Here is a 55,779-nt window from a genome sequence, read left to right as displayed (position 1 = left end):
CGACGAGGAGCTGGCGCCGACCGGCCGCCGCCGCCGGGGCGACGAGGAGAGCGGACGGGTCAGCCGCCGCTCCCGGGTCGACGCCGAGGCGGGCACCCGGTACTCGGTGCCGCCCCGCTCCAACGAGCCGGAGGAGCCGTGGGACAGCCCGCGCCGCTGGGAGGCCACCGAGCCGATCTCCGCCGGCCCGATCTCCGCCGGCCCGATCTCCGCTGGCCCGATCTCCGCTGGCCCGGTGTCGGCCGGCCCGATCTCCGGTGGGCCGATCTCGGGTGGGCCGATCTCCGCGGCGCCGCGCAGCGGCGGCGGGCGGCACAGCGTCGAGGACGACGTGCCGGAGGAGCCGGACTACTGGCGGCCGCCGGCCCGGTACGTCCCGGAGGAGGTGCCGGCCGACGACACCCCGACCCTGGTCGACCTCGCCTCCCGGCGGGCCCGCCGGGAGGCCAAGGAGAGTCGCCGCCGGCGCCGGGCCAACGCCGACGCGGTGGACGGGGCGTACTGGGCCGGGCTGCGGGGTGAGGCGCGATGACGCGCACCACCGTGCCCGCGGTGGCCTGCGTCGGCGAGCCCCGGCTCACCGCCGGCTTCGCCGAGTTCGGCCGCCTCGACCTGCTCGCCCACGAGGAGGTGCACGGGCCGATCGGGCCGATGGAACCGGCCAACCTGCTGCGGCTCGCCGAGGGCATCCAGCTCAAGGGCAAGGGCGGCGCCGGCTTCCCGTTCGCCAGGAAGCTCCGCGCCGTGCTGGAGTCCTGCGAGCGGCAGGACCTCACCGCCGTGGTGGTGGTCAACGCCACCGAGGGCGAGCCGGCCAGCTGGAAGGACAAGGTGCTGCTGACCCGGGCCCCGCACCTCATCCTCGACGGCGCCGCGCTGGCCGCGTACGCGCTGGACGCCGACGAGATCGTGATCGGCATCGCCGACGACGGGGTGGGCAAGGAGTCGCTGACCGAGGCGTTGCAGGAGCGGCGGATGCCCGTGCCGACCACCGTCGTCACCGTGCCGCACCGGTTCATCTCCGGCGAGGGCGGCGCGCTGGTCAACGGGATCAACGGCCTGCCGCACATCCCGCCCGGCACCAAGAGGCGCTCCAGCGACTCCGGCGTCGGCGGGCTGCCCACCCTGCTCTCCAACGCCGAGACGTACGCCCAACTGGCCGTCGCGGCCCGGCTCGGCCCGTACGAGTACGCGGCGCTCGGCACCGACGACGAGCCGGGCACCGTGCTGCTCACCGTCACCGGCGCGGCGAAGCGCCCGGCGGTGGTGGAGTGCGCCGCCGGCACCCCGCTGCGGGAGATCCTCGACCTGTGCGAGGTGCCGGACGGCCCCGGCATCCTGATGGGCGGCTACCACGGCAAGTGGATCACCCAGGAGGCCGCCGACCGGGCGGAGATCTCCCGCACGGGGCTGGCCGCGGTCGGCGGCACCCTCGGCGCCGGCATCGTCGTCCCGCTCGGCCCGGACACCTGCCCGCTCGGCGAGGCCGCCCAGGTGGTCCGCTACCTGGCCGGCGAGTCCGCCGGGCAGTGCGGCCCGTGCCGGATGGGCCTGCCCGACCTGGCCCGCGCGGTCGACCTGGCGGTCTCCGGCAGCGCGCCGGTGGAGGTGGTGCGGGCCGCCGCCGGCGACGTGAAGGGCCGCGGCGCGTGCAGCCACCCCGACGGTACGGCCCGGTTCGCCCTCTCCGCGATGGAGGTCTTCGCCGAGGACCTGCGGTTGCACACCACCGGCGACGGCTGCGGCCGCCGGGTCAAGGGCGTGATGGGGCTGCCCGGCGCGCCCGATCCCAACCCGCAGAAGCTCACCCTGGACTGGTCCCGCTGCGACGGGCACGGGCTCTGCGCCCACGTGGTGCCCGACTTCATCCGGCTGGACGCCAACGGATACCCCGCCTTCCCGTCCACCCCCGTGCCGACCTGGCTGCGCCAGGGCGCGCTGAAGGCGGTCAAGGTCTGCCCCGAGCTGGCCCTGCGGCTGGCCAGGGCCGAGTAGCCAGCTGCGAAGGGAGACGGGATGCGGACGCCGCGCCGATCGGTCAGGTCCGGGCGGTCCCGCCGCCGCACCCGGCGTCGGGCGGCCGGCCCGCTCGCCCTGCTGCTCGCCGCCCTGGTGGGTGTGGCGTCCTGCGCGGCCGGGGCGGATCCGGTCGAGCCGGCCGCCGGCACCGGCGGGACCGCGCCGTCGCCCTCCGGCCCGAGCGCGCCGCCGCCCACCGGGTCGGCAGCGGCGGCGCCGGTGCCGGACACCCTGGCCTTCACCGCGCGGACCCTGGACGGGGCGGCGTTCTCCGGCGCCGCGCTGGCCGGCCGGCCGGTGGTGCTCTGGTTCTGGGCGCCGTGGTGCGCCACCTGCGCCAGTCAGGCGTGGACGGTCGCCGAGGTGGCCCCGAAGTACCGGGACACGGTGCCCGTCGTCGGGGTGGCCGGGCTCGGCGAGCAGCGGGCCATGAAGGACTTCGTCACCGAGTTCGAGCTGGCCGGGACGCCGCAACTGGACGACCGGGCGGGCGCGCTGTGGCGCCGGTTCGAGGTGGTCGAGCAGAGCACCTTCGTGATCATCGACCGGAGTGGCCGGGTGGTGCACCAGGGCTTCCTCGACGGCGAGGACCTCACCCGGCGGGTCGCCGCGCTGGCCGGCTGATGGCTACCCCGCTGCTGCTGGCGCTGACCGCCGGCATGCTCGGCGCGGTCAACCCGTGCGGCTTCGCGCTGCTGCCGGCGTACCTGTCGCTGCTGGTGGCCGGCGCCCCGGACAGCCGGGGCGCGGTCGGCCGCGCGCTCACCGCGGCTGCCGGGCTGACCCTGGGGTACGTGCTGGTCTTCGGCGCGTTCGGGCTGGCGCTGGCGCCGCTCGCCGGCTGGCTGCGCCCCCGGCTGCCCTGGCTCACCGTCGCGTTGGGACTGCTGCTGGTGGCGCTCGGCTGCTGGCTGCTCGCGGGCCGGGGACTGCCCACCCTCCGCCCACTGGCCCGGGCGCCCCGGCTGACCCGCTCCTGGGTCTCCATGACGCTGTTCGGCATGGCGTACGCGGTGGCGTCGCTGGGCTGCGCCAGCGCGCCGTTCCTGGCCACCGTGGTGACCAGCCTCCAGGCCGGGTCCACGCCGCGCGGGCTGGCGCTCTTCGTCGCGTACGCCCTCGGGATGGGCCTGGTGGTCGCGGTGGCCGCGCTCGGCGTGGCGCTGCTGCGCGGCCACCTGGTGGCCCGGCTGCGCGCCGCCGGCGCGGTGGTGCCCCGGCTCAGCGGCCTGGTGCTGCTGCTCGCCGGCGGCTACGTCGCCTGGTACGGCTGGTACGAGGCGCGCCTCGCCGCCGGCCGCCGGGACGCGCTGGCCGATCCCGTGGTGGCGGCTGCCGGTCGGGTGCAGCGGGCGCTGGTCACCGCGCTCGACGGGATCGGACCGGCCTGGCTCGCCGCGGTGCTGGCCGCGCTGCTGCTGTTCCGGCTCGCCGCCCGCGCGGCGGCCCGGCACCGGGATGCGCCGGCCGGCGTGGCGCCGGCCCCGGCTGGTCCGGCGCCCGCGACCCCGACCGGCGTGGCGCCGTTAGCGCCGGTCGGCGATTGTCGGCCGGAGGGTGATACCGCACAGTCATCGATATGACTGTGCGGTATCACGCCTGGAGGCAGGGGTGCGCACCCCAGCGGCGGCGTCGGTACCGGCCGTCCCGGCGGGCGTGGCGGTTTCGCCGGCGGGAGTCAGCGGACCGGGGTGAGCCGGTCGGTGCCGAGCCGGTCGCGGAGCACCTCGGGGACCAGCACCGACCCGTCGGCCTGCTGGAACTGCTCCAGGATGGCCGGGAAGAGCCGGCTGGTGGCCAGCGCGGACCCGTTGAGGGTGTGCACGAAGCGGGTCTGCTTGCCGCCCGGCTCCCGGTAGCGGATGGCCGCCCGGCGGGCCTGGTAGTCGCCGGCCCAGGAGACCGACGACACCTCCTTGTACTTGCCGGTGCTCGGCATCCACACCTCGATGTCGAGGGTCTTCTTCATCGAGGCGCTCGCGTCGCCGGCCGCCAGCAGGCTGGTCTGGTAGTGCAGGCCCAGCTTCTCGACCAGGCTCTCCACGTGGCCGACCATCGCCGCCAGCGCGTCGTCGGCCTGCTCCGGGAGGGTGAACTGGAAGATCTCCACCTTGTTGAACTGGTGGCCGCGCACGGTGCCGCGCTCGTCCGAGTGCGAGCCGGCCGCCTCGCGCCGGTAGCACGGGGTGTAGGCGAACGCCTTCAGCGGCAGCTTCGCGGTCTCCAGGATCTCGTCCTGGTACGCGCCGAGGATCGCCGTCTCCGCGGTGGGCAGCAGGAACTGCCCGCGCGGGGCGGACTGCCGGTCCAGGTGGTAGACGTCGTCGTAGAACTTGGGGAACTGGCCGGCGGCGAAGCCGGCGCTGTCCAGCAGCAGGTGCGGCGGGAGCAGGAACTCGTAGCCGGCGGTGATGTTCTGCTCGATCAGCCAGTTGAGCAGCGCCCACTCCAGCCGCGCGCCCAGGCCGGTGTACATCCAGAAGCCGGAACCGCCGAGCTTGACGCCGCGCTCGTGGTCCACCAGGCCGAGCGCCCGGCTCAGCTCCACGTGGTCGCGGACCTGCTCGATGGCCGGCGGCTCGCCGAAGGTGCGGACGACCCGGTTGGCCTCCTTGCCGCCGGGGACGACGTCGTCGGCGGGCAGGTTGGGCAGCTCGCTCATCCGGTCGCGCAGCCGGGCCTGTACCCCGTCGAGTTCGGCCTCCAGCTCGGCGAGCTGCTTGCGGCCGGCCTCGGGTGCGGCGACCTCCGGCTCGCGGCCGGCCCGCTTCGCCTCCGCGTACGCGCGGGCTTCGGCCTTGCGGCGCTGGCGCTCGCCGTCGATCTCCGTGATCAGGCCGCGGCGCTGCTGGTCGAGCTGCTGGAGCTCGTCCAGCGCGCGGGTCACCTCGGCCGGGTCCAGCCGCTTGGCCAGCGCGGTCGCCACCGCGTCCCGATCCTTCCGGATCAACTCCATGTCGAGCATGCTGCTCCGTACGCCTCCGTCCGGACGTCAGGTGGACCTCCAGATGCTACCGTCGCGGCGCCGCGCGCCCCGGGCGGGACCGGAGACGGTCAGAGCCGCACCGGCATCAGGACGGAGAACGAGTCGGCGTCGTCCGGCCGGCGGACGGCCAGCGGGGCGACCGGGTCGTCCAGCTCCAGCACCAGCTGCGCCCGACCGGCGGCGTCCAGCGCGTCGAGCAGGTAGCCGCCGTTGACCCCGACCCGGAACGCGTCCGGGTCGTCGGTCAGCTCGTCGGCGCCGAGCAGCCGCACCCCGCCCCGGTCGTCCGGGCCGAGCACCGTCACGGCCCGCTCGACACCGTCGTGCCCGCACGCCACGACCGGGGCGTCCGGGCTGGTCAGCGCGGCGCGCAGGGCGGCCACGTCGACGGTCAGCCGGTGCGCCGGGGACCCGCCGACGAGCGGGCGCAGCAGCCGGGCGTAGTCCGGGAACTGGTACGGCAGGGCGGTGCCCTCGACGGCGCGCCCGGCCACCGAGACCGAGATGGTGTCGCCGGCCACCGTGAGCCACGCCTCGGCGGTGCTCCCCTCGCCGGTGTCGAGCAGGGCCCGGACCCCGTCGACGAAGCCGGTCGGGGCGAGCGCCGGCACCGGCGGGCCGTCCGGCCGGCCACCGACCCGGGCCACGGCCAGCCGGTGCCGGTCGGTGGCGACCAGCCGGATTCCGTCCGGCTCGACGTCGAACAGCACGCCGGCCAGCGCCGGCAGCGCGGGGTCGTCGCCGACGGCGAAGCGGACGGCGTCGATGGCGCGGGCCAGGTCGGCGCGGGCCAGCACGAGGCGGGTGAACATCGGCTGCTCCGCGGGATCGACAAGGGTGCGGATCCGGGAGAGTTCGCGGCGGGCGTCGGCGAGCCCGTCCTCCAGCCGGCGCAGGTGCGCGTCCAGCAGCCGGTGCACCGCGGCCGGTTCGGCGCGAACCGCCCGCGCGATCTCGGCCACCGGCATGCCGACCCGGCGCAGCCCGGCCACCAGCCGGGCCGGCGCCACCTGGTCGTCGGTGTACCAGCGGTAGCCGGTGACCGGGTCGACCAGCGCGGGGACCAGCACCCCGGCCGAGTCGTAGAACCGCAGCGCGCTCACCGTCAGCCCGCTGGCCCGGGCCAGCTCGCCGATGCTGCGCAGGTCGCTCTCCACGGCCGATGATCCTGTCGTCTCAACCAGGTCGAGGGTCAAGCCGCCGTCGGGCCGTCCAGCACCCGGAAGGTCAGCCCGGCCCGGGTCAGCCGGTCCAGCAGCGCGTCGCCCATCGCGGCGACCGGGGTGAGCTGGCCGGCGGCCGGCGGCAGATCGTCCAGCGCCAGGCAGAGCGCCGACTCGGCGAGCATCTTGGCGGTCTCGTCGTAGCCCGGGTCGCCGCCGGCCACCTCGGTCACCACCCGGCGACCGCCGCCGGTGCCCACGAACCGGACCCGGAACCAGGACTTCGCCCGCTGCTGCGGCGTCGGTCCCTGCCCGGAGGCGAGCCGGCCGAACAGCCAGCGCCGGGTCGGCGGCAGCTTCACCAGGGCGACCACGGCGGCCAGCCCGGCCGCGCCGGCGAGCACCGTGGGCAGCCGCCGCACCGCGGCGAAGTGCCGGTAGCGGAAGTCCGGGCCGTACTCCGGCCGGGCCGCGGCCGAGCGGCGGACCACCTGCGGGTCGATGGTGGGCAGCGGCACGGCCCAGACCCGCAGCTCGGGGGAGCGGCCGAGCCGGCCGGGCACGGCGCGGACCCGGCGGTCGGCCGGGCGCGGCTCGACCGCGCGCCGCTCCCGGGCCGCCCGGGACGCCTGCGCGGTACGGGAGAACGCGGTGAGCGCCGAGTGGTACGTGCCGGCGGAGAACCGGCCACCGGCCCGGACGTAGCCGTCCACGGTGATCGGGGTGTCCGCCGGCAGGTGCTTGACGGTGAACCAGACGCCCAGGTCGTGCGGGACGGAGTCGAACCCGCAGGCGTGCACCAGCCGGGCTCCGGTGCGGACCGCCTCGGCGTGGTGGCGCAGGTACACGGTGTCGACGAACTCGGGTTCGCCGGTGATGTCCAGGTAGTCGGTGCCGGCCCGGGCGCAGGCGGCGACGAGCGGTTCGCCGTGGTGCACGTACGGGCCGACCGTGCTGGCCACCACCCGGGCGCGCTCCGCCACCGCGCGCAGCGACTCCGGGTCGGTGACGTCGGCGGTGAGCAGCGGCAGCGCGGCCAGCGCCGGGTCGACGGCGGCGAGCCGCTCGCGGACCGCCGCCAGCTTCCCCGGGTTGCGCCCGCCCAGCGCCCACCGCAGCCCTTCCGGCGCATGCCGCGCCAGATACTCGGCGGTCAGCCCCCCGGTGAACCCGGTAGCCCCGACCAGCACCCTTCAGATCGAATTCCCGCCCCTCACCCACCCCCGATCCTCCCACCACCCCACCCCGCCCACCCGCCAACCCCGTTCGCCAACCCCGCTACAGCCCACTTCCGCCAACCCCCACCCGCCAACCTCGGTTGATCAGCGAAGTTAGCGGCGCCGCCCGCCCCTTTGCCGGTATTAACCTCTGCTGATCAACGGGGCTGGCGGAGGGGTGGGGTGGTGGTGGGTGGGTGTGGGGGAGGGGGTGGGGGTGGTAGTGGGGTGGAGGACGGGCGGAGGCAGCCTGGCGCGCGGGTGCGGAGCGGGGTGTAGGCCTCGGGGGCGCGGTCCAGGGGGAGGTGGTGGGTGGCCAGGTACTCGGTGCGCAGCTCGTCGCGGGCCATCCGGTCCAGCAGCATCGGGATGTAGCGCGGCCCGTGCTGGCGGGCGCCGCGCACGGTCAGCCCCTTGGCGGTGACCATGCCGAGCGGGAACCGGTCGACGACGGCGGGGTGCGCCCCGAGCACGACCACGCTGCCGCCCTTGCGGCAGGCGTGCACCGCCTCGCGGACCGCCGCCGGCCGGGGCGGCGCGCCGGTGAGGCGGTCGCCCAGCGACCGGGCCCCGTCGGCCGCGCCGCCCGCGTCGACGCACACGTCCGGCCCCCGGCCGCCACTGCGGTCGCGCAGCTCGGCGGCGACGTCGACACGGCGGTAGTCGAGCGTCTCGGCGCCGGCGTGCCGCTCGGCGGCGCGCAGCCGGTCGGGGTGCCGGTCGACCACCACCACCCGCTCCGCGCCGAGCAGCCGCGCCGCCCGCGCGGCGACCTGGCCGACCGCGCCGGCACCCCAGACCGCCACCACGTCGCCGGGGCGGACCCCGCCCAGGTCGGCGCCCATCCAGCCGGCCGGCGCGGCGTCCGAGGCGAACAGCGCCCGGTCGTCGCTGACCGGCTCCGGTACGGCGAACGCCCCGACGTCGGCGTACGGCACCCGGACGTACTCGGCGTGGCTGCCGGCGAACCCGCCCTGCGCCCGGGGCTGGCCGAAGCAGCCCGCGACCGGGTGCCCCCAGGTCGCCTCGCCCGCCTCCGGGTCGGTGCTGCCGTTGTCGCAGCAGGAGTGCAGCTCGCGGCGGCAGTACCAGCAGCTGCCGCAGGAGACCGAGGAGCAGACCACCACCCGGTCGCCGACCCGGTGCCGGCGCACCTCGGGACCGACCTCGACCACCTCGCCGACGAACTCGTGGCCGAGCACCTCGCCGACCGCCGGCCCGCGCCCGGCGAGCAGCGACAGGTCGGCGCCGCAGGCGGCGCTGCGCCGGACCCGGACGATGGCGTCGTGGCCGTTGCGCAGCTCCGGGTCGGGCACCTGCCGTACCGCCAGCTCGCCGGCGCCCATCCAGCACAGCGCCCTCATTCCGGCGTCACCGCCGGCCGGTCCAGCGCGTCGCGGTCGGGGCGGAGCACCTCGCCGGTCTCGGCGAGCTGCTTGGCCTGCCGCAGCGCCCGCCGGACCAGCCGCCCCGGGTCGTCGCCGACCAGGTGGACGGCGAGCCCCGGCGGCGGCCCGGCACCGGGGCGGGGCCGGGCGGCGAGTTCGGTGCCCCGGTCGCCGGGGGCGGGGCGGACCCGCACCTGCACCGCGTCGCCGAGCCGGCGCAGCGGCTCCGGCCAGCGCCCCTCGGGGAGCACCTGGCCGGGTGGGCGGTCCACGGTCACCACCTGCCAGCGAGCCCGCCGCCCGTCGCCGCCGTCCGGCCAGCCGACCGGGCGCGGCGCGGTCAGCGCGCGTACCGCCGCCGCGCCGGCCGCCGCCGCGCCGAGCGCCATCCCGCCGCCGGCCAGCCGTGCGATCGGTCCCACCTGTCCCGCACCCCCTGTCCCACCGGTCACCGCTCCCGCGCCGGCCACGCCCGGCGGCCTCGGTGCCGGGCGACGGCCGGAACGCACCGGCGGGCGGCCGGTCACGCGCGGCCGGCCGCCCGCGTATCCCCAGGGTGGGCCGGGGACGGGTGAAGCCGGCTCCCCCGGAAGGGGTGAACCGGTCCCGGCCGGGTAACCGGCCGCCGCAGGACCTGGGGGAGTGGACGCGTCCGTGGGGGTGGGGCCGGATGCCGGAGCAGCAGAGCCGAACCGTGGTCGCGGCGGCGGTGCGAGCCCCGGCCGGCACACCCCTGCTGGCGTCCCGGCTGCGTCCGCCCGCGCTGCCCGATCCGGTGCTGCTGCGTCCCCGGCTGCTGGACGCCCTGGACGCCGGGACCGGCGGCCCGGTCACCCTGGTCTCCGCGCCGGCCGGCTGGGGCAAGAGCACCCTGCTCGCCTCGTGGTGCCGGGCGGCCGGTGACGCCGGGCCGGACCGGGCGGAGGGTGGCCCGGTGACCGCGGCGGCCGAGGGGGCGCGGGAGGCGCTGCCGGCCGGCGCCGCGCCGGGGGACTTCGGCGCGGCCGGGGACGGCGCGCCGGACGGCGAACCGCTCCGGGCCGCCTGGCTGTCGGTGGAGGCCGGCGACGACGGGGACCGGTTCTGGTCCTACCTGGCGGCGGCGCTGCGGGCGGCCACCGGTCCGGCCGGGGACGCGCCCGAGCCTCCGGTGCCCGACCGGCCGCCCCGCCCGGACCAGCTGGAACTGCTGGCCGCGGCGCTCGCCGCCCGGGACCGGCCGGTGCTGCTGGTGGTGGACGACCTGCACCGGATCACCGACCCGGCCGCGCTGACCGGGCTGGAATTCCTGCTCCGCCACGCCGGCCAGCGGCTGCGGCTGGTGGTCGGCGCGCGGGCCGGGCTGCCGCTGGCGGTGCACCGGTGGCGACTGGCCGGGGAGCTGACCGAGCTCGGCCCGGACGAGTTGGCCTTCACCGGTGACGAGGTGGCCGACCTGCTCACCGCGCACGGGGTGGTGCTGCCGGCGGCCGGGGTGCGCAGGCTGCGGGAGCGGACCGGGGGCTGGCCGGCCGCGCTCCGGTTCGCCGCGCTGGCCCTGCGCGGCCAGCCGGACCCGGCGCGCTGGGTGGAGCAGTTCGGCGGCGACCAGCCGGACGTCGCCGGCTACCTGCGCGAGGAGGTGCTCGCCGGGCTGGACCCCGAGGCACAGGACGTGCTGCGGCGCACCGCCGTGGCGGACGCCGTCTGCGCCGGGCTGGCCGACGCGCTCACCGGCCGCGCCGACACCGAGCCGACGCTGGCCGCCCTGGCCGGTGCCGGCGGGCCGCTGCGCCGCGACGACAGCCGCCCGCCCTGGTACCGCTGCCATCCGCTGCTGGCCGACCTGCTGCACGCCGAGCTGGCCCGGCTGCCCGCCGACGAGCTGCGCGACCTGCACCGGCGGGCGGCCGGCTGGTACGCCGACAACGGCCGGCCGGCCGACGGGCTGCGGCACGCGCTGGCCGCCGGCGAGTGGGGCACGGCCAGCGACCTGTTCGTCACCCGCTGGCCGGAGCTGGCCCCGTACGACCGGGACGCCCCGGCCGGGCCGGCGCCCGCCGTCCCACCGACCGAGGCGGTGGCCCGGGACCCGGAGCTGGCGCTGGCCGGCGCCGCGGAGCGGGCGCACGCCGGGGACCGGACGGCCGCCGCCGAGCGGTTGCGGCTCGCCGCCGAGCACGCCCCGACGCTGCCCGCCCCGCGCCGGGAGCGGTTCCTGCGCCTGGTCGCCGCGCTGGAACTCGCCCTGGCCCGGCTGGCCGGTGACCACCGGGAGGTACGCGCCGCAGCGGCCCGGCTGCTTGCCACCCGGACGCACGCCGGGATGCCCGGCGCCGCGCCCCGCGGCGACGCGAGTGAGGACGCCGACGTGCGGGCGGTCGCGGAGACCGCGGTCGGCCTGGTCGACCTGGCCGAGGGGGACCTGCGGGCCGCCGCCGCCGGCTTCGGTCGGGCGCTGGCGGCGGCGCGGGAGGCGGGCCGGCCGCGTACCGAGCTGGTCTGTGCCAGCCGCTCCGCGCTGCTGCGGGCGACCCGGGGCGAGCTGCGGGCGGCCGAGGACGCCGCCCGGGCGGCGCTGGCCCTGCCGCCCTGCCAGGGTTGGGCCTGCCGGCTGGACTGCGGCCACGGGTACCTGGCGCTGGCGCTGGTGGCGTTGCACCGCGACCAGCCGGAGGAGGCGGAGGCGAACCTGGGGCTGGCCGCGCCGGCGACCACCGGGGAGCCGACGGTGGCGGCGCTGGCGGCGCTGTGCCGGGCGTACCTGCGGCGCGACGCCGGCGACCCGGGCGCCGGGCTGCGGTTGCTGGCCGAGGCCCGGGAGCGGCTGGCCGACCGGCCCCGGGCCGTCGAGCCGACGCACTGGCTGCTGGCCGCCGAGGCCGACCTGCGCAGCGGTCGGGGTGACCTGGACACCGCCCGCGAACTGCTCGCCGGCCGGGTACGCGAGCAGGCCGACCCGGTGCTGGCGGTGGCGCTGGCCCGGGTCGAGCTGCGCGCCGACGATCCACGCGGCGCCGGGCACCTGCTGCCGGACTGGCAGGCCCCGGAGGCGGCCGACTGGCCGCTGCCGGTACGCCTCGACGCCGCGGTGCTCGACGCGGTGCTGGCCCGCCGGGCGGGGGACGAGCGGCGGGCCGGCCGGCTGCTGGAGGCGGCGCTCGACCTGGCCGGGCCGGACGGCTACCGGCGGGTCTTCACCCGCGCCGAGCCGGGGGTGCGCGATCTGCTCGCCGCGCACCTCGACGCCGGCACCGCGCACTGGCCGACGGTCAGCGACCTGGTCCGGGGCGCCGACGAGCCGACCGGGCGGGCGGCGGCCGAGCCGGCCGCGACGGCGCTGGACGAGCCGCTGACCGAGCGGGAGCTGACCATCCTGCGCTACCTGCAGAGCATCCTGTCCAACGTGGAGATCGCCAGCGAGCTGTCCCTGTCGGTCAACACGGTGAAGACCCACGTCCGCAACATCTACCGCAAGCTCGACGCGACCCGCCGGCGCGAGGCGGTCCGGCGGGCCCGCGAACTCCGCCTCATCTGACCCCGCCCGCACAGACGATCGAGAGCCTTGCGTCACGGTCGACGCAGGGCTCTCGATCGACAGGAGGGGAGAGGCTCAGGGATTGGCGGCGGCGTCCACCGCGGTGAGGAGGTCGGCCAGGTCGTAGGCGTCGTCGTGGCGGACCTCGTTGATGAAGAGGGTGGGCGTGGCGTTGACGCCGCTGCGGATGCCGCTGACGAAGTCCCGCCGCACCCGGTCACCGTGCGCCTGCCGGTCCACCTCGGCGCGCACCTCGTCGATCGGCAGGCCGAGCTGCTCGATGCCGAGCGAGAGGTGGACCGGGTCGAGCTGGTCCTGGTGCTCGTAGAGCCAGTCGTGCATGGCCCAGAACCGGCCGCGCCGGTCGGCCGCCTCGGTGGCCTCGGCGGCGCTCTCCGCGTACGGGTGCATGTTGGCGATCGGGAAGTGCCGGTACACCAGCCGGACCGTGTCCGCCCGCTGGCGGAGCAGCTCGGTCAGGTTCCGGTAGGCGGCGCCGCAGAACCGGCACTGGAAGTCGGCGTACTCGACGATGGTCACCGGTGCGTCCACCGGTCCGCGGACGTGGTCGTGCTCGGTCACGGGGGTGCGCAACCGGGCGGTGACCTGAAGTGGCGTGGTCATCGGACCCCCCGATCGCCGGCGGACCCGGGCACGGCGCGCCCGGGTCGGATCAGCCCGTTCGGCTCAGTCATGGCTCCCAGCCTGGTCCCGGACGGGGTGAGCGCGGCTCACCCGCGACGGGTGGTTCGGCCCCCGGCCGGGACCCCCGGCGGCTCAGCCGAGTACGGGAGCGACCGCGATGTGGTTCTGCACCTCCCGGATGCCGGGCGCGGACCAGACGATCCGCTCCACCTCGGCGCGTTCGGGCATGGAGTGGACCAGGCCGCCGAGCAGCACCGTGTCGCCGTGCACCCGCACCGTGATCCGCTCCGCCTCGGTGGCCCGGTTGCGGGCCAGCGCGTCGACGATCCGCTCGGCGAGCAGGTGCCCGTCCGGCCGTACGTCGGGGCGGACGGTGATCCCGTTGCTCACCCCGCGTACGCCGGTGAGCCGGGCGACCGCCCGTTCGGCGGCCCGTCGCTGGTACTCCCACTCCACCTCGCCGTGCAGGGTCACCCAGCCGTTGGAGACGGTGACGTCGAGCTGCTCGAGCGGCACGAAGGCGTCCCACTCCAGCGCGTGGCCGGCCGCGGCGGCGAGGTCCGGGTCGGCCCGCTCGGCGCCGGTGCTCAGTTGCACGGCCAGGTCGTTGGCGACCGCGCGGACCCGGGTCACCCGGTGCGCCGCCCGCTCGGCCGCCCACTTCTTGGCGTAGCTGTCCACCCGGCCGGTGAGGGTGACCACGCCCTCCGAGACGGTCACGCCGATCTCGTGCGGCTGCACCCGGGGCTCCCAGGTCAACTCGTCGAGGACGGCCGACTGGATGTCCTGGTCGGTACGGGTGATCGTGGTGATGGCCATGTTCACTCCTCCCCGAGATGGCGGGCCTGCGTACGTCACGCCGTCCCCGATCCTGCCGCCGCCGGGGATGAGGCTCCCTCACCCGACCGGGGTTATCCGGATCCGCGCTGTGGGAGCGCTTCCATCCGGCCCGGTAGATCGGTTAGGGTGAGCGCGTTCCTCGGGTGCGGGAGCCGTCGTGCCGGGCAGCGGAGCAGGGGCAGCTCCGCCGTTGCGCACGTCGCTCGTCCCCGGGCGCGCCACCGGCGCGTCTCCGGGCGTCCCCCTGGAGAGGACCGCAGATGCGGAGAAGTTTCGTCGGCGCGGTGGTGTCCGCGCTGGCCGCCACCGCGGCCGTGGTGGCGGTGCCGTTCACCGCCGCCGGCTCCGCGCCGGCCGCCGAGGCGTACGACTGGAAGAACGTCCGGATCGACGGCGGCGGCTTCGTCCCCGGGATCGTCTTCAACCCCACCGAGAAGAACCTGATCTACGCGCGCACCGACATCGGCGGGCTCTACCGCTGGGAGCAGGGCAGCCGGTCGTGGACCCCGCTGCTGGACTGGATCGGTGCCGACAGGTGGGGCTGGAACGGCGTGGTCAGCGTCGCCACCGATCCGGTGCAGACCAACCGGGTGTACGCGGCGGTCGGCATGTACACCAACGACTGGGACCCGAACAACGGTGCCATCCTGCGCTCGGCCGACAAGGGCGCCACCTGGCAGGTCACCGAACTGCCGTTCAAGAACGGCGGGAACATGCCCGGCCGGGGCATGGGCGAGCGGCTCGCCGTCGACCCCAACCGGAACAGCACCCTCTACTACGCCGCCGAGGGCGGCAACGGCCTGTGGCGCAGCACCGACTTCGGGGCGACCTGGGCGAGGGTGGCGAACTTCCCCAACGTCGGCAACTACCGGGCCGACCCCAGCGATCCGAACGGCTACAACGGCCAGAACCAGGGCCTGACCTGGGTCAGCTTCGACAAGAGCACGGGTACGCCCGGCACCGCCACGCAGACCATCTACGTCGGCGTGGCGGACAAGGAGAACCCGGTCTACCGGAGCACGAACGGCGGCGCGAGCTGGGAGCGGATCCCCGGCCAGCCGACCGGCTACCTGGCGCACAAGGGCGTCGTCGACCCGGTGGGTGGCTTCCTCTACATCGCGACCAGCGACACCGGCGGCCCGTACGACGGCGGCAAGGGCGACGTCTGGAAGTTCTCCCGTGCCACCGGCGGGTGGACCCGGATCAGCCCGGTCCCGTCGGACAGCGCGGACGCCTACTTCGGCTACAGCGGGCTGACCATCGACCGGCAGCGGCCGAGCACCCTGATGGTGGCCACCCAGATCTCCTGGTGGCCGGACGCGATCTTCTGGCGCAGCACCGACGGCGGCGCCACCTGGAGCCGGATCTGGGAGTTCAGCAGCTACCCGAACCGCACCAAGCGCTACACCATGGACGTCAGCTCGGTGCCCTGGCTGACCTTCGGCAGCAACCCCGCCCCGCCGGAGGAGTCCCCGAAGCTCGGCTGGATGAACGAGTCGGTGGAGATCGATCCGCACGACAGCAACCGCTTCCTGTACGGCACCGGCGCCACCATCTACGGCAGCACCGACCTCACCCGCTGGGACACCGGCGGGCAGTTCACCATCCGGCCGATGGTGAAGGGCCTGGAGGAGACAGCGGTGCTCGACCTGGTCAGCCCGCCGTCCGGGGCGCCGCTGGTCAGCGCGCTCGGCGACATCGGCGGCTTCCGGCACACCGACCTGGACGCGGTGCCGCCGATGATGTTCACCCAGCCCACCTTCACCAGCACCACCAGCCTCGACTACGCCGAGACGAAGCCGGCGGTGATGGTGCGGGCCGGCAACTTCACCGACGCGGACCGCCCGAACGACAGCCACGTGGCGTTCTCCACCGACGGTGGGGCGAACTGGTTCCAGGGCACCGAGCCGGCCGGGATCAACAACGGCGGCACGGTCGCCGCGGCCGCCGACGGCAGCCGGTTCGTCTGGGCCCCGGGCGATGCCGGCCAGCCGGTGGTGCACAGCGTGGCCTTCGGCACCTCGTGGACCGCGTCGACCGGCATCCCGGCCAACGCGACGGTCGAGTCCGACCGGGTCGACCCGAACCGGTTCTACGGCTTCAGCGGCGGCAGGCTCTACGTCAGCACCGACGGCGGGGCGAGCTTCACCGCCTCGGCCGCCACCGGCCTGCCCGCCACCGCCAAGGTGAAGGCGCTGCCCGGCAAGGCGGGCGAGCTGTGGCTGGCCGGCGAGGGCGGGCTGTGGCGGTCCACCGACGCCGGGGCCAGCTTCGCCAGGCTGGGCAGCGTGAGCACCGCCGGCAACGTCGGCTTCGGCAAGGCCGCGCCCGGGCGGACGTACCCGGCGCTCTACCTCTTCGGCACGGTCGACGGCCAGCACGGCGTCTTCCGCTCCGACGACACCGGCGCGAGCTGGGTCCGGATCAACGACGACCAGCACCAGTACGGCAACGCCGGCGACGCGCTCACCGGCGACCCCCGGGTGTACGGCCGGGTCTATCTCGGCACCAACGGCCGCGGCATCCTGGTCGCCGACCGGCTCGGCGGCGACCCCACCCCGACCCCGACCGACCCGACGCCCACCCCGACGGACCCGACGCCCACCCCGACCGGCCCGACGCCGACGGCGACCGTGACCCCGCCGCCCGGCGGGTGTTCGGCCAGCTACCGGGTGACCGGCTCCTGGCCGGGCGGCTTCCAGGGCGAGGTGGTGGTCCGCAACACCCGCCCCACACCGATCACCGGCTGGACGGTGGACTGGGCCTTCCCCGACGGCCAGCGGATCACCCAGCTCTGGGGCGGTACGCACACCCAGACCGGCCCGGCGGTCACGGTCCGCGACGCCGGCTGGAACGGCGGACTCGGCGGGGGCGCCAGCACCACCGTCGGCTTCCTCGGCAGCTGGACCGGCGCCAACGGCCCACCGCTCGCGATCACCTGCACCAGCCGCTGACCCCGGCGGCGGGCGGCCCGGAGCGCCCGCCGCCGGTGGTGCGGCGCGGACTCCGGTCCGCCGGGGCGGCCTGAGGGGTCCGGCGCCCCGGCGGCCCGGGCTCCGGCCGGGTCGCCCGGACCGGCGGAGTCCTCGGGACGCGCCTAGGCTCGGTGGCCGGAACGAGGGAAGGGGATCACCCGTGAGTCCGATCAGGACGGCCTACCTGACCGCCGCGCGCTCGGCGCTCGACCTGCTCGCCGATCCGGCCGTGGCGGCCCGGTGGGACGAGCCCAGCGCGCTGGCCGAGTTCGCTGTCGGCGGGCTGGCCGGCCATCTCGCCGGCCAGCTGTTCCAGGTCTCGACGGTGCTGGCCGAGCCGGTCCCGCCCGGCGATCCGGTCGGGCTGCTCGACCACTACGCACCCGCCCGGTGGATCGGGACCTCGCTGGACGACGAGATCAACGTCGGCATCCGCCGGGCCGGCGACGAGGCGGCGGCGGACGGGCCGGCGGCCCTGGTCGACCGGGCCGCCACCACGCTGGGCGAGCTGGCCGAGGCGCTGCCGGCACAGCCGGCGGACCGGGTGGTGCACCTGGCCCGGGGGCCGTGGTCGCTCACCCTGGACGACTACCTCACCACCCGGCTGATGGAGATCGCGGTGCACTCCGACGACCTCGCGGTCAGCGTCGGCGTACCCACCCCGGAGCTGCCCGCCGAGGTGATCGACCCGGTGCTCTCCCTGCTGGCCCGGCTCGCCGTACGCCGGCACGGGCAGCCGGCGGTGCTGCGGGCGCTCAGCCGCGCCGAGCGCGCCCCGACCGACATCACCGCCTTCTGACCCGTCCCGCCGCAGCCCACGCACGTTCACCGAAGGAGTGGCCATTCCGTGCGGGATGGCCACTCCTGCTCTGTTCGAGGCACCGGGAGCGGGCCCGGGAGGGTCCGTGCCGGGGGGTCAGCCGTCCAGGCCGACGGGGGAGTTCGGCCGGTCCACGTCGACGAACTCGATGTCGTCGGCGGCCCGGTCGCGGCTGCCCGCCGCCCGGGCGGCGGTGCCGGCGGCCCAGCCGATGGCCGCGCCGGCCAGCGCGGCCGCGATCAGCAGCGTCCAGGGCAGCGCCGGCCGGCGGCCGGCGAGCGCGTCGAAGGCCAGGCTGGCGCGGCGGCGGGCCTCGTCCGCCGCGGAGCCCACCAGGTCGCCGGCCCCGTCGGTCAGCCCGGAGCCGCCCCGCCGGGCCGACCGGGCGGTGTCGCGGACGCTGTCCCCGGCGGAGCTGACCGCCGAGACGAGCTGCTGCCAGGCCTGGTCAGCGATCCGCTCGGGCTTGCTGCGGCGGTCCAGCAGGTTGGTTCCGAACATCGTGGTTACCTCCTCGGGGTGCCGAAGTCGGCCGGCCACTTCGGACTCCGGCGTCTGTCCGGCGCGTTACGGTTCGCCTCCATCGCCAGTGCCCCGACCGTGGCCGGCGCAAACCCGGCGCGCGGCCCGGCGCCGGCGGCGCGCCCGGCGTCCCGCCGCCGTCCGGCGGGACACCGCCGCCGCGGCCGGCCGGGCGGCCCCGACGGGACACCGCCGCCGCGGCCGGCCGGGCGGCCCGACGCGGCCCGCGAGGACCGGCGCCGACCCGGCCCGCGAGGACGGGCGCCGTCGCAGCCCGCAAGAACTGCGCCGAGACGGGCCGGGCGGCCCGACGCGGACCGCGGGGAGCGGGGACGCGGCGGGCCGCTGCCGGCGGTCACGCCCGGCGCGGGTCAGTGGTCAGCGCAGCACCACGACCGCCGCCGGGCCGCGGGCGAAGTCGTCGTCATCATCGTCGTCATCGCCGCCGCCACCGAACCCGCAGGCCAGGACGAGGGCGAGCAGCGCGCCGACCCCGGCCAGCGCGGCAAGTCTCCTGAGCATCGATCGTCTCCTCCGTCGCAGTCGGCTACCTCCCCGCCGATGCTAGGCGCGGGGGGCAACGCCGGGGCCGCAAGCACGGGGGCGCGCCCGGCACGGAGGAGTTCGGCGGCGGTGGTGCCGGCCCGTTACCCTGGGACGGCGACGCGTGGGCGTCCGCCGATCGTTGGGGAAATAGAATACGAAAAGTCCGGATAAGGGCGATTTGGTATGCCCGGATCCGCGAATTGCTCATCCCGAGGGGTGGCGACCGAGGCCGTGAGAGGAATACTCTCGGTCGCGGCCCGCGTACTGATGAGGCGCCCGTCGGACGGGCGAGTGGAGGTGCTCGCGTGAGCCTGTCGATCGTGAAGTCGGTTCTGTCCGGTGGTGTCATCGAGATCGCCCCGCGTGGCGAGATCGACGTCGACACCGCGTACGAGGTGCGCGAGGCGATCGCCGAGGTGCTGGCCAAGGGCCGGCCGACCCGCATCGAGCTCAACATGCGCCTGGTCACCTTCATCGACTCGGTCGGCATCAGCGCCATGGTCGCCGGCTTCCAGACCGCCGAGGTCAGCGGCGTCAAGCTGGTCGTCACCGAGCCCAGCCGGTTCGTGCACCGCCAGCTCTGGGTCACCGGCCTGCTCGGTCTCTTCGGCGCCCCCGAGCCCTACTACGCCGGCGCTCCCGCCCCGGAGGTCCTCCCCGGCGCCTGACCACGCGGCCGACCGGCCCGACCGCGCCCGGGCATCCGGGAGGGCGAGCCGGCGACGTTCAGCCGCCCGGTTCGGCCGCCGCGTCGAGGCCGGAGAGGTCGATGTCGCTCACCTCGGTGACCGCGCGGATCGCCGTCACCGAGGCGTACCCCTCGGCGAGCAGCGCCAGGTCCGTGCCGGGCTGCACCGACTGTCCCGGCTCCTCCAGCGAGGTCCGCACGTACCCGTGCCCGGACTCGGCCACCGTCATCTGCACCTGACCGAAGCTGGCCAGCGCGCCGCGGCGCACCCCGCGCAGCCGGCCGGGCGGCAGGTCCGGCGCGTTCACGTTGAGCACGCTCTCCACCGGCCCGGCGGTCAGCCGGGGGAGCAGGTCGAGGGCGACCAGGGCGGCGGTCGCCCAGTGCCGCTCGGCGTCGCGTACCCGGGCGGCGGCGGCCACCGCGGCGCCGCCACTGGCGGCGGTCGCCTCGCCGGCCGAGAGCACGTCCAGCGAGACGGCCATCGCCCGGCAGCCGTTCGCGGCGGCGGTGAAGGCGGCGCCGACGGTGCCGGAGTGCAGCACCGCGCGGCCGGCGTTGGCACCCCGGTTGATCCCGGAGAGCACCACCGACGGCGGCGGGCCGAACGCGCCGTGCACGGCGATCAGCGCGATGAACCCGGGCGAGCCGCCGACCCCGAAGGCGGGCACCCCCGGCAGCTCCGGCAGCGGATGGTCCTGGACCACCACGTGGCCCTCACGTTCCACCGCTGTCATCGAGGCGCTGGTGCCGCTCGCCTCCTCCAGCGGGGCGGCGACCACCACGTCCAGCCCCCGGTCCACCGCCGCCCGGGCCAGCGCCTGGATGCCGGGCGCGGCGATCCCGTCGTCGTTGGTCACCAGCACCCGCAGCGTCATCGCTCGGCCGCCCGCTCGGCCAGCTCGTCCGGGGTGGTCCGCTCCTGCGGGCGGCTGCCGGCCGGCACCAGCCGCACCCGGTCGACCAGGCCGGTGATCGAGTCCAGCCGGCCGGTGCCCAGGCCGTGCCGGGTGACGTTCAGCGCGCCGGCCGCCGCCCCGGTACGGATCGCGGTCCGCACGTCGCCGCCCCGGGCCACCACGGCGGCCACCCCGGCGGTCATCGAGTCACCCGCGCCGCGCGGGTCGGCGGCCTGCAGCCGGGGCATCTCCACCTCGAACGCCTCGCCGTCGACCAGGGCGAGCGCGGGCTGCTCGGCGCGGCTCACCACGACGTTCTCGGCGCCGCCGGCGTGCAGGTCGTACATCGCCCGGGTGAGCTGTTCCTCGTCCGCGCCGGCGGCCCGCCCGTCGGCGATCAGCTCCTCGTGGCTGACCTTGAGGAAGAACACGCCGCTGTCCAGCACCGCGGCGAGATGCTCGCCGGACAGGTCGACCACCACCCGGGCGCCGTTGGCGCCGAGGTCGGCCGCGAAGCGCCGGTACAGCTCGGCCGGCACCAGCGACGGTTCGTTCGGCCCGCTCAGCACGCTCACCGGCGCGCGCAGCCCCTCGCCGAGCGCCAGGTTGTAGAGCTCGTCCAGCTCGTGGCGGCTCAGCGGCTGCCCGGGCACGTCCACGATCTCCCGGCGGGCGCCGTCGCGGCGGTCGTGCACGTAGCCGCCGCTGCCCGACTCGCGGACCACCACCTTGAGGTCGACGCCCTCGCTGACCAGCAGCGGCTCCAGCACCTGGCCGATCTCGCCGCCCAACGCGGTGCAGAGCACCACGTCCACGCCGAGCGACATCACCATGCGGGCCTGCCAGACGCCCTGCCCGCCCGGGTGCAGGTGCAGCTCCGGCTGGTCGCTCGGCTGGTCCACGGTCACCGTCAGCCGCGGCGTCGGCGCGAAGACCATCACGTGTTCGTTCATCCCTGCTCCGCGCTCCGTCGCCGACACGGTCGGTGATCCCTCATCAGCTGACCGTATCCGGGCGGCGGGCCGCCGTCCGCCGGTCCGGCTGGCGTGTCGCCGGGCGTTGCCAGGCGTGCCCGCGGTGGGCGACGATCGTCCGACCAGTGACGGTGGGGAGACGGTGTGCTCAAGCGGGATTCCTTCAGTTACACCGTCCAGGCCCGCTGCCCGGTGGCGGAGGCGGCGGCGCTGCTGGCCGATCCGACCCGGCAGGCGGAGCTGCACCCGTTGATCGTCCGGGTCCGGCGGGTGCGGACCCGGCCCGGCGCCCAGGCCAGCTACGCGATCACCGACCGGCTGGCCGCCGGGCCGCTGCGCTTCCCGGTCACCTACCGGGCGGACGTGCTGGTCGCCGCCACCGACGAGATCGTCACCGTCGCGCGGCAGTGGCCCGCCACCACTGTGCGCAACCGCACCCGGCTGCGGGCCGAGCCGGACGGGGTGCGGATCGACGTGGAGATCACGCTGACCGCGCCGGCGCCGCTGTTCGGCTACGCCTTCCGCCAGGCCCGCTCGGCCCACCTGGGGCTGGCCGCCCGGCTCGGCGCGGTGCTCGACCGCGGCGCGGCCGACCCGCCGGCCCCCGGCTGAGCGTCCCCCACCTCCGCCAGTCGGCGGACCCGCCGCAACCCGCGCGGGCTCAGCGGACCGCCGCCGTGGTCGGGCGCCGCGCGGGCCTGCCGGTGGCCCGCCGCAGCCGGCCCCACGGTTTGTACGTGGAGAGCACGGTCGCCACGATCAGCAGGGTGGTGGAGACCGAGGGGGCGACCACCAGGTCGATCCGGTCCCGCACCGGGAACGCCGCCCCGGCCTCCCCGGCGTGCCGCAGCGTCGGGCTGAGCTGGAACAGCACCAGCCCGGTCATCACGGTGGTGAGCAGGAACTTGACCAGCACCCAGCGGTGCCGCAGCAGGCCCCACGGGGTGAGCAGGGCGCTGGCCACGCCGACCAGCCAGACGGCCACGCTCAGCGGGGCGAAGAGCACGGTGCCGACCAGCGCGGAGATCGGGTAGACGGCGGCCGGGTCCGCGCCGCGCAGCACGGCGACGCCGAGCGCGAGCAGGACGAGGTCGACGCCGAGCCAGCCGAGCGAGGTGACCAGGTGCAGGGTGAGCAGGGCCTTGCGGGCGGGAGGCGAGAGTCGGCTCATACCGGACGATGGTGCCGCCGTGGCGGGCGGCGGTCGTCGGGCCGCTGACGACACCCGGCCTACGTCCCGGGGCGTAGTGCCGGGCGTGGCGGCCCGTCCGTCCGGCGTACCCGGTGACTCGCCGCGGGGGCGGGTCACCGGGGCCGGGCGTCAGTACACCGACAGGTGCACGTGGTTGGTGTGGTCGCTGGACGGGTCGCCGCCCGCCCCGCTGTACGACTTCCACCCGCTGCTGGGCAGCCAGATCTGCCGGTACCAGATCACGTAGAGCACGGCGAGCCGGTCGGCGTTCTTGATGAAGAACGCGGCCAGGTTGTTGCCGTACGTCTTGTCCCCGCCGGTGGCGTCCCCGCCGAAGCCGCTCTTCTGTGCCGCGAAGTCGCAGGCCCGGCCCTTCGGGTGCTCGCCGGAACCGCCGGAGCGGTAGCAGGAGACGTACCGGGTGAAGCCGGCCGCCTTGGCCTGGTTCAGCGCGTGCAGGGTGCGCGGGGTGATGCAGCCGTTGGCCGGCGTCGGGTCGTTGACGCTGCACGACTCGGACGGCCAGGAGCCGTCGGAGTTGCGCGGGGCCGGCTTGGCCGTCGCGGTGGAGGTGCCCCGGTTGGAGGTGTCGCCGGAGGTTTTCGCGTTGGCCACGGTCAGCGCCCGTTCGGCCTGCTCCTTGCGCTTGGCCATCAGGGTGACCTGCTTGCGCTGCTCGCGGATCTCGCCGTCCAGGGCGAGCTTGGTCCGGTTGGCCTCGTCGCGGGTCTCCTGGAGGTCGCGCAGCGCCCGGTCCTCGTTGGCCGCGACCGCGTCGAGCGCGGCGGCCCGGTCCATGAAGCCCTCCGGGGAGTTGCTGTTGAGCAGCGCCGAGGCCGCCCCGAGCCGCCCGGCGCGGTACGCCACGCCGGCGATCTCGCCGACCTTGCTGGTGCGCTCGGCCAGCTCACGCTCGGTGGCCTGGAGCTGGACGCCCAGGTCCTTCTGCCGCTTGACCGACTTGTCCAGCGCCGCCTTGGCGTCCAGGTAGCCCTTGCTGGCCGCCTCCAGCTGGGCCCGCAGGGCGGGGGTGCCGCCCTCGGAGTCCTGCCCGGGAGCGGCGGCGAGCAGGCCGGCGGTGGGTGGTGCGGCGCCGGCCGGTGCGGCGGTGACCGGCGCGATGGCGACGCCGACGGCGAGAGTGGTGACGATCAGTGCCGCCATCCGGGCGACGGTACGTCGTACAGGTGCCACTACTGGCATGCAGATGTCCTTCCGTCAGCCGCCGACCGGGTTAGCTGACGGGTTCGGGACGGAAGATCCCTACCGCTGACGCGGATGCACCCCAGGAACATGGTTCCCCGGCTCGCCTTGTCGGGCGATTAGGCGGCGGCCGCCGCCGGCACCGGTGCGTGCCGCCTGGCGGAGGCCGGAACAGAGCCTACCGGTGCCACCGTGACCATTGCAGCGGATGTGACTGACGGTGCCTGCGTGGTCACGGGAAAATCCGGCATAGAGGCACAATACACACCCAGATTTAAGGTTGTGCTCATTACCACTCAACCGACCCGCAGACCCCGGGGGCCGCTCCCGGCTCGATTTGCAACGTCGCGTGCTCGATCCGGAAGTCCTCGTGCAGGGCGGCGCGGGCCGCGGCGAGGACCCGGCCGACGTCCGCGCCGGGAGTCATGGTCAGGTGCGCCGAGGCCACCTCCATGCCCGAGGTGAGCGTCCAGACGTGCAGGTCGTGTACGCCGGCCACGCCGGGCACCGCGGCCAGCCGGTCGTGCACCGCGGTGACCTGGAGGTGCTCCGGGGCGGCCTGCACCAGGATGCGCAGCGCGGCCCGCCCGAGCCGCCAGGTGCGGGGCAGGATGAACAGGCCGATGCCGACCGCCACCAGCGGGTCGGCCCACCACCAGTCGGTGACCGCGATCAGCAGCGCCGCCCCGATCACGCCGAGCGACCCGAGCAGGTCGCCGAGCACCTCCAGGTAGGCCCCCCGTACGTTGATGCTCTCCCGGGCACCGGAGCGCAGCAGCGCGAAGGCGGCCACGTTGGCGAGCAGGCCGAGGACGGCCACCACCAGCATCGGGCCGGCCAGCACCTCGGGCGGGTCGCCGAACCGGCGTACCGCCTCGACCACCACGTAGACCGCGACGCCGGAGAGCAGCACGGCGTTGGCCAGCGCGGCCAGCACCTCCAGCCGGTAGAGCCCGAAGGTGCGCTGCGGGTCGCCGGTCGCCCGCCGGGTGGCGGTGATCGCGGCGAGGGCCATCCCGATGCCGAGCACGTCGGTGAACATGTGCCCGGCGTCGGAGAGCAGGGCCAGCGAGCCGGTGCGGAAGGCGGCCACCGCCTCCACCACCATCAGCGCGGTGAGCAGGCCGAAGGCGCCCCAGAGCCGCCCCCGGTGATGGTGGGCCGCGTTCACCGCCCCGTGGTGGTGGTCATGACCTGCGCCCACGCGAACACCCTCCGCCGCCCGTCCGGACCCGGTCAAATATATGCTCACATAGCTATGTATGCAACTGTCGGGCCACGCGGACCCGGCCGGGCGACCGGCGCCTCGGGCTCAGCCGGTCGGGTCGATGGTGGTCAGCCGCTGGGTGGCCCGGGAGAGCGCCACGTAGAGGGTGCGTACGCCCGAGCCCGGATCGGCCCGGATCTCGCTCGGCCCGACCAGCACCACCCCGTCGTACTCCATGCCCTTGGCCTCCAGGCTGGTGACCACCTGGAGCCGGGGGGCGCCCAGGCCGCCCAGCCAGCCGGCGACCTCGTCCCGGCGCGGCACCGGGGTGATCACGCCGACCGTCCCCTCCACCTCGGCGAGCAGCGCGGAGGCCGCCTCCACCACGGCGGTCTCCAGCTCGGCCGCCGGCACCACCAGCTCGACCGGGTCGACCCCGGTGGAGCGGACGGCGGTGGGCAGCGGCAGCTCGGGATAGAGCCGGCGGATCTCGGCAGCGGCCACCGCGAAGATCTCCGCCGAGTTGCGGTAGTTGGTGGTGAGCGTGAACTGGTGCCGCTTGCGCCGGCCCAGCGCCTGGTCCCGGGCCCGGGTCAGCTCCTGCGGGTCGCCGGTCCACGCGGTCTGCGCCGGATCGCCGACCACGGTCCAGGACGCCAGCCGGCCCCGCCGGCCGATCATGCGCCACTGCATCGGCGAGACGTCCTGCGACTCGTCGACCACCACGTGGGCGTACTCCCGGTAGTCCTCCGGGCGCTGCCGGGCCGCCTCGCGGGCCGCCCGCTGCCGGTCGGCGAAGGTGCTCAGCTCGCGCACCCCGCCGGCCAGCTGGAACGGGTCCCGCTTCGGCCGGGCCGGGCGCACCGGCTGGCCGAGCAGCGCGTCCAGCTCGTCCAGCAGCGCGACGTCGGCGATCGTCAGCCCCTCGCCGTCCAGCGTCCGGTACGCGGCGGTGAGCAGCCGGATCTCCCGGCCGGAGAGGATGCCGCCGGCGTACCGGCGCAGCCGCTGCGGGTCGGCCAGCCAGCCGAGTACGTGCCGCGGGTGCAGCCGGGGCCACCAGGCCTTGAGGAACTCCCGGAACTCCGGTCGGTCGGCCAGTTCGTCCTCGAACGCGCGCTGCTCCGGCAGCCGGCCGATGTTCAGCCGGCGGGCCTGTGCCCAGAGCGCGGCGAAGACGCCGTCGAAGCCGGCCCGGCGCACCTCGTTGCGGCGGGCGCCCCGGGGCAGCGCGCGGTCCTGGATGGCGTCCAGCTCGGCCCGCTCCAGCCGGAGCAGCTCGCCCCGGTAGAGCAGCCGCAGCTCGGCCGGTTGGTCCGGCACCGCGTCCCGGACCGCGCGCTCCAGCACCCGGCGCATCCGCAGCGAGCCCTTCACCGCCGCCACCTCGGGCGGGTCGGTGCGGGTGGCGGTCATCCCGGGGAAGAGGCTGCCCAGCGAGCGCAGGGTGGCGGTGTCCTCGCCGAGCGACGGCAGCACCGAGGCGATGTACTCGACGAAGACCGTGGACGGGCCGACCACCAGGATCCCGCCGCCGGCGTACCGGCTGCGGTCGGAGTAGAGCAGGTACGCGGCGCGGTGCAGGGCCACCGCCGTCTTGCCGGTGCCCGGGCCGCCCGACACGATCGTCACGCCGGAGCCGGGGGAGCGGATCGCCTCGTCCTGCTCCCGCTGGATGGTGGCGACGATGTCGCGCATACCCCGGCCGGTGGCCTTGGAGAGGGTGGCGAGCAGCGCCCCGTCGCCGACCACCGCCATGTCGGCCGGCGCGGCGGCCGGATCGAGCAGGTCGTCCTCGATCCGGGTGACCCGCTCGCCCGACGACTGGATCATGCGGCGGCGCACCACGTTCAGCGGCTGCGCCGGGGTGGCCTGGTAGAACGCGGCGGCGGCCGGGGCCCGCCAGTCGACCACCAGGGTGGCGGCGTTCTCGTCGCGGATGCCGAGCCGCCCGACGTGCAGCACCTGGCGGTCGCGCAGGTCGAGCCGGCCGAAGACCAGCCCCTCGTGCTCGGCGTCCAGCACGTGCCGGCGCTGGGCGGCGTGGAAGACCATCGCGTCTCGTTCCACCAGCGCGCCGAAGTTGCCCACCCGGGCGAGCCGGTAGCCCTCCCGTTCGGCGCGGACCGCGGACCGGCGCAGTTCCGCCAGTCGGGCGTACACCCGGTCGAGATGCCGCTGTTCGGCGGCGATCTCCTGTTCCAGGGTGGTCTGGTCGGTCAACGCTCGGACTCCTCGGACGGCGGTGGGCGGCCGCGACGGGGCGAGTGGCCGCGCGCCGGGGCTGACCGGGTGAGGGTACGGCAGCGCCGCGACCGGCGGCGGAGGCGTACGCGATCAGTGACCCGGGTGACCCGTTCCCGACGGCCGGGCGGGGCGACCCGCCGGCCGGACTCAGCCGGTCGGGGCGGCCGACCGGGCGGTGACCTGGCGGACCACGCCGAGCAGGGCCGCGTTGACCTCCTCCGGCCGTTCCATCATCAGCATGTGCCCGGCGCCGGGGCAGACGGTCAGCTCGGTGGCGGGCAGCGCCGCGGCGATCGACTCGGCGCACGGCGGCGGGGTGAGCCGGTCCCGGTCGCCGACCAGCGCGGCGGCCGGCAGGTGGGCGAGCGCGGCCAGCGTCTCCAGCCGGTGCTGCGCCCCGATGGAGGCCCGGAAGCCGCCGATCGAGCGCAGCGAGGCGCGGGCCACCGCGGAGGTGACCAGGCGGATGTCGGACGCATCGCAGCGGTCGCCGAAGAGCATCCAGCGGATGCTGGGGCGCAACGCGCGCAGCAACGCCCGCGGCGGCCGCCAGGACCCGCAGCGGGCCAGTACGCCGGCTCCGGTGGTCTCGGCCAACCGGATCAACCGGGCGATCCGGGGCGACAGGCCGTAGGCGGTGTGCGTGTGCCCCTCGGCGGTGGTGGCGACGAAGACCAGCCCGGCGACCCGGGCGGCGAAGTGCTCGGGGTGCCGGTGGGCGTACTCCATCACCGTCATGCCGCCCATCGAGTGCCCGACCAGCACCACCGGGCCGGTCGGCGCCACCTCGTCCAGCACCGCCGCCAGGTCGTCGCCGAGCTGGGCCAGGGTGGCGGTGGGCAGCGCCATGCAGCTGGAGCGGCCGTGCCCGCGGGCGTCGTAGGTGACCACCCGCACCGCCTCGCCGGCCGCCTCGCGCAGCGCGGCGAGCTGGCGGTGCCAGCTGCGCCCGTCCAGCGTCCAGCCGTGCAGCAGCACCACGGTGACCTCGGCGTCGGCCGGGCCGGTGCACTCCACGTGCAGGCGTACGTCGTCGGGTAGACGTAGGTCCAACTGCTCCGGCATCGCCACCTCCCCGGGCCGCACAGCTCCGCAACACCGGGGATACCCGGTGGTAACACCGGCTACCCGCCATGACACCACGCCAACCGCGCGGAAAGAAGATTCGCGACCGGGCGCCGTCGGGCGGCCGGCCCGAGCAAGCTGGGGGACATGCGGTCCCCGCGGACAACCCCGACCGGTACCGGCGGTGCCGGTGGTGCCTCCTGGGACGGCCGTCCGGCCGACGGGACGGCGCGTGCCGGTGGTGCCTCGCCGGAGGGCCGTCCGGCCGGCGGGACGGCGCGTGCCGGTGGTGCCTCGCCGGAGGGCCGCCCGGCCGGCGGGACGCCGCGCGCCGCGCTGGCCGAGCTGATGGCCGGCAACCGGCGGTTCGTCAGCGGCCAGCCGATCCACGGCCACGACGTGACCGCCGCGGCGGCCAGCGCCTCCGGCGACCAGCAGCCGTACGCGGTGGTGCTGGGCTGCATCGACTCGCGGGTGCCGCTGGAGGCGATCTTCGACCAGACCTTCGGCTCGATCTGTGTGATCCGCACCGGCGGGCACGTGCTGGACCGCGCGGTGCTCGGCTCGATCGAGTACGTCGTCGACGAACTGGGCGTACCGCTGGTGATGGTGCTCGGCCACGAGCGGTGCGGGGCGGTCGCCTCGGCGCTGGCCGCGGTGCGCGAGGGGCGGCGGCCCGGCGGCTCGCTGGCCCACCTGGTCGACCAGATCGCCCCCGCGGTGCGGGAGGTGGGCGTCGACGACCCCGGCGCGCACCCCATGGCGATCCGCCGCCACGTGCTCCGCACCGTGACCGCACTCCGCGCCGACGACCTCCTGGCCACCCCCGTGGCAGCGGGCCGGGTGGACGTAGTCGGCGCCCTCTACGACCTCTCCACCGCCCAGGTAACCCTCCTCAACCCCACCCCCTGACCCGTTGATCATGAGGTTGACGGCGAAGTCGATCTCGGAAACCGCCGCCAACCTCATGATCACCGGAAGGGGTGGGGGAGGGGGAGGACGCGGAAACGCCCGTCGGGGGTGCCGACGGGCGTTTCCGGGTGGTGCTTGGGGAGGCTCAGGCCTCGAAGACGCCGGCCTCGACGAGGCGCTTCTCGGTGGCGTCCCAGCCGTCGCCCGGGTGGGCGGCGTTGAGGGTGTTCAGCTCGGCCCGGATCTTGGCGGCGTGGCCGGCGGCGGCCAGCACCCGGATCTCCTCGATGAAGGCCTCGGAGTCGGTGCGCAGGTGCGCGGTCTTGCCGTTGGTCAGGTTCCGCACGTAGGCGTGCTTGCCGCCGTTGAGCGGGATGACGTACTTGAACTCGCCCAGCACGCTGAGGGCGCCACCCTGGCCAGCCTGGCCGGCCCGGACGGACGCGCGCGCGGTCTTAGAGGTGTTGCTCGCCACGGAGGTACTCCTTGCAAGACGTACGGGAGGACGGAACGTCCGGGGGCTGTGCGGGTGATGCCCGGAAGGGGCGTCGGCCCGCGGAAGATGTGCGCGGCACAGGCCGCCGATGGAACTGTACACGACCACGATCCCTGGCTGGTCATCGCGTTCGAGAGGCTCAACCGCGGTCACCCGTCCGGCTATTCCGGCGGCGAATTTTCCGATTCCCTGGCGCACCATCCGTCACACCAGTCATCATGTGTTCCAGTAGCCACTCGGATCGGCGAGGTCGTAGGGGAAGACGCACCTCGCACTCCGGGAGGTCACCGTGCCAACGCGTGGCGTCGTATACGTCCACTCGACCCCGCTCGCCGTGTGCTCACACGTCGAGTGGGCGATCGCGCGCGTCCTTGCCGCGCCGGTCGACCTGCAGTGGACGGCTCAGCCCGTCGATCCCGGCGCCCGCCGGGCCGAGTGCGGGTGGACCGGTCGTCCGGGGACGGGCGCCGAACTGGCTGCTGCCCTCCGGCAGTGGCCCATGATCCGTTTCGAGGTCACCGAGGAGCCGAGCCCCGGCGCCGACGGCGAACGCTTCATGTACGTACCGGGCCGGGGGCTGTTCCGGGCCACGGTCGGGGCGGCCGGTGACATCCAGCTCGGCGAGGACCGGCTGCGCAGCATCATGGCCGGCGCCCGGGCGCCGGAGGCGCTGGCGCACGCGCTGGACAAGGCCCTCGGCACCGCCTGGGACGCCGAACTGGAGCCCTACCGGTACGCCGGGGACGGCGCGCCGGTGACCCTGCTCACCCGGGTCGGCTGACCCCCGCGTGCGCCGGGGCTCCGCGCCCCGGCGCGGCGACGCCCGGCGGACCGGCGCGCGTAGGGTCGGGTTGCCCCGATAAGCGTCGAACTGGTGGGATGGCTCGCGTGTCGATATCTCCGCGACGTGCCGGCGTCGCGCTCGCCGCACTGACCGCACTGCTCCTCTCCGGCTGCGCCGACAAGCCGGACCGCCCCCGCCCCACCCCGGCGGCGAGCGGCTCCGCGCCGGCGGCGACGCCGACCGCCGTCCCCGCCGGGGACCCCGCCGCCCGGGCGGCCGCCCTGGTCGGCACGCTCACCGACGAGGACCTGGTCGGCCAGGTGCTGATGCCCTACGCGTACGGAGACGCGGCGACCAAGGTCTCGCCCGGCTCGGCGGCCGGCAACCGGGCGCTGGCCGGGGTGGACACCCCGGCCGAGATGGTCGCGAAGTACCGGCTCGGCGGGCTGATCCTGGTCGGCTTCAGCGCCGACGACCCGACCAGCGGCAACCAGGAGACCACCAACGTCGACAACCCGCGGCAGGTCCGCGAGCTGACCACCGGGCTGCGCGCGGCCGCCGGCAAGCTGCCCACCGGGGCGGCCCCGTTCCTGATCGGCACCGACCAGGAGTACGGCGTGGTCACCCGGATCACCGACGGGGTCACCCTGCTGCCCAGCGCGCTGGCCGCCGGCGCGGCCGGCGACCCGGCGCTGACCGAGGCCGCCTGGAGGGCCGCCGGCACCGAACTCGCCGCGATGGGCGTCAACCTGGACTTCGCCCCGGTCGCCGACGTGCTCGCCACCCGCAGCACGGTGATCGGCTCCCGGTCGTTCGGTGCCGATCCGCAGCGGGCCGCGGCGCAGGTCGGCGGCGCGGTGCGCGGCCTGCAGGGCGCGGGCGTGGCGGCCACCGTCAAGCACTTCCCGGGGCACGGCCACAGCGCCACCGACTCCCACAAGGACCTGCCGGTGCTCAAGCAGTCCCGGGCGGCGCTCGCCGCCGGGGCGTGGCCGCCGTTCACCGCCGGCATCGACGCGGGGGCGATGGCCGTGATGTCCGCCCACCTGGACGTACGGTCGGTCGACCCGGGTACCCCGGCCACCTTCTCGCACAAGCTGCTCACCGAGGTGCTCCGCGGCCAGCTCGGCTTCCAGGGCGTGGTGATCACCGACGGGATGAACATGGCCCCGGCCAAGCGCTGGTCGCCGGGGGAGGCCGCGGTACGGGCGCTCAAGGCCGGCAACGACCTGATCCTGATGCCGCCGAACGTCGGCCAGGCGTACGACGGGCTGCTCGCCGCCCTGCGCGACGGCTCGCTGCCCCGGGCCCGCCTGGTCGACGCGGTAACCCGGGTGCTGACCATGAAGTTCAAGCTGGCCGACCGGCCGGCCCCCGAGCTGTCCACGCTGGCCGCCCCGGCCCACCGCGAGGCGGCCCAGCGGCTGGCCGCGGCGGCCGTGACGGTGCTGCGCGGCACCTGCGGCGGCGGCGTCCGCGGCCCGGTGACGGTCACCTCCTCCGGCGGCCGCGACCACACCCGGGCGGCGCTGACCGAGGCGCTGACCGCGGCCGGGGTGAAGGTGGTGCCCCGCGGCGGGACGGTGGTGCACCTGGTCGGCTACGGCGACGGCGCCGGCGACCTGCGCGCCGACGCCGCCGTCACGGTGGCGATGGACACCCCGTACGTGCTGGGGAGCGCGAAGTCGCCGACGCTGCTGGCCACCTACTCGTCCAGCCGGGCGTCGATGACCGCGCTCGCCGGGGTGCTGGCCGGCAAGGCGCAGCCGTCCGGCCGGTCCCCGGTCAAGGTGCCCGGCCTGCCCGCCACCACCTGCGCCGCCTGAGCGGGGTCAGTCCCGGTTGATCCGGGCCGACTGCTTGACCAGCTGGTACGCCGGCAGCAGGTCCGCCGGATCCGGCGCGTCCAGGCTCAGCACGATCGGGCCGTAGAGGGACGCCAGGGCGATGGCCCGGTCCGGGTCACCGTCCTCGGTGTAGCTCGCCTCGACGGCGTCCAGCGTGCCGGCCCGGAGGCGCCGGTACTCCACCCCCGTCGCCTTCGGCGAGTACGCGCCGACGAAGTGCTTCAGGTGCTCCTCGGCACCGCCGGCGACCCCGTCGACCCGCCACACCCGCAGGAACCCCAGTTCGCCGGCCGGCCGGGAGTCGAGCTCGCACAGCAGGGTGGCGTTACCGACACCCAGGTCGCCGCCCTCGGCCGAGGGCTTCACGGCCTTGACCTTCCACCCCGCCGGCAGCGAGAAGGTGACCGGCAGCGCGCAGGGCGTGCCCTTGCCGCCCACCGGGACGCCGGCGGGTGCGGCGGCGACCTCGTCGTGCCAGGGCGGCCCGGGGACCACCGGTGATGCGGTGGTGCTCGGTGACGCCGACGGCGAGCCGCCGGCCGCCGGCTGGTCCTTGTCCTCGGCGCAGCCGGCGAGCGGGCCGAGGGTGAGCGCGGCCAGCAGGGCGGCGCGGGTACGTCGGTGCATGGTGTCCATCCCCCGTTGACAATCTTCAGCGGGCCTCATCAAAGCGGCACAGGCACCCGGCGTCAATCCCGTTCGCGTCCCGCCGTGGCGGGACGACCGGCACGCCGTACCGGGGGCCGGTCGGCCCCCGGTACGGCGCCGGTTCAGCCGGCCGCGCGCAGGGCGGCGACCAGCCACTCCACGGCCGGCACCGCGGGCTCGAACGGCGGCCGGCGGTTGAGCATGCCGATCAGCTGCCAGTACCGCTCCACCCGCCGGTCGGTGAACGCGGCGATCGAGTCGGCCAACGCCCGGCGCTGCCGCGGGGTGAGCGTCGGGTCCACCATCTCGTCCAGCACCGCCCGGCCCTCCGGCGAGGCGGGGTCGGTGCCGGCGGCCAGCGCCGCGCGCGCCAGCTCCAGCTTCGTCATCGGCTCCGGCGGGGGCGGCGTCGCGTCGCCGGCACCGGCCACCGCCATCTGGCGTACCCGGCGACGGAAGTCCGGGTCGGCCACCAGCTCGGCCAGCTCCAGCCAGGCGTCCACCTCCTCGTCGCTGGGCTCGTCCGGCAGGTCCGCGGGCAGCGCCCGCATGGCCTGCGCCAGCCGGGCCGCCGGGCCGTCGACGCCGGCGAACACCTCGGCCACGAAGTCGTCGATGATCTGCTGCCGCTCCCGTGCGGAGAGCCGGGCCAGGTCGTTCACGAGTCTCAACTCCTCGGTCGTACTGCCACGTCGGGTGACCGACCGCAACACCGCCCGGCGCAGCCGCAACGTCCGGATCTCCGCGTCCAGCGCCCGGGCGTGCGCCCGCGCCACGTCCCGGACGGTGCTCTGCCGGTCCACGATCCGGCGCGCGTCGTCCAGGCCGATCCCCAGCTCGCGCAGGGTGCGCAGCAGCTCCAGCCGGGCCACGGCGGCCGCGTCGTAGAGCCGGTAGCCGCCCGGCGAACGGCCGGTCGGCGGCAGCAGGTCGAGGTCGGACCAGAAGCGTATGGTCCGGACCGACAGGCCGGTCCGGCGGGCGAGCTGCCCGATGGTGAACAGTTCGGTGCGGTCGTCCACGCCGGTCAGCCTCCTGTCTCCAGCCGCTGGAGAGTCAACCCGGAAAACCGTTAGCGGTGGTGGGTCCGGGGTGACAGCCTCGCCGGCATGGGAACGGCACAGGGTTTCGGGTACGTGGAGCGGGCCGACGGCACGGTGGTGATCACCCACAACGGGCGGGCGGCCGGCACCCTGCGGGGCGGTCGGGCGGCGCAGTTCCTCGCCGAGGTCGAGGACGACCCGCAACTGGTGATGGCGCGGTGGACCGGCAACTACCGCCGGGGCAACGAGCGCACCGCGAAGCGCCACCCGCGCAACCAGGGCTGACCGACGCGAGCGCGGACCCGTACGGTACGGGCGGCGGTCGGAGCGCCGCTACAGCGGGATGTTGCCGTGCGCGCCCCGGGCGGCCGGCGCCGCGGCGAGCGCCTCGGCGATCCGGCGCCGGGTCTCCGCCGGCTTGATCACGTCGTCCACCACGCCGATCTCCAGCGCCCGGTTGACCCCGCCGGCCACCCGGACCTGCTCCTCGATCAGCTGGGCACGCAGCGCCTCCCGCTCCTCGGCGGGGGCGGCGGCCAGCTTCTTGCGGTGCAGGATGTTCACCGCCGCGCTGGCGCCCATCACCGCGACCTCCGCGTTGGGCCAGGCGAAGACCGCTGTCGCGCCGAGCGAGCGGGAGTTCATCGCGATGTACGCCCCGCCGTACGCCTTGCGGGTCACCAGGGTCACCCGCGGTACCACCGCCTCGGCGAAGGCGTGCAGCAGCTTCGCGCCGCGCCGGACCACGCCGTCCCACTCCTGGCCGAGGCCGGGCAGGTAGCCGGGGACGTCGACGAGCACGATCAGCGGCACCCCGAGCGAGTCGCACATCCGCACGAACCGGGCCGCCTTCTCGGCGCTGGAGGCGTCCAGGCAACCGCCGAGGCGCAGCGGGTTGTTGGCGATCACGCCGACCGTCCGGCCGGCGAACCGGCCGAGCGTGGTGACGATGTTCGGCGCCCACTTGGCGTGCAGTTCCACGCCGGGGGCGTCGAGCAGCGCCCGGACCACCGGCTTGACGTCGTACGCCCGGTTGGCCTCGGCCGGCATCCTCGCGGCCAGGTCGTGGCCCTCCCCGCCCTCGGCCGGCACGTCGTCCGGGCAGAGCCGGCCCTGGCGGCCCAGCAGCGCGGCGAGCCGGCGCGACTCGGCCAGCGCGGCCTCGTCGTCGGCGCACGTCACGTGCACCACGCCGGAGCGCCGGCCGTGCGGCTCGGGGCCGCCGAGGCGCTCCATGTCGACCTGCTCGCCGGTGACGCTGCGGACCACCTCGGGACCGGTCACGAAGATCCGGCCCGCGCCGCTCATCACCACGATGTCGGTCAGCGCGGGCCCGTACGCGGCGCCGCCGGCCGCCGGACCGAGCACCACGGAGATCTGCGGCACCCGGCCCGACGCCCGGACCATGGCGGCGAAGACCTGACCGACCGCGTCCAGCGCGACCACGCCCTCGGCCAGCCGGGCCCCGCCGGAGTGCCAGAGGCCGAGCACCGGGACCCGCTCCCGCACCGCCGTGTCGATCGCGTCGACGATGTGCCGGCACCCGTCGGTGCCCATCGCGCCACCCATCCGCGTGGCGTCGGTGGCGTACGCGACGGCCGGCGTGCCCTCGATCTCGCCCCGCGCCCAGAGCACGCCCGAGCCGTCCCGGGGCGCCAGCAGGCGCAGCGAGCCGGCGTCGAAGAGCGCCCGCAGCCGCACCTCGGGGTCGCGGTGGTCCACTGTCGAGGTGTCGGCGCCGACGGCGGTGCTGGTCACATCAGCCTCCCAGGCGGTGGGTCAGGCCCGCGCGAAGACGAGAGCCACGTTGTGGCCCCCGAAACCGAACGCGTTGTTCAACGCCGCGGGGATCTCCATGTGGCGCGCCTTGTGGGCGGCCACCTCCATGGTGAGGCCGTCGTCCGGGTCTTCGAGGTTGATGGTCGGAGGAACGACACCGTCCCGGATGGCCAGGATGGTGGCGATCGACTCCAGCGCCCCGGCCGCGCCGAGCAGGTGACCGGTCATCGACTTGGTCGCCGCCAGCACCGGGTGGTCGCCGAGCGCCTGGTGCAGCGCGCCGATCTCCAGCATGTCGCCGACCGGTGTCGAGGTGGCGTGGGCGTTGACGTGCACGATGTCGCGCTTGGCCACGTCCGCGTCGGCGATGGCCTTCGCGATCGCCCGGATCGCGCCCTCGCCCTCGGCGTGCGGCTGCACGATGTCGTACGCGTCGGAGGTGATCCCGGCCCCGGCGAGGCGCGCGTACACCCGGGCGCCCCGGGCGGCGGCGTGGTCGGCCCGCTCCAGCACCACCACCCCGGCGCCCTCACCGAGCACGAAGCCGTCCCGGCCCTTGTCCCACGGACGGGAGGCCCGCTCCGGCTCGTCGTTGCGGGTCGACATGGCCCGCATCGAGGCGAACCCGGCGATCGGCAGCGGGTGGATGACCGCCTCGGTGCCGCCGGCCACCACCACGTCGGCGCGGCCGGCGCGGATGATGTCCAGCCCCAGCGCGATCGCCTCCGCACCGGTCGCGCAGGCGCTGGCCACCGAGTGCACGCCGGCCTTGGCGCCGAGTTCCAGCCCGACCCAGGCGGCCGGACCGTTCGGCATCAGCATCGGCACGGTGTGCGGGGAGACCCGGCGCGGCCCGGACGACTCGAGGATGTCGTCCTGGGCGAGCAGGGTGGTGGCGCCGCCGATGCCGGAGCCGACGCTGACCGCCAGCCGCTCCGGGTCCAGCCCGGAGTCGGCCAGGCCGGCGTCCGCCCAGGCCTGCTTCGCCGCGATGATGGCGATCGCCTCGGACCGGTCCAGCCGGCGCAGCTTGACCCGCTCCAGCACCTCGGACGGCTCCACCGCGAGCTGCGCGGCGATCCGGACCGGCAGTTGTGCCGCCCACTCCTGGGTGAGCGCACCCACCCCGGAGCGGCCGGCGACCATGGCGTCCCAGGTCGACGCGACGTCCCCGCCGAGCGGGGTCGTCGCGCCGAGCCCGGTGACGACGACGTCGGGACGACTCATGATCAGGACTGCGCCTCGATGTAGCTGACGGCGTCCCCGACGGTCTTCAGGTTCTGCACCTCGTTGTCCGGGATCTTGACGCCGAACTTCTCCTCGGCCGCCACCACGACCTCCACCATGGAGAGCGAGTCGACGTCCAGGTCGTCGGTGAAGGACTTCCCCTCGGCCACGTCGTCCGGGTTCACCCCGGCAACCTCCTCGAGGATCTCGGCGAGGCCGGCGGTGATCTCGTCACGGGTCATTGCGGTTGGTTCCTCTCATCGGGGGATTCACTCGACGGCGGCGGCGCCGGCCGTCACTCCGGCGCTGGCGCGCCGGAGGGGTCTTCAGGGGCAGCGGACGACCTGACCGGCGTAGGTCAGGCCGCCGCCGAAGCCGAACAGCAGCACCGGGGCGCCGGAGGGCACCTCGCGCCGCTCGACCAGCTTGGACAGGGCCAGCGGCACGCTCGCCGCCGAGGTGTTGCCGGACTCGACGATGTCCTTGGCGATGATCGCGTCGGGGATGTTCAGCCGCTTGGCGATGCCGTCGATGATCCGGGCGTTGGCCTGGTGCGGCACGAACGCGGCCAGCTCGGCCGGGTCCACCCCGGCGCGTTCGCAGGCCCGCAGGGCCAGCGGCGCCAGCTCGGTGGTGGCCCAGCGGAACACCGCCTGCCCCTCCTGCTGGATGTACGGCCGCCAGCCCTCGATGCGGACCGCGTCGCTCTTCTCCGGCACCGAGCCCCAGACCACCGGGCCAACCCCGGCCGGTTCGCCCTCGGCGCCGGCGGTGACCACCGCGGCCCCCGCGCCGTCGCCGAAGATGATGCAGGTGGAGCGGTCCGTCCAGTCGGTGAAGTCGGAGAGCTTCTCGGCGCCGATGACGAGGGCGTTGCGCGAGGCGCCGGCCCGGATGGCGTGGTCGACCGTGCCCAGCGCGTACGCGAAGCCGGAGCAGGCCGTGTTGATGTCGTACGCCCCGGGCGCGGTGATGCCGAGCTTCGCGGCGACCCGGCAGGCCACGTTCGGGCTGCGGTCCACCGACGTGCAGGTGGCCACCACCACCAGGTCGATGTCGGCGGCGGTCAGCCCGGAGTTGGCCAGCGCCTTGCCGGCCGCGGCCGCGGCCATGTCGGCCACCGTCTCGCCGTCGGCGACCCGCCGGGTGACGATGCCGACCCGGTCCCGGATCCACTCGTCGCTGGTCTCCACGAGCTGGGCGATCTCGTCGTTGGTCACCACCCGGGAGGGCTGGTAGTGGCCCAGGGCGACGATGCGGCTTCCGGCAGCCATCAGTGCTGTCCTCCGATGCGGGCGAGCGGTTGGCCCGGGGCGACCGGGTCGTCGTGGTGGGCGAGCCACTCGGTGAGCAGGCCGCTGTCGTGGGCGGTCACCTCGACCGGCCCCTGCCGGGTGGCGACCTGGCCGATGACCTGACCGGCCCGGACCGACGCGCCCTCGGCGAGGCCCCCGGCGGGCGCGAAGGTGCCGGCGGAGGGGGCCACCACCACCCGGAACGAGATGGTCGGTTCGTGGCTCGGCGCCATCCCGTGCCGGGCGATCAGGTCCCGGGCGGCGGGCAGGTCGTCCGGGGTGTTCACGGTGACGATCTCCGGTGCGCCGGCGGCCTTGAGTTCCCGCTTGACCAGCCCGGCCAGCGTGCCGGCCGGGGGCAGCTCGATCACCCCGGTCACCCCGAGGTCGGCCAGCGTCCGCATGCACAGGTCCCAGCGGACCGGCGCGGTGACCTGCCGGACCAGCCGCTGCACCAGCTCCCGGCCGTGGTTGACAGCGGCCCCGTCGAGGTTGGACAGCAGGATCCGGTTCGGGTCGGCCGGGGTGATCCCGGCGGCCACCGCGGCCAGCGCCGACTCGGCCGGCGCCATGTAGGGGGTGTGGAACGCGCCGGCCACCTGGAGCCGGACGATCCGGGTCCGGGCCGGCGGCTCGGCGGCGAACTTGTCCAGGTTCTCCACCGCACCGGCGGCGACGACCTGGCCGGCGCCGTTGCGGTTGGCGGCGTGCAGGCCGTGCGCCTCGATCGCGGCGAGCACCTCGTCCGGGTCGCCGCCCAGCACGGCGGCCATCCCGGTGGGCTCCAGCGCGCAGGCGGCGGCCATCTCGCGGCCGCGCACCCCGGCCAGGGTGATCGCCGCCTCCGCCGGGAGCACCCCGGCCAGCGCCGCCGCGCCCAGTTCGCCGACGCTGTGCCCGGCGGTCAGCGCGACGTCGTGCATCGGCAGGTGCTCGCCGGCCAGCAGCGCCGCCGCGACCAGCAGCGGCTGGGTGCGGGCGGTGTCCTTGATCTCGTCGGCGTCGGCGGCGGTGCCCAGGTGCACCAGGTCGACCCCGGCCAGCGCCGACCACCAGCGCAGCCGCGCCTCGGCACCGGGCAGGTCGAGCCAGGGAGTCAGGAAGCCGGGTTTCTGCGAACCCTGGCCGGGAGAGAGTACGGCGAGCACGTCTACAGACTCTCCCGGATACGCGTGGGTAGCGCTGTGCCGACCGCCACCAAACCACACTAGGACCTTTGGAGGGATCCTACAAAAATCGGCGGTGGTCATCGCCCGGCTGTGCGGTTTTACCGACGCCTGGACCCATTGTCTGACTCGGGACCACCGGGACCACTGGGTCGAGCCGGCCCACGGTCAACGCCACCCGCAGGGCGAACGCGTCCCGCGGCGCGAGCGGGGAGAAGCCGGTGACCTCGGCGATCCGCCGCAGCCGGTAGCGGACCGTGTTCGGGTGCACGAAGAGGGCCCGCGCGGCGCTCTCCAGCGTCCCGCCGGCGGCGAAGAAGGCGTCCAGCGTCTCCAGCAGCTCGCCGCCGGCGCGGACCAGGGTCGCGTACACGTCGTGGCGCAGCCGGCGGCGCGCCTCGGCGTCCCCGGCCAGCGCCCGCTCCGGCAGCAGGTCGCCCGCCGGCACCGGCCGGGGCGCGGTGGGCCACGCCGGCGCGGCGCGGAAGCCGGCCAGCGCCGCCCGGGCCGACTCGGTGGCCTCGTCCAGGCTGGGCACCGCCGGGCCGACCACCACCGGCCCGTCCCCGAACGCGCTGAGCAGCTTCCCGGTGGCGGCGAGCGGGTCGGCGGCGCCGCCGAGCACGATCACCAGCCGGTCGCCGTGCACGCCGCCGATCACCTCGGCGCCGATCCGCCGGGCCTGCCGGTAGACGGTGTGCAGGACGGCGGAGACCTCGCCGCCGGGGGAGCGGCCGACCGCTACCGCCACCGGCGGCGCGTCCGACCAGCCCAGCGCGGCGGCCCGGCTGGCCAGCACGTCCGGCGAGTCACCGCGCAGCAGCGCGTCCACCAGCAGGGCCTGCAATCGGGCGTCCCAGGCGCCGCGGGACTCGGCGGCCCGGGCGTAGACCCGGGCGGCGGCGAAGGCGATCTCCCGGGAGAACCGCAGCACGGCCTCGCGCAGCTGCTGCTCCTCGCCCTCCGCGGCCAGGTGGGCGACCTGCTCCTCGACCACGTCGATGGTCACCTTGATCAGCGCGACCGTCTGCTGGAGGCTGATCGACCGGGCCAGCGCCTGCGGCGCGGCGGCGAAGACCTCGTCGGAGACCTCCTGGGTGCTGTCCGCGGTGCCGCCGCCGTCGCGCAGCCACTGCACCAGCGAGCGGGCGCCGGCCTGGGCCACCAGCATCACCCAGGAGCGCTGGTCGGCCGGGAGGGTGCGGAACCAGGGCAGGGTCTCGTCCATCCGGGCCACGCTGGCGGTGGCCAGCGCCCCCGCCGCCCGTTCGATCCGGCGCAGCGTGGCCGACAGCTCGATCCCGCCCGGCTCGTCCACGGCTCCAGCCTGACATGCGCTGACCAGGCGCTTCCCGCCGCCCCGGCGGTCAGGCCGCCGGGGGAGCGGGCAGGCCCAGCTCCTGGGCCAGGATGGCGGCCTGCACCCGGCTGCGCAGGTCGAGCTTCGCGAGGATCCGGCTGACGTGCGTCTTGGTGGTGCTCTCCGCCATCGACAGCCGGTCGGCGATCTGCTGGTTGGACAGGCCGAGCCCGAGGCACGCCAGCACGTCCCGCTCCCGCGGGGTCAGCGCCGCCACCGCCGCCCGGGTGGCGGCGGAGGCGGCGGGAGCGGTCGCCGCGAACGCCGTGATCAGTCGCCGGGTCACCGCGGGGGCGATGAACCCCTCGCCCCGGGCGACCGTCCGCACCGCCGCCACCAGCCCCTCGGCGTCGGTGTCCTTGAGCAGGAAGCCCGCGGCCCCGGCCCGGAGCGCCCCGAAGACGTACTCGTCGAGGTCGAAGGTGGTGAGCACGAGCACGTCGGCGAGCCGGTCGGCGACGATATCCCGGGTGGCCGAGATGCCGTCCAGCCGCGGCATCCGCACGTCCAGCACCGCGACGTCCGGGCGGAGTTCCCGGCAGAGCCGGACGGCCTCGGCGCCGTCGTCCGCCTCGGCCACCACCTCGACGCCCGGCGCCCCGGCCAGGATCAACGCCAGCCCGGCCCGGACCGCCGCCTGGTCGTCGGCGAGCAGCACCCGGATCACCTCGGTCACGTCACCCTCCCGTCCGAACGCCGTCGGCACGGCCGGTCACGGCGTCGCCTCCGTGGGCAGCTCCGCCCGGACCCGCCAGTCGCCGTCCTCCGGGCCGGCGGTGAACCGGCCGTGCAGCAGCACGGCCCGCTCCCGCATCCCGACCAACCCGGCACCCGCGCCGGCCAGCGAGTCACCGTCGGCGCGCACCGGGTTCGTCACGGTCACCACCACCATCGCCGGCTCGTAGGCGACCACCAGGTCGGCCCGGCCGGCACCGTGCTTGAGGGCGTTGGTCAGCGACTCCTGGACGATCCGGTACGCCGCCAGGTCCACCCCGACCGGCAGCGCGCGGGGCGTTCCGTGCCGCTGCACCCGGACCGTCAGCCCGGCCGCGCGAACCCGGCTGACCAGCACGTCCACCTCGCTCAACCGGGCCCGGGTCGCCTCGTCCGTCGCGTCCGTCGCCGGTCCGCCCTCCGCCGGCTCCCGGAGCAGCCCGATCATCTGGCGCATCTCGGCCAGCCCCTGCACGCTGTTCTCCCGGATCACCCGCAGCGCCCGGTCGACCTGGTCCCGGTCCAGCCCGGCCACGGAGAGCGCGGCGGTGGCGTGGATGGCCACCGCGCTCAGGTGGTTGGCGACCACGTCGTGCAGCTCCCGGGCCATCCGGGCCCGTTCCGCGCTCACCGCCTGCCGCCGGTCCAGCTCGACGAGCCGTGCGGTCTGTTCGGCCCGGGCGCGCTCGGTCGCCGCCTGGTCCCGGTACTGCCGGACGCTGATCCCGGTGAGCACCGGCAGCAGCCCGAGCAGCACCACCGGCACCCCGACGCCCACCCCGCGCCAGTCCCGCAGCAGCACCACCCCGAGCACCGCGCCGAGGACACTCAGCCCGACGGTGACCCGCAGCAGCCAGCGCCAGGTCCGGGCGGAGCCGAACACGCACGCGTCGTAGACCACCTGGGTGTAGACCAGGACGGTCGCCAGCGAGCTTCCCAGCGCCAGGTCGGCCAGCACCGCCGTGGTGCCGAGTGCCAGGCTGCCCCGGCTGGCGACCCGGCGCAGCCCGACCGCCGCGCAGACCGCCACCAGCGGCAGCAGGAACAGCGCCTTCGGCACGTCCGGGGCCCAGGGCAGTTGCGGCTGCGTGCCCAGGCCATGCACAACCAGGCCGCCGACCAGCGATCCGCCGCCCAGCGCGAGGTCGCGGCCGAGGGTGCCGGGCCCGAGCCACGCTGGCGGTCGCATGGCACCGATCTCACCACAGCCGTGGCCGCTCGGGCTCCGACCGGTGGAGGAGGCCGCGCCGGCCGGCGTCCACCGAAGGAGGTACGCCCGCCCGCAGGCCCGTCGCGGGCCGCTGGACCCGGCCGGTGTGCCCCGCCGGCCGGCGTCCGGTCCGGATCCGTCGAAGGCCCGTGGCCGGGATCCGTCGAAGGATGGAGCCGGATCTCCTCTCCGCCGTCGAGGTCGCCGGCCGCCGGCCGGGCCAGGCTGGTGACCGGAAGGAAACGGGAGGGTCAGAGATGCTGGTGGCGGTCATCGTCGCGTGTGAGATCGGGTTCTGGGTGGTGCTCGGCGCCGGGCTGCTGGCCCGCTATCCGCTGCGCCGGCCACGGCTCGGCGCGGCGCTGCTGGTCTGCGTACCGCTGGTGGACCTGGTGCTGCTCGCGGCGACCGCCGTCGACCTCCGGCGCGGCGCGACCGCCGACGTCACCCACGGGCTGGCCGCCGCCTATCTCGGCTTCTCGGTGGCCTTCGGCCACTCGATGGTCCGCTGGGCCGACCAGCGGTTCGCGCACCGGTTCGCCGGCGGCCCGCCGCCGGTGAAGCCGCCCCGTGCCGGCTGGGCCCGGACCCGGTACGAGTGGCGGGAGTGGGGCAAGGGCCTGGTCGGTTGGGCGATCGCCTGTGGGCTGCTCGGCGCCGCGATCCTCTGGGTGGACGACGCGGAACGGACCCGCGAGCTGGCGAACTGGATCGGCAAGCTCACCCTCGCCATCGTGATCTGGCTGGTCGCCTTCCCGCTCTGGGAGACGATCTTCCCGCGCCGGGCCCGCCGCTGACCCGGGTATGCGCTGCACGGCTCGTCGGTCCCGGCCAGTACGGTGGCAGGGCACGTCGGGGCCAGCACCGGCGGGCGACGGCGAGCGTGAGGAGACCGGGATGGCGCACGGGGAGGCCGACCACGGCTGCGCCCAGGGCGAGCCCTGCCGGCCGGGTCACCACGAGCAGCAGCCGGTCGCCAAGCACCACCGCCGGCTGGTCGGCGGGCCGGCCGAGCCGGGCCGCCAGGCCGAGCGGGCCGACGAGGATCCGCCGGTGCCCCGGCAGCGGGCGGCCGAGCCGGCCCTGCCGGGCGAGGTGGAGCCGGCCGGCTCCGGGGGTTGCCGCAGCGACCTGCCCGGCTGGGCGGGCGCGCACCGGCACGGGCCGGTCCGCCCGCCGCGACGCGCGATCCGGCGGGAGCGGCCCCCGCACCGTTGGTGCTGACCTCGCGGGCGCCGTCCGCCGGTTAGCGTGGTGGTCGTGAGGGCGATCGCCATCGACGCGTACGGGCCGGCCGACCTGCTCGCCGTGCGCGAGCTTCCGGAGCCGCCGGTCGGCCCGGACACGGTCCTGGTGCGGGTACGCGCCGCCGGGGGTGAACCCGGTCGACTGGAAGGTGCGCGAGGGGTACCTGGCCGGCGCGTTCCCCAGCCACTTCCCGCTGGTGCCCGGGTGGGACGCGGCCGGCGTGGTGGCAGCGGTGGGCCCCGCGGTGACCGGCTTCGCGGTCGGCGACGAGGTCGTCGGGTACGTCCGGCGCGACGACATCCAACACGGCACGTACGCCGAACTGGTGCCGGCCCCGGAGCGGACGCTGGCCGACAAGCCGGTGCGGGCGTCCTGGGCCGAGGCGGGCGGGCTGCCGCTCGCCGGGCTCACCGCCTACCAGGCCCTCCGGTCGGTGCGTACCGGTAGCGGCGACACCGTGCTGGTGCACGGCGCGGCCGGCGGGGTCGGCCACCTGGCGGTGCAGCTCGCCCGGGCCCTCGGCGCGCAGCGGGTGATCGGCACGGCGGGCGACGCCAACCACGACTTCGTCCGGTCGCTGGGCGCGGAGCCGGTCAGCCACGGCGACGGCCTGCTGGACCGGGTCCGGGCGGTCGCGCCCGACGGGGTGGACGTGGCGCTCGACCTGTTCGGCGGCGACGCGCTGGAGGTCTCGGCCCAGCTGATGGACCGGCCGGCCCGGCTGGTCTCCACGGCCGACCCGGACCACGTCACCCGGCTGGGCGGCAGCTACCTGTTCGTCAAGCCGTCGACGGCGGACCTGAGCCTGCTCGCCGGGCTGGTCGACGCCGGGCGGCTCACCGTCCACGTGGCACGCACGTTCCCGCTGGCCGAGGCCGCGGCCGCGCACCGGCTGGTGCAGGCCGGGCACGTCCGGGGCAAGGTGGTGCTCGAAATCTGACCCGGGGCGGCCGCGGCCGGCGGGCCGGGCCCGCGCCGCGGTCAGCTGGTGCGGCGGCGGATCAGCAGCGCGATCCCGGCCAGACCGAGGGTGATCACCAGCACCACCGCGCCGTTGAGCAGCAGCAGGCGCTGCATCTCGCCGAGCGCCTCGTCGATGTCGCGGGCCGGGTCGAGGGCGTCCTCCGGGATCACCCGCTCGCCGCCGCCGACGCCGCCGCTGACCGTGTCGAACTCCCGCTCCAGCGGCACCCCGGCGGTGCGCAGCGTCTCGGACATGGACAGCCGGCCGAGGAACCAGCCCGCGCTGGTCTTGCGGTTGTCCGGCTGCTTGGCCGGCCGGAACACCCGCGGTCCGCCCTTGGCCTTGGGATAGAGGTCGTACGTCTGCTTCGGCGTGTCGCCGGCGAACACCACGACCGTGTACTTCGGACCGAGGTCGGCCGCCTTCGGGCCGGTCTTCTGCCCGATGCCGGGCAGGAAGCTGACCTGGTCGATGACGGCGACCACGTGCTGCGGGTGGGACTCGGCGCGCAGCCGCAGCGGCTCGGCCAGCCCGTCCCCGGTGATGTCCACCCCGGGCGGGGGCTTCGGGGCGGCCGTCGCCGGCCCCGCCGCGGCCACCGCGACCAGCGTCGCCGCCAGCCCGCCCACCAGTACCGCGACCAGTCGCCTCATCCGTCGGACCATCGCCGCCTCCTCGCCCCGTTCGATGGATGGCTTCGCTGCAGGTCACGTGCGTGGTTGGTGGACGGAGGTGACCGTGGCCACAGGCCGGGACCCACCTCAGAGACTCCGCGGAACGTCGCTCGGTTGCAGCTGGTGGAACAGTATTTGGAACTATCTGCGATCTCGGCTCGACTAATGTGCGGCAGCCGTTGATCAGCGGGCGGATCGTACCTTTGCGGAGGGGCTCATGGGGGGCAGGGTCGCACGTGTGGCGCGTACCTGGCCAGCGGTGTTCGGCGTGGCGCTCGGCGTGTCCCTGCTGCCGGCGACGCCGGCGGCCGCGCACAACTCGCTGACCGGCAGCGATCCGCGCGACGGCGCCCGGGTGGCGACCGCGCCGGCCCGGATCGAGCTGCGGTTCCTGGCCAAGCCGGATCCGGCCACGACGAAGATCACAGTCACCGGGCCGGACAACGTGGCGGCGCTGGGTGGCGCGCCGACCTTCACCGGCAACCGGGTACGCCTGCCGTTCAAGCCGGGCCGGGCGGGGCTCTACATCGTCGGCTACCGGGTGGCCTCCAGCGACGGGCACCCGGTCTCCGGCGAGGTGCGGTTCACCCTCACCACCGGCACGCCGGCCGACCCCTCGGCGTCGGCCACCGCCCCGGCCGCCTCCGTCCCACCGGCGTCGCCGTCCGGCGCACCGACGGCGACGCCGAGCGGCAGCGCCAGCGTCGCCGCGGTGCCGGCGGCCGAGGAGGGTACGGAGTCGGGTGGTCGCGGCTGGCTCTGGGCGACGCTCGGCGGGGCCGTGCTGCTCGCCGCGCTGGTCGCCGGCCTGCTGCTGCGGCGCCGGTCGGCCCGGGGCTGACGCCACCACCGGCGGGGCGCCTCGCCGACCGGCTCCGCCCCGCGACCGGGGGCCGACCGGGACCGACCGGGATCAGACCAGGCGGACCCGGGCGGCGCGCAGCCGGGTCAGGGTGCGCTCGCGGCCGAGCACCTCCAGCGACTCGAACAGCGGCAGCCCGACCGTACGGCCGGTGACCGCGACCCGGACCGGGGCCTGCGCCTTGCCGAGCTTGAGCCCGCGCTCCGCGCCGACCGCCTCCAGGGCGGCCTTGAGCGACTCGGCGTCCCAGGACTCCAGCGCCTCGAAGGCCGCGGTCGCCGCCTCCAGCAGCTCGGCCGAGCCCTCCTTCATCGCCTTGGCCCAGGCCGCCTCGTCGATCAGCGGCGAGGCGAGGAAGAGGAAGTCGACGTTCGGCACGATCTCGCTGAGCACCGCGATCCGGGTCTGCGCCAGCGGGGCCACCGCGGCGAACGCGGCGGCGTCGAACTCCGCCGGCTGCCACGGCGGCGGCGCGATGGTGCCGGTGCCGGTCAGCCACGGCTGGCAGGCCGCGACGAAGTCCTCGATCGGCAGCGCCCGGATGTACTCGCCGTTGAACGCGCGCAGCTTCTTCTCGTCGAAGAAAGCCGGCGAGGGGTTGACCTCCTCCAGCCGGAACTCCTCCTCGATCACCGACCAGGGCACGATCTCCCGGTCGCCGGAGGGCGCCCAGCCGAGCAGCATCAGGTAGTTGCGCATCGCGGCGGCGAGGTAGCCCTCGTCCCGGTACGCCTCCAGGGCGACCTTGTCGCGCCGCTTGGACAGCTTCTGCCGCTTCTCGTTGACCACCACCGGCACGTGCGCCCAGGTCGGCGGCTTGACCCCGAGGGCGTCCCAGAGCAGCTGCTGCTTCGGGGTGTTCGGCAGGTGCTCCTCGGCCCGGATCACGTGGGTGATCCCCATGGTCATGTCGTCCACGACGTTGGCCAGCAGGAACACCGGCGAGCCGTCGCCGCGGGCGATGACGAAGTCCTCGATCAGCTTGTTCTCGAAGGTGGGCTCGCCGCGGATCAGGTCGATTACCACCGTCTCGCCCTCGTCGGGCGTGCGGAAGCGCAGCGCCCGGCCCTCGCCCGGGCCCAGCCCACGGTCGCGGCAGAAGCCGTCGTAGCCCTGGTACTGCGAGCCGGTGCGGGCCTGCACCGCCTCCCGGGTGCAGTCGCAGTAGTACGCCCGGCCCGACTCGTACAGCCGGGCGGCGGCGGCCCGGTGCTCACCGGCGTACTGCGACTGGAAGTAGGGGCCCTCGTAGCTGCCCCGCTCGATGCCGATCCAGTCGAGCGCGGAGAGGATGCCCTCGGTCCACTCCGGCTTGTTCCGCGCCGCGTCGGTGTCCTCGATGCGGAGCACGAACACCCCGCCCTGCTGCTTGGCGTAGATCCAGTTCTGCAGGGCCGAGCGGGCGCCGCCGACGTGGAACATACCGGTCGGGGAGGGGGCGAAGCGTACACGTACCGTCACGTCCCCCAGCCTACGGCGGGCCGCCACCGGATTCGGCCAGGGGTGTGGGTCAGGGCACCGACCGGATCTTCACCACCAGCACGCTGCCCAGCACGGTGACCGCCGCGGTGACCGCGTAGAGCGTCGGATAACCGCCCAGATGCACCACGAGCGGGGCGGAGATCGCCGGACCGAGCACCTGCGGGGCGGAGTTGGCGATGTTGATCACGCCGAGGTCCTTGGCCCGGTCGGTGGCCCGGGGCAGCACCTGGGTGATCAGGGCGGCGTCCACCGAGAGGTAGACGCCGTAGCCGGCGCCGAGCAGCAGCGCGGCGAGCACCGCCATCGGCCAGACCGGCGCGACGGCGAGCAGCAGCGCGGCGACCGCCATGATCCCGCCGGAGGCGATCACGAAGACCTTCCGCCGGCCGGAGCGGTCGGAGAGCCAGCCGGCCAGCACCGCGGTCGCGGCCAGCCCGGCCGTGTAGAGCAGGATCAGCACCAGCAGGCCGCCCTCGGGGTCGGCCAACCGCACCTGGTCGGTGAGGAAGTAGAGCAGGTACAGGGTGCCCAGGGCGTTGCCGAGCTGGACCAGGAACCGGGTGATCCAGGCCCAGCCGAAGTCCGGGTGGGCCCGGGGCGAGACCCACATCGAGGCGAGCAGGGCGCGCGGCCGCAGCGCCGGACGGTGCCCGCGGGGCAGCGGGTCGTCGGTGGTGAACAGGGTGAACGGCAGCGCCAGCAGCAGCACCGCCGCCGCGACCGCCAGGTAGCCGGCGGCGTTGCCGGTGACCACGGCGGTCACCAGCACCACGCCGAGCACCAGCCCGAGCGCCTGCGGGATGCCCACCCAGCCGGAGACCCCGCCGCGCTGGGTCACCGGCACCCGGTCCGGCACGGCGGCGGTGAGGCTGGCCAGCATGGCGTTGAAGCAGACCTGGGCGGCGACCCAGCCGAGCGCCACCCCGAGCACGGTGCGCTGCTGGGCCAGCAGCGCCAGGGCCGCCGCGCCGAGCAGCGCCCCGCCCGCGGTCCAGACGTGCCGGCGGCCGAACTCCCGGCCGCCCACGCGCAGGCAGGTCCGGTCGGACAGCGCGCCGGCGAGTGGGTTGGCGAGCACCGCGGCGAGCGCGCCGAGGCCGGTGACCAGGGCGAGCGCGGCCTCCTTGTCGGCCGGCGCGATCCGCTCCACCTGCTGTGGCAGCAGCACCTGGATCGGGGTGAAGAAGGCCATCCACACGCCGAGGTTGGCCGCGAAGATCAGCGCGATCCAGCCGCGCCGGACCGGGACGGTCGGCTCGGCCAGCGCCGCCGGCAGCGAGGCCGGCGTCGGGTCGACGGTGGTCACGCCGCCGGTGTCCGGCGGCTGGCCGCGATCACGTCGCGGAACCAGGCGTACGAGGACTTCGGGGTGCGCACCCGGGTGTCGAAGTCGACGTGCACCAGGCCGAAGCGCTTGGTGAAGCCCTCGGCCCACTCCCAGTTGTCCAGCAGCGACCAGACGAAGTAGCCCCGGACGTCCACCCCGTCGTCGAGGGCGGCCCGGACCGCGCGCAGGTGCCCGTCGAGGTAGGCGATCCGCTCCGGGTCGGGCACCCGCCCGGTGCCGTCCGGGGCGTCGTCGTAGGCGCAGCCGCTCTCGGTGATCTCGATCGGGGGCAGGTCGTCGCGGTAGGTGTCGCGCAGCCAGCCGAGCAGTTCGCGCAGCCCGTCCGGCGCGACCGGCCAGTCGAAGGCGGTCCGCGGGTAGCCGTCCAGCGGCACCAGGTCGAACGGCAGCGGCGAACCCTCCTCCGGGGCGCGTACCGCTGTGGGGTTGTAGTAGTTGACCCCGAGCACGTCGATCGGCGCGGCGATCACCGCCAGGTCGCCGTCGCGGACCACGCCGGCGTCGAAGTCCTGCCCGGCCGGGTAGCCGCGGCCGAGCAGCGGGTCGGTGAAGAGCCGGTTGTGCAGCGCCTCGTACGCGGCCGCCGCCGCCCGGTCGGCGTCGGTGTCGCCGGCCAGCCGCACCGGCGAGTAGTTGTTGGCGATGGCGACCGGGCTGGTGCCGCGGGCGCGCAGCGCGCCGACCGCGAGACCGTGGCCGAGCAACTGGTGGTGGGCGACCGGGAAGGCGTCGAAGAGCAGCATCCGGCCGGGCGCGTGCACACCCATGCCGTGGCCGAGACTCATGTGGACGAACGGCTCGTTGAGGGTGATCCAGAGCTTGACCCGGTCGCCGAGCCGGGCCGCGGTCAGGTCGGCGTACTCGGCGAAGCGGTGCGCGGTGTCCCGGTTCAGCCAGCCGCCGGCGTCCTCCAGCGGCTGCGGCAGGTCCCAGTGGAACAGCGTGGCGACCGGGTCGATATCGCGGGCCAGCAGGTCGTCGACCAGCCGGTCGTAGAAGTCCAGCCCGGCCGGGTTGGCCGCGCCGGTGCCGCCCGGCTGGACCCGGGGCCAGGAGATGGAGAAGCGGTACGCGGAGACGCCGAGGCCGGCCATCAGGTCGACGTCCTCGGCGTGCCGGTGGTAGTGGTCGCACGCCACGTCGCCGGTGCTGCCGTCGACGATCCGGCCGGGGGAGTGCGCGAAAGTGTCCCAGATGGACGGTCCCCGGCCGCCCTCGCCGGCGCCGCCCTCGATCTGGTAGGCGGAGGTGGAGACCCCCCAGCGGAAGCCGGCGGGGAAGTCGGGCAGCGGTTCGGTCGGCATGCGCCCTCCCGGTGAACGCGAAACGTGTTCGGGACTCTAGGGCGCGCCCGGCGAATGCGCCATAGGCGCTGGTCGTTCGTCAGGCAATGGTTTTCGGCGTGTCTTTTCCAAACCCGTCCAGGTAAGTCCGAATTTGTGCATAGAGTGCCGATATCGTGGGATGTCCTCACTGGAGGAAGACGGAAATGATCCTCGTGGAACGCAGTGCGCACGTGGCGGCGCCGATGGAAGCGGTCTGGGACGTCGTGCAGCGGGCCGAGCAGCTGCCGGCCTGGCTGGCGGGGGTCCGCGCGGCCGAGGTGCTCTCGGGGGAGGGCTTCGGACGGCGGCAGCTGGTCCAGGCCGGACGTGGCGCGGCGCATGAGGCCGAAGTGATCGCCTATCAGGAGCCGACCCTGATCGGCTGGCGCGAACGCGCCAAGGGCGCCGGTGCCCGGGCGGAGGCGCGCACCGAGATCTACGTCCAGCTCACCGCGGACGAGGAGGAGGGCGGGACGATCGTGCGGCTCATCGTCGTACGCTGGCCGGCCGGTCCGGTCAAGGCCGCCCTGCTCCGGCTCGGCCTGCGTCGGGTCGGCGCCGACCTGGAGGACTCGCTCGCCCGGCTGACCGACCTGGCCGCCGTCGGCTGACCGGGCCCGTCCTGGCGTCGCCCGCGACGGCGGTGGCCCGGGTCCCCGCCAGGGACGCCGGACCACCGCCTGCTCGCCTGCCCCGCTCTCGGGTCGCGGGGACGACGAAGGGCCCGGCGCGAACGCGCCGGGCCCTTCGTCGTGTGCCGCCTAGCTGTCGCCGCCGGTCTCGCCGACCGGGGCGGCGTTGACGTCCTCGATGGCGTACTTCTTGGCCGCCTCGGCCGGCACGGTGGCCGGCACCACGCCGCGGAGCGCGAGCTGCCGCAGCGTCGCCACCACCACCGACTCCGCGTCGACGTGGAAGTGCCGGCGCAGCGCGTGCCGGGTGTCCGACATGCCGAAGCCGTCGGTGCCGAGCGAGGTGTAGTCCCCCGGTACCCAGCGGGCGATCAGGTCCGGTACCGCGCGCATCCAGTCGCTGACCGCGATCTTCGGCCCGTCGGCGTCGGCCAGCTTCCGCTGGACGTACGGGACCCGCTGCTCGGCGCCCGGGTTGAGCAGGTTGTGCTCCTCGCACTCGACCGCGTCCCGGCGCAGCTCGGTCCAGGAGGTCACCGACCAGACGTCGGCGGCCACCCCCCAGTCCTGGGCGAGCAACTGCTGCGCCCGCAGCGCCCACTGCATGCCCGTGCCGGAGGCCAGCAGGTTGGCCTTCGGGGCGTCACCGCCCACCTCCGGGGCGGGGGAGTAGCGGTAGATGCCCTTGAGCAGCCCCTCGACGTCGACGTCGGACGGCTCGGCCGGCTGGAGGATCGGCTCGTTGTAGACGGTGAGGTAGTAGAAGATGTTCTCCTGCGCCTCGCCGTACATCCGGTGCAGGCCGTTCTCCACGATGTGCGCGATCTCGAACGCGAACGCCGGGTCGTACGCGACCACCGCCGGGTTGGTGGCGGCCATCAGGTGCGAGTGGCCGTCCTCGTGCTGGAGCCCTTCGCCGTTGAGCGTGGTGCGGCCGGCGGTGGCGCCGAGCAGGAAACCCCGGGCCATCTGGTCGGCGGCCGCCCAGAGCCCGTCGGCGGTGCGCTGGAACCCGAACATCGAGTAGAAGATGTACATCGGGATCATCGGCTCGCCGTGCGTGGCGTACGACGAGCCGGCGGCGGTGAACGAGGCGACCGAGCCGGCCTCGTTGATCCCCTCGTGCAGGATCTGCCCGCCGATGGCCTCCTTGTACGACAGGAACAGGTCCCGGTCGACGGCGGTGTACCGCTGGCCGTGCGGCGAGTAGATCTTCTGGGTCGGGAAGAGCGAGTCCATGCCGAACGTGCGGGCCTCGTCCGGGATGATCGGCACCCAGCGCTTGCCGAACTCCTTGTCCTTCATGATGTCCTTGAGCAGGCGGACGAAGGCCATCGTGGTGGCCACCTTCTGCTTGCCCGAGCCCCGCTTGACGTCGGAGAACCGCTCCGGGCCGGGGATGGTCAGCCGCTTGCCCTCGGTACGCCGCGACGGCAGGTAGCCGCCGAGTTGCTGGCGCCGCTCCTTGAGGTAGGCGATCTCGTCGGACTTCTCGCCCGGCGTGTAGTACGGCGGCAGGTACGGGTTCTCCTCCAGCGCCGAGTCCGGGATGTCCAGGAAGAGCCGGTCGCGGAAGGTCTTGAGGTCCTCCAGCGTCAGCTTCTTCATCTGGTGCGTGGCGTTGCGGCCCTCGAAGTGCGAGCCGAGCGTCCAGCCCTTGATCGTCTTGGCCAGGATCACCGTCGGCTGCCCGGTGTGCTCCATCGCCGCCTTGTAGGCCGCGTAGAGCTTGCGGTAGTCGTGGCCACCCCGCTTGAGGTTCCAGATCTCGTCGTCGCTGAGGTGCTCGACCATCTTGCGGGTGCGCGGGTCACGGCCGAAGAAGTGCTCCCGCACGTACGCCCCGGACTCCGCCTTGTAGGTCTGGTAGTCGCCGTCCGGCGTGGTGTTCATGAGGTTGACCAGCGCGCCGTCGGTGTCCGCGGCGAGCAGCGGGTCCCACTCCCGGCCCCAGACCACCTTGATGACGTTCCAGCCGGCGCCCCGGAAGAACGCCTCCAGCTCCTGCATGACCTTGCCGTTGCCGCGGACCGGCCCGTCCAGCCGCTGGAGGTTGCAGTTGATCACGAAGGTGAGGTTGTCCAGCTCCTCGCGGGCGGCCACCCCGATCGCGCCGAGGGTCTCCGGCTCGTCCATCTCACCGTCGCCGAGGAACGCCCAGACGTGCTGGTCGGAGGTGTCCTTGATGCCCCGGTGGTGCAGGTAGCGGTTGAACCGCGCCTGGTAGATCGCGTTCAGCCCGCCCAGGCCCATGGAGACCGTCGGGAACTCCCAGAAGTCCGGCATCAGCCGCGGGTGCGGGTACGACGGCAGGCCGCCGCCCGGGTGGGACAGCTCCTGGCGGAACCCGTCGAGCTGGTGCTCGGTGAGCCGGCCCTCGAGGTACGCCCGGGCGTACATGCCGGGGGAGGCGTGACCCTGGTAGAAGATGTGGTCGCCGCCACCCGGGTGGTTCTTGCCCCGGAAGAAGTGGTTGAAGCCCACCTCGTAGAGCGAGGCCGAGCTGGCGAAGGTGGAGATGTGCCCGCCGACGCCGATCTCCGGGCGCTGCGCCCGGTGCACCAGCATGGCGGCGTTCCACCGGACGTACGCCCGGATCCGCCGCTCGACGTGCTCGTCCCCCGGGAACCACGGCTCGCGCTCCGGCGGGATGGTGTTGATGTAGTCCGTGGTGGTCAGGGACGGCACCCCGACCTGACGCTCGCGGGCCCGCTCCAGCAGGCGCAGCATGACGTAGCGGGCGCGCTTGGTCCCGCGCTCGTCGATGACACCGTCGAGCGACTCGACCCATTCGCTGGTTTCTTCAGGGTCGATGTCCGGAAGCTGGCTCGGCAGACCGGCGGTGATCACCGGGCGCTTGCGTTCCGTAGCCACAGGCGTTCCCTCGGTTGTGTGTGGGATAGGTCTCTAGCGCCATCCTGCCCCCTTGTGCCACCTGCCGTCACGTCCACCGCCCCGAGACGCGACGCTCGACACAGGTACCCGCCGGTAACTTTCTGCAATCGGCGGGCTCGGACCCGATCCGGGCCGATCCGGGCCCGGTGACACCGCCGTCCGCTGCCGGACCAGGCCGGGCCGGTGGCCCGCCGGCCGTCGCGCCGCGCACCCGTCGGGCGGCCTCGTGCGGCCCTCCGCGAGGCCCGCCGGCCGTCGCGCCCAGCACCCGTCGGGCGGGCTTGTCCGGCCGCCCGTGGGGCCCGCGGGCAGTCCGCCGAGCGCCCGTCGGGCGGGCTTGTCCGGCCGCCCGTGGGGCCCGCGGGCAGTCCGCCGAGCGCCCGTCGGGCGGGCTTGTCCGGCCGCCCTACCCTGCCGGCATGAGATGGCGACCGGTGGTGCTCGGCGGGGCGATGGCCGTCGTCGGGGTGGTCGGCACGGCGGTCGGCGGGGTGGCCGGCTGGCTGGTGTCACCAGCGGCGTTCACGATCGCGGCGGTCGGCGCCACGCTGGCGCTGCTCGGGGTCGGGCTGATCCGCGACGCGCGGCGGCCGCGCGGCCGGCACCGCCCCCAGGACGCGGCGGCCGGCGCGCTGTACGTCGGCCCCACCGGGGACGTCGGCACGGACTACAGCGACCGCGACCATGGCCGGGACGACCCGGCCGGCGACCGGTCCGGCGCGGGTTCCGGCGGCGGCTGGTGGGGCGGGGGCGACTCCGGCGGTGGCTGGTGGGGCGGGGGCGACTCCGGCGGTGGCTGGTCCGGCGGGGGCGGCGACTCCGGTGGCGGTGGCGGCAGCTACTGACCGCACTCTGCGGCAGAATCCGACGTATGCGCAGTGAGGTGATCAGCGTTCAGACCGGCTCCCGGCCCACCGTCCGGGACATCACCGGCGAGGCCGAGCGGTTCGTCTCCGGTCAGGGCGACGGCCTGCTGCACGTCTTCGTGCCGCACGCCACCGCCGGCCTGGCGATCATCGAGACCGGCTCCGGCTCCGACGACGACCTGCTCGCCGCGCTGGAGGACCTGCTCCCCGCCGACGACCGCTGGCGGCACCGGCACGGCTCGGCCGGGCACGGCCGGGACCACGTGCTGCCCGCCTTCCTCCCGCCGTACGCGACGCTGCCCGTGCTGGACGGGCGGCTGGCGCTGGGCACCTGGCAGTCGCTCTGCCTGGTCGACACCAACGGCGACAACCCGTCCCGCAAGGTCCGCCTCTCCTTCCTCCCCGGCTGACCCCGCCCCGCCCCGCCCGCCCCACCACCCGCCGCGCGAGCACATACCGAGAACGAGTGGCCATTCCGCGCGGAATGGCCACTCGTTCACTGTTCGTGCAGCCGGGGCGGGCGGCGGGTGGTCAGGGGCGGGTGGTTTCCGTGTCGACGGTGCGGCGGCCCTCGTCGACGGCGTCGGCCGAGCGGCGCGCGGTGGCGGCCGGCAGCGGGTGGTCCGCGGTCAGGTGCAGACCCGGCACCCGGTCCTCGATGACGAACCGGGCCCGGGTGTGCGCCGGCGCGCCCGGCCGGCTCACGTACGGCAGCACGTCGAAGTCGGCGGTGAGCTGGCCGGGAGTGATCGTGGTGCGGACGTAGCCGCGCAGGTTGTTCTGGAACCGCAGGTGCGGGTTGAACGCCAGCCAGGGGTGCGAGCCGGTGGCCGAGTCGGCCCCGTCCCCGCCCGAGGTGATCGAGGAGCAGACCAGCTCGCTGCCGACG

The 55,779-nt window shown here is 75.3% G+C and carries 53 protein-coding genes and 1 riboswitch (2 of these 54 running past the window's edge); of the genes, 20 read left to right on the top strand and 33 right to left on the bottom strand.

Annotation, left to right across the window (positions count from 1 at the left end):
* The 4 genes in view from Q3W71_RS09195 to Q3W71_RS09180 are tightly spaced (at most 21 nt apart) and all read left to right on the top strand, a layout consistent with a single transcriptional unit that may run on beyond the window.
* Window positions 1–532, top strand: partial view of a hypothetical protein gene (locus tag Q3W71_RS09195; RefSeq protein ID WP_302918897.1) — the 3' end only. The gene continues 1,274 nt to the left of window position 1, outside the view; the window shows 532 of its 1,806 coding nt (coding positions 1,275–1,806); its start codon lies beyond the left edge, outside the window; it ends in the stop codon at window positions 530–532.
* Window positions 529–1,995: an NADH-quinone oxidoreductase subunit NuoF family protein gene (locus Q3W71_RS09190; RefSeq protein ID WP_302918896.1), complete on the top strand. Its 1,467-nt coding sequence runs from the start codon at window positions 529–531 to the stop codon at window positions 1,993–1,995. Before Q3W71_RS09195 ends, Q3W71_RS09190 begins: the two co-directional genes overlap by 4 nt.
* 21 nt (window positions 1,996–2,016) lie before the next feature.
* Entirely contained in the window at window positions 2,017–2,643 is a 627-nt protein-coding gene (locus Q3W71_RS09185) for a redoxin domain-containing protein (protein WP_302918895.1), read from the top strand.
* Complete coding sequence (locus Q3W71_RS09180) at window positions 2,643–3,602, top strand: cytochrome c biogenesis CcdA family protein (RefSeq protein ID WP_302918894.1); 960 nt, start codon at window positions 2,643–2,645, stop codon at window positions 3,600–3,602. The genes Q3W71_RS09185 and Q3W71_RS09180 overlap by 1 nt, the downstream gene beginning before the upstream one ends.
* Window positions 3,603–3,697: 95 nt before the next feature.
* Here the strand turns inward: Q3W71_RS09180 and serS are convergent, their stop codons facing one another.
* The 5 genes from serS to Q3W71_RS09155 form a co-directional block, all read right to left on the bottom strand.
* Window positions 3,698–4,984, bottom strand: coding sequence for a serine--tRNA ligase (serS, locus tag Q3W71_RS09175; RefSeq protein WP_302918893.1), 1,287 nt, complete (start codon window positions 4,982–4,984; stop codon window positions 3,698–3,700).
* 89 nt (window positions 4,985–5,073) lie between these two features.
* Complete coding sequence (locus Q3W71_RS09170) at window positions 5,074–6,150, bottom strand: MerR family transcriptional regulator (protein ID WP_302919640.1); 1,077 nt, start codon at window positions 6,148–6,150, stop codon at window positions 5,074–5,076.
* A 47-nt stretch (window positions 6,151–6,197) separates the two neighbouring features.
* The gene (locus tag Q3W71_RS09165) at window positions 6,198–7,358 is read right to left on the bottom strand and encodes a trans-acting enoyl reductase family protein (protein WP_302918892.1); all 1,161 of its coding nucleotides are present in this window, start codon (window positions 7,356–7,358) and stop codon (window positions 6,198–6,200) included.
* Window positions 7,359–7,543: 185 nt separating this feature from the next.
* A complete protein-coding gene (locus Q3W71_RS09160) occupies window positions 7,544–8,749 on the bottom strand; it encodes an alcohol dehydrogenase catalytic domain-containing protein (protein WP_302918891.1) in 1,206 nt (401 codons plus the stop codon).
* Window positions 8,746–9,195, bottom strand: coding sequence for a hypothetical protein (locus Q3W71_RS09155; protein WP_302918890.1), 450 nt, complete (start codon window positions 9,193–9,195; stop codon window positions 8,746–8,748). The genes Q3W71_RS09160 and Q3W71_RS09155 overlap by 4 nt, the downstream gene beginning before the upstream one ends.
* 248 nt (window positions 9,196–9,443) lie before the next feature.
* On the opposite strand from Q3W71_RS09155, the gene Q3W71_RS09150 reads away from it, so the two are divergent.
* A complete protein-coding gene (locus tag Q3W71_RS09150; protein WP_302918889.1) occupies window positions 9,444–12,290 on the top strand; it encodes a LuxR C-terminal-related transcriptional regulator in 2,847 nt (948 codons plus the stop codon).
* A gap of 75 nt (window positions 12,291–12,365) precedes the next feature.
* Here the strand turns inward: Q3W71_RS09150 and Q3W71_RS09145 are convergent, their stop codons facing one another.
* Both Q3W71_RS09145 and Q3W71_RS09140 read right to left on the bottom strand, forming a co-directional pair.
* Window positions 12,366–12,914 carry a thioredoxin domain-containing protein gene (locus tag Q3W71_RS09145; RefSeq protein ID WP_302918888.1) on the bottom strand — a complete coding sequence of 183 codons (549 nt, stop codon included), beginning with the start codon at window positions 12,912–12,914 and terminating at the stop codon, window positions 12,366–12,368.
* Between the two features lie 153 nt (window positions 12,915–13,067).
* Window positions 13,068–13,754, bottom strand: a complete 687-nt coding sequence (locus Q3W71_RS09140; RefSeq protein WP_302918887.1) for a BON domain-containing protein — start codon at window positions 13,752–13,754, stop codon at window positions 13,068–13,070.
* Window positions 13,755–14,035: 281 nt separating this feature from the next.
* On the opposite strand from Q3W71_RS09140, the gene Q3W71_RS09135 reads away from it, so the two are divergent.
* Both Q3W71_RS09135 and Q3W71_RS09130 read left to right on the top strand, forming a co-directional pair.
* Window positions 14,036–16,729 carry a cellulose binding domain-containing protein gene (locus tag Q3W71_RS09135; RefSeq protein ID WP_302918886.1) on the top strand — a complete coding sequence of 898 codons (2,694 nt, stop codon included), beginning with the start codon at window positions 14,036–14,038 and terminating at the stop codon, window positions 16,727–16,729.
* Between the two features lie 181 nt (window positions 16,730–16,910).
* Window positions 16,911–17,549, top strand: coding sequence for a maleylpyruvate isomerase N-terminal domain-containing protein (locus Q3W71_RS09130; RefSeq protein WP_302918885.1), 639 nt, complete (start codon window positions 16,911–16,913; stop codon window positions 17,547–17,549).
* A 117-nt stretch (window positions 17,550–17,666) separates the two neighbouring features.
* On the opposite strand, the gene Q3W71_RS09125 is transcribed toward Q3W71_RS09130, so the two are convergent.
* A complete protein-coding gene (locus Q3W71_RS09125) occupies window positions 17,667–18,071 on the bottom strand; it encodes a hypothetical protein (RefSeq protein ID WP_088992537.1) in 405 nt (134 codons plus the stop codon).
* 399 nt (window positions 18,072–18,470) lie between these two features.
* Window positions 18,471–18,614, bottom strand: a complete 144-nt coding sequence (locus tag Q3W71_RS09120) for a hypothetical protein (RefSeq protein ID WP_302918884.1) — start codon at window positions 18,612–18,614, stop codon at window positions 18,471–18,473.
* A gap of 329 nt (window positions 18,615–18,943) precedes the next feature.
* On the opposite strand from Q3W71_RS09120, the gene Q3W71_RS09115 reads away from it, so the two are divergent.
* Window positions 18,944–19,306, top strand: a complete 363-nt coding sequence (locus tag Q3W71_RS09115; protein ID WP_088992538.1) for an STAS domain-containing protein — start codon at window positions 18,944–18,946, stop codon at window positions 19,304–19,306.
* A gap of 58 nt (window positions 19,307–19,364) precedes the next feature.
* Here Q3W71_RS09115 and surE read toward each other — a convergent pair whose 3' ends face one another.
* Together surE and Q3W71_RS09105 are read right to left on the bottom strand one after the other, a co-directional pair.
* The gene (gene surE / locus Q3W71_RS09110; RefSeq protein ID WP_302918883.1) at window positions 19,365–20,204 is read right to left on the bottom strand and encodes a 5'/3'-nucleotidase SurE; all 840 of its coding nucleotides are present in this window, start codon (window positions 20,202–20,204) and stop codon (window positions 19,365–19,367) included.
* Window positions 20,201–21,178, bottom strand: a complete 978-nt coding sequence (locus tag Q3W71_RS09105; RefSeq protein WP_302918882.1) for a 1-phosphofructokinase family hexose kinase — start codon at window positions 21,176–21,178, stop codon at window positions 20,201–20,203. Before Q3W71_RS09105 ends, surE begins: the two co-directional genes overlap by 4 nt.
* A gap of 165 nt (window positions 21,179–21,343) precedes the next feature.
* On the opposite strand from Q3W71_RS09105, the gene Q3W71_RS09100 reads away from it, so the two are divergent.
* Complete coding sequence (locus Q3W71_RS09100) at window positions 21,344–21,811, top strand: SRPBCC family protein (protein ID WP_302918881.1); 468 nt, start codon at window positions 21,344–21,346, stop codon at window positions 21,809–21,811.
* 49 nt (window positions 21,812–21,860) lie between these two features.
* Here the strand turns inward: Q3W71_RS09100 and Q3W71_RS09095 are convergent, their stop codons facing one another.
* The 5 genes from Q3W71_RS09095 to Q3W71_RS09075 all read right to left on the bottom strand — a co-directional run bounded on the left by Q3W71_RS09095 (window position 21,861) and on the right by Q3W71_RS09075 (window position 28,113).
* A complete protein-coding gene (locus tag Q3W71_RS09095; RefSeq protein WP_302918880.1) occupies window positions 21,861–22,370 on the bottom strand; it encodes a hypothetical protein in 510 nt (169 codons plus the stop codon).
* A 150-nt stretch (window positions 22,371–22,520) separates the two neighbouring features.
* Window positions 22,521–23,594 carry a hypothetical protein gene (locus Q3W71_RS09090; protein ID WP_302918879.1) on the bottom strand — a complete coding sequence of 358 codons (1,074 nt, stop codon included), beginning with the start codon at window positions 23,592–23,594 and terminating at the stop codon, window positions 22,521–22,523.
* Between the two features lie 4 nt (window positions 23,595–23,598).
* Window positions 23,599–23,730: riboswitch (cyclic di-AMP (ydaO/yuaA leader) on the bottom strand.
* Between the two features lie 153 nt (window positions 23,731–23,883).
* Complete coding sequence (locus Q3W71_RS09085; protein WP_302918878.1) at window positions 23,884–24,798, bottom strand: cation diffusion facilitator family transporter; 915 nt, start codon at window positions 24,796–24,798, stop codon at window positions 23,884–23,886.
* A 108-nt stretch (window positions 24,799–24,906) separates the two neighbouring features.
* Window positions 24,907–27,024, bottom strand: coding sequence for an AAA family ATPase (locus Q3W71_RS09080; RefSeq protein ID WP_302918877.1), 2,118 nt, complete (start codon window positions 27,022–27,024; stop codon window positions 24,907–24,909).
* A 171-nt stretch (window positions 27,025–27,195) separates the two neighbouring features.
* The gene (locus tag Q3W71_RS09075) at window positions 27,196–28,113 is read right to left on the bottom strand and encodes an alpha/beta fold hydrolase (protein WP_302918876.1); all 918 of its coding nucleotides are present in this window, start codon (window positions 28,111–28,113) and stop codon (window positions 27,196–27,198) included.
* 348 nt (window positions 28,114–28,461) lie between these two features.
* Between Q3W71_RS09075 and Q3W71_RS09070 the strand changes: the two genes are divergently transcribed.
* Window positions 28,462–29,025, top strand: coding sequence for a carbonic anhydrase (locus tag Q3W71_RS09070; protein WP_302919639.1), 564 nt, complete (start codon window positions 28,462–28,464; stop codon window positions 29,023–29,025).
* 145 nt (window positions 29,026–29,170) lie between these two features.
* On the opposite strand, the gene Q3W71_RS09065 is transcribed toward Q3W71_RS09070, so the two are convergent.
* Window positions 29,171–29,500 carry a hypothetical protein gene (locus tag Q3W71_RS09065; RefSeq protein ID WP_088992546.1) on the bottom strand — a complete coding sequence of 110 codons (330 nt, stop codon included), beginning with the start codon at window positions 29,498–29,500 and terminating at the stop codon, window positions 29,171–29,173.
* A gap of 310 nt (window positions 29,501–29,810) precedes the next feature.
* Here Q3W71_RS09065 and Q3W71_RS09060 point away from each other — a divergent pair, with 310 nt between their 5' ends.
* Complete coding sequence (locus Q3W71_RS09060) at window positions 29,811–30,302, top strand: DUF3145 domain-containing protein (RefSeq protein ID WP_088992547.1); 492 nt, start codon at window positions 29,811–29,813, stop codon at window positions 30,300–30,302.
* A 98-nt stretch (window positions 30,303–30,400) separates the two neighbouring features.
* Window positions 30,401–32,131, top strand: a complete 1,731-nt coding sequence (locus Q3W71_RS09055; protein ID WP_302918875.1) for a glycoside hydrolase family 3 protein — start codon at window positions 30,401–30,403, stop codon at window positions 32,129–32,131.
* Window positions 32,132–32,137: 6 nt separating this feature from the next.
* Here Q3W71_RS09055 and Q3W71_RS09050 read toward each other — a convergent pair whose 3' ends face one another.
* Both Q3W71_RS09050 and Q3W71_RS09045 read right to left on the bottom strand, forming a co-directional pair.
* A complete protein-coding gene (locus tag Q3W71_RS09050) occupies window positions 32,138–32,779 on the bottom strand; it encodes a lipoprotein (protein WP_302918874.1) in 642 nt (213 codons plus the stop codon).
* A gap of 143 nt (window positions 32,780–32,922) precedes the next feature.
* Window positions 32,923–33,822, bottom strand: coding sequence for a MerR family transcriptional regulator (locus Q3W71_RS09045; protein ID WP_302918873.1), 900 nt, complete (start codon window positions 33,820–33,822; stop codon window positions 32,923–32,925).
* 87 nt (window positions 33,823–33,909) lie between these two features.
* On the opposite strand from Q3W71_RS09045, the gene Q3W71_RS09040 reads away from it, so the two are divergent.
* Window positions 33,910–34,128 carry a hypothetical protein gene (locus Q3W71_RS09040; protein ID WP_302918872.1) on the top strand — a complete coding sequence of 73 codons (219 nt, stop codon included), beginning with the start codon at window positions 33,910–33,912 and terminating at the stop codon, window positions 34,126–34,128.
* 48 nt (window positions 34,129–34,176) lie between these two features.
* Here the strand turns inward: Q3W71_RS09040 and Q3W71_RS09035 are convergent, their stop codons facing one another.
* The 8 genes from Q3W71_RS09035 to Q3W71_RS09000 all read right to left on the bottom strand — a co-directional run bounded on the left by Q3W71_RS09035 (window position 34,177) and on the right by Q3W71_RS09000 (window position 42,573).
* A complete protein-coding gene (locus tag Q3W71_RS09035; RefSeq protein ID WP_302918871.1) occupies window positions 34,177–35,601 on the bottom strand; it encodes an acyl-CoA carboxylase subunit beta in 1,425 nt (474 codons plus the stop codon).
* A gap of 21 nt (window positions 35,602–35,622) precedes the next feature.
* Complete coding sequence (fabF, locus tag Q3W71_RS09030) at window positions 35,623–36,849, bottom strand: beta-ketoacyl-ACP synthase II (RefSeq protein ID WP_302918870.1); 1,227 nt, start codon at window positions 36,847–36,849, stop codon at window positions 35,623–35,625.
* Window positions 36,850–36,851: 2 nt separating this feature from the next.
* Complete coding sequence (locus Q3W71_RS09025) at window positions 36,852–37,091, bottom strand: acyl carrier protein (RefSeq protein ID WP_007072348.1); 240 nt, start codon at window positions 37,089–37,091, stop codon at window positions 36,852–36,854.
* Window positions 37,092–37,175: 84 nt separating this feature from the next.
* Entirely contained in the window at window positions 37,176–38,123 is a 948-nt protein-coding gene (locus Q3W71_RS09020) for a beta-ketoacyl-ACP synthase III (RefSeq protein WP_302918869.1), read from the bottom strand.
* A complete protein-coding gene (locus Q3W71_RS09015) occupies window positions 38,123–39,292 on the bottom strand; it encodes an acyltransferase domain-containing protein (RefSeq protein ID WP_302918868.1) in 1,170 nt (389 codons plus the stop codon). Before Q3W71_RS09015 ends, Q3W71_RS09020 begins: the two co-directional genes overlap by 1 nt.
* A 79-nt stretch (window positions 39,293–39,371) precedes the next feature.
* Complete coding sequence (locus Q3W71_RS09010; RefSeq protein ID WP_302919638.1) at window positions 39,372–40,655, bottom strand: CdaR family transcriptional regulator; 1,284 nt, start codon at window positions 40,653–40,655, stop codon at window positions 39,372–39,374.
* A gap of 22 nt (window positions 40,656–40,677) precedes the next feature.
* Window positions 40,678–41,337 (bottom strand): response regulator transcription factor, encoded by a 660-nt coding sequence (locus tag Q3W71_RS09005; protein ID WP_302919637.1) that lies wholly within the window; start codon window positions 41,335–41,337, stop codon window positions 40,678–40,680.
* Window positions 41,338–41,382: 45 nt separating this feature from the next.
* Complete coding sequence (locus Q3W71_RS09000) at window positions 41,383–42,573, bottom strand: sensor histidine kinase (protein ID WP_302918867.1); 1,191 nt, start codon at window positions 42,571–42,573, stop codon at window positions 41,383–41,385.
* Window positions 42,574–42,851: 278 nt separating this feature from the next.
* On the opposite strand from Q3W71_RS09000, the gene Q3W71_RS08995 reads away from it, so the two are divergent.
* The 3 genes from Q3W71_RS08995 (at window position 42,852) to Q3W71_RS08985 (ending at window position 44,782) form a co-directional block, all read left to right on the top strand.
* Complete coding sequence (locus tag Q3W71_RS08995) at window positions 42,852–43,391, top strand: hypothetical protein (protein ID WP_302918866.1); 540 nt, start codon at window positions 42,852–42,854, stop codon at window positions 43,389–43,391.
* Between the two features lie 100 nt (window positions 43,392–43,491).
* Window positions 43,492–43,818: a hypothetical protein gene (locus Q3W71_RS08990; protein ID WP_302918865.1), complete on the top strand. Its 327-nt coding sequence runs from the start codon at window positions 43,492–43,494 to the stop codon at window positions 43,816–43,818.
* Between the two features lie 151 nt (window positions 43,819–43,969).
* Complete coding sequence (locus Q3W71_RS08985; RefSeq protein WP_302918864.1) at window positions 43,970–44,782, top strand: NADP-dependent oxidoreductase; 813 nt, start codon at window positions 43,970–43,972, stop codon at window positions 44,780–44,782.
* 41 nt (window positions 44,783–44,823) lie between these two features.
* On the opposite strand, the gene Q3W71_RS08980 is transcribed toward Q3W71_RS08985, so the two are convergent.
* The gene (locus tag Q3W71_RS08980) at window positions 44,824–45,471 is read right to left on the bottom strand and encodes a hypothetical protein (protein ID WP_302918863.1); all 648 of its coding nucleotides are present in this window, start codon (window positions 45,469–45,471) and stop codon (window positions 44,824–44,826) included.
* Between the two features lie 247 nt (window positions 45,472–45,718).
* On the opposite strand from Q3W71_RS08980, the gene Q3W71_RS08975 reads away from it, so the two are divergent.
* Entirely contained in the window at window positions 45,719–46,321 is a 603-nt protein-coding gene (locus Q3W71_RS08975; RefSeq protein ID WP_302918862.1) for a copper resistance CopC family protein, read from the top strand.
* A gap of 72 nt (window positions 46,322–46,393) precedes the next feature.
* Here the strand turns inward: Q3W71_RS08975 and gltX are convergent, their stop codons facing one another.
* The 3 genes from gltX to Q3W71_RS08960 are packed head-to-tail and all read right to left on the bottom strand — an operon-like array spanning window position 46,394 to window position 50,476.
* Complete coding sequence (gene gltX, locus Q3W71_RS08970; RefSeq protein ID WP_302918861.1) at window positions 46,394–47,803, bottom strand: glutamate--tRNA ligase; 1,410 nt, start codon at window positions 47,801–47,803, stop codon at window positions 46,394–46,396.
* A gap of 49 nt (window positions 47,804–47,852) precedes the next feature.
* On the bottom strand, window positions 47,853–49,130 hold the full coding sequence (locus Q3W71_RS08965) for an MFS transporter (RefSeq protein WP_302918860.1): 1,278 nt from the start codon (window positions 49,128–49,130) through the stop codon (window positions 47,853–47,855).
* Window positions 49,127–50,476 (bottom strand): GH1 family beta-glucosidase, encoded by a 1,350-nt coding sequence (locus Q3W71_RS08960; RefSeq protein ID WP_302918859.1) that lies wholly within the window; start codon window positions 50,474–50,476, stop codon window positions 49,127–49,129. The genes Q3W71_RS08965 and Q3W71_RS08960 overlap by 4 nt, the downstream gene beginning before the upstream one ends.
* 185 nt (window positions 50,477–50,661) lie before the next feature.
* Here Q3W71_RS08960 and Q3W71_RS08955 point away from each other — a divergent pair, with 185 nt between their 5' ends.
* Window positions 50,662–51,108, top strand: coding sequence for an SRPBCC family protein (locus tag Q3W71_RS08955; RefSeq protein WP_302918858.1), 447 nt, complete (start codon window positions 50,662–50,664; stop codon window positions 51,106–51,108).
* 150 nt (window positions 51,109–51,258) lie between these two features.
* Here Q3W71_RS08955 and aceE read toward each other — a convergent pair whose 3' ends face one another.
* On the bottom strand, window positions 51,259–54,003 hold the full coding sequence (gene aceE / locus Q3W71_RS08950) for a pyruvate dehydrogenase (acetyl-transferring), homodimeric type (protein ID WP_302918857.1): 2,745 nt from the start codon (window positions 54,001–54,003) through the stop codon (window positions 51,259–51,261).
* Between the two features lie 440 nt (window positions 54,004–54,443).
* On the opposite strand from aceE, the gene Q3W71_RS08945 reads away from it, so the two are divergent.
* Together Q3W71_RS08945 and Q3W71_RS08940 are read left to right on the top strand one after the other, a co-directional pair.
* Window positions 54,444–54,869 (top strand): hypothetical protein, encoded by a 426-nt coding sequence (locus tag Q3W71_RS08945; protein WP_302918856.1) that lies wholly within the window; start codon window positions 54,444–54,446, stop codon window positions 54,867–54,869.
* A gap of 26 nt (window positions 54,870–54,895) precedes the next feature.
* On the top strand, window positions 54,896–55,300 hold the full coding sequence (locus Q3W71_RS08940) for a YjbQ family protein (RefSeq protein ID WP_302918855.1): 405 nt from the start codon (window positions 54,896–54,898) through the stop codon (window positions 55,298–55,300).
* Between the two features lie 121 nt (window positions 55,301–55,421).
* Here Q3W71_RS08940 and Q3W71_RS08935 read toward each other — a convergent pair whose 3' ends face one another.
* Window positions 55,422–55,779, bottom strand: partial view of an alkaline phosphatase gene (locus Q3W71_RS08935; protein WP_302918854.1) — the 3' portion only. It continues 1,310 nt past the right edge of the window; the window shows 358 of its 1,668 coding nt (coding positions 1,311–1,668); its start codon lies off the right edge, out of view — the gene reads right to left on this strand; its stop codon occupies window positions 55,422–55,424.

Source organism: Micromonospora sp. C28SCA-DRY-2 (assembly GCF_030519475.1).
Lineage (GTDB): Bacteria > Actinomycetota > Actinomycetes > Mycobacteriales > Micromonosporaceae > Micromonospora.
This window is presented reverse-complemented; position numbering and strand designations above follow the sequence as displayed.

Excerpts from the sequence above, each read along its gene's own strand:
- Q3W71_RS08980 (WP_302918863.1), bottom strand. The coding sequence starts at position 45,471 with ATGGTCCGACGGATGAGGCGACTGGTCGCGGTACTGGTGGGCGGGCTG.
- Q3W71_RS09075 (WP_302918876.1), bottom strand. The coding sequence starts at position 28,113 with ATGCCGGAGCAGTTGGACCTACGTCTACCCGACGACGTACGCCTGCAC.
- Q3W71_RS08940 (WP_302918855.1), top strand. The coding sequence starts at position 54,896 with ATGCGCAGTGAGGTGATCAGCGTTCAGACCGGCTCCCGGCCCACCGTC.
- surE (WP_302918883.1), bottom strand. The coding sequence starts at position 20,204 with ATGACGCTGCGGGTGCTGGTGACCAACGACGACGGGATCGCCGCGCCC.
- fabF (WP_302918870.1), bottom strand. The coding sequence starts at position 36,849 with ATGAGTCGTCCCGACGTCGTCGTCACCGGGCTCGGCGCGACGACCCCG.
- Q3W71_RS09150 (WP_302918889.1), top strand. The coding sequence starts at position 9,444 with ATGCCGGAGCAGCAGAGCCGAACCGTGGTCGCGGCGGCGGTGCGAGCC.
- Q3W71_RS09070 (WP_302919639.1), top strand. The coding sequence starts at position 28,462 with ATGGCCGGCAACCGGCGGTTCGTCAGCGGCCAGCCGATCCACGGCCAC.
- Q3W71_RS09135 (WP_302918886.1), top strand. The coding sequence starts at position 14,036 with ATGCGGAGAAGTTTCGTCGGCGCGGTGGTGTCCGCGCTGGCCGCCACC.
- Q3W71_RS08960 (WP_302918859.1), bottom strand. The coding sequence starts at position 50,476 with ATGCCGACCGAACCGCTGCCCGACTTCCCCGCCGGCTTCCGCTGGGGG.
- Q3W71_RS09185 (WP_302918895.1), top strand. The coding sequence starts at position 2,017 with ATGCGGACGCCGCGCCGATCGGTCAGGTCCGGGCGGTCCCGCCGCCGC.
- Q3W71_RS09090 (WP_302918879.1), bottom strand. The coding sequence starts at position 23,594 with ATGCCAGTAGTGGCACCTGTACGACGTACCGTCGCCCGGATGGCGGCA.
- Q3W71_RS09055 (WP_302918875.1), top strand. The coding sequence starts at position 30,401 with ATGGCTCGCGTGTCGATATCTCCGCGACGTGCCGGCGTCGCGCTCGCC.
- Q3W71_RS09000 (WP_302918867.1), bottom strand. The coding sequence starts at position 42,573 with ATGCGACCGCCAGCGTGGCTCGGGCCCGGCACCCTCGGCCGCGACCTC.
- Q3W71_RS09105 (WP_302918882.1), bottom strand. The coding sequence starts at position 21,178 with ATGAACGAACACGTGATGGTCTTCGCGCCGACGCCGCGGCTGACGGTG.
- Q3W71_RS08990 (WP_302918865.1), top strand. The coding sequence starts at position 43,492 with ATGGCGCACGGGGAGGCCGACCACGGCTGCGCCCAGGGCGAGCCCTGC.
- Q3W71_RS09145 (WP_302918888.1), bottom strand. The coding sequence starts at position 12,914 with ATGACCACGCCACTTCAGGTCACCGCCCGGTTGCGCACCCCCGTGACC.
- Q3W71_RS09140 (WP_302918887.1), bottom strand. The coding sequence starts at position 13,754 with ATGGCCATCACCACGATCACCCGTACCGACCAGGACATCCAGTCGGCC.
- Q3W71_RS09020 (WP_302918869.1), bottom strand. The coding sequence starts at position 38,123 with ATGGCTGCCGGAAGCCGCATCGTCGCCCTGGGCCACTACCAGCCCTCC.
- Q3W71_RS09160 (WP_302918891.1), bottom strand. The coding sequence starts at position 8,749 with ATGAGGGCGCTGTGCTGGATGGGCGCCGGCGAGCTGGCGGTACGGCAG.
- Q3W71_RS09125 (WP_088992537.1), bottom strand. The coding sequence starts at position 18,071 with ATGTTCGGAACCAACCTGCTGGACCGCCGCAGCAAGCCCGAGCGGATC.
- Q3W71_RS09120 (WP_302918884.1), bottom strand. The coding sequence starts at position 18,614 with ATGCTCAGGAGACTTGCCGCGCTGGCCGGGGTCGGCGCGCTGCTCGCC.
- Q3W71_RS08945 (WP_302918856.1), top strand. The coding sequence starts at position 54,444 with ATGAGATGGCGACCGGTGGTGCTCGGCGGGGCGATGGCCGTCGTCGGG.
- Q3W71_RS09025 (WP_007072348.1), bottom strand. The coding sequence starts at position 37,091 with ATGACCCGTGACGAGATCACCGCCGGCCTCGCCGAGATCCTCGAGGAG.
- Q3W71_RS09180 (WP_302918894.1), top strand. The coding sequence starts at position 2,643 with ATGGCTACCCCGCTGCTGCTGGCGCTGACCGCCGGCATGCTCGGCGCG.
- Q3W71_RS08955 (WP_302918858.1), top strand. The coding sequence starts at position 50,662 with ATGATCCTCGTGGAACGCAGTGCGCACGTGGCGGCGCCGATGGAAGCG.
- Q3W71_RS09050 (WP_302918874.1), bottom strand. The coding sequence starts at position 32,779 with ATGCACCGACGTACCCGCGCCGCCCTGCTGGCCGCGCTCACCCTCGGC.
- Q3W71_RS08995 (WP_302918866.1), top strand. The coding sequence starts at position 42,852 with ATGCTGGTGGCGGTCATCGTCGCGTGTGAGATCGGGTTCTGGGTGGTG.
- Q3W71_RS09095 (WP_302918880.1), bottom strand. The coding sequence starts at position 22,370 with ATGAGCCGACTCTCGCCTCCCGCCCGCAAGGCCCTGCTCACCCTGCAC.
- Q3W71_RS09190 (WP_302918896.1), top strand. The coding sequence starts at position 529 with ATGACGCGCACCACCGTGCCCGCGGTGGCCTGCGTCGGCGAGCCCCGG.
- Q3W71_RS09040 (WP_302918872.1), top strand. The coding sequence starts at position 33,910 with ATGGGAACGGCACAGGGTTTCGGGTACGTGGAGCGGGCCGACGGCACG.
- serS (WP_302918893.1), bottom strand. The coding sequence starts at position 4,984 with ATGCTCGACATGGAGTTGATCCGGAAGGATCGGGACGCGGTGGCGACC.